Source organism: Curtobacterium phyllosphaerae (assembly GCF_049341865.1).
GTDB lineage: Bacteria > Actinomycetota > Actinomycetes > Actinomycetales > Microbacteriaceae > Curtobacterium > Curtobacterium phyllosphaerae.
The window spans coordinates 227,946-283,726 of the sequence record NZ_JBMPIU010000001.1; the positions used below are offsets into that span (position 1 = coordinate 227,946).

Annotated in this window: 58 protein-coding genes (2 of these 58 cut by a window edge); 29 read left to right on the forward strand and 29 right to left on the reverse strand. The window is 70.6% G+C overall.

The window, feature by feature from the left end:
• Positions 1 to 413, reverse strand: partial view of a FadR/GntR family transcriptional regulator gene (locus tag ACO0E0_RS01060; RefSeq protein WP_422869547.1) — the 5' portion only. Its footprint begins 271 nt before the window's first position; only the first 413 of its 684 coding nucleotides appear in the window; its start codon is at positions 411 to 413; its stop codon lies beyond the left edge, outside the window.
• Complete coding sequence (locus ACO0E0_RS01065) at positions 413 to 1,132, reverse strand: SDR family oxidoreductase (protein ID WP_422869548.1); 720 nt, start codon at positions 1,130 to 1,132, stop codon at positions 413 to 415. The genes ACO0E0_RS01060 and ACO0E0_RS01065 overlap by 1 nt, the downstream gene beginning before the upstream one ends.
• 84 nt (positions 1,133 to 1,216) lie before the next feature.
• Between ACO0E0_RS01065 and ACO0E0_RS01070 the strand changes: the two genes are divergently transcribed.
• Positions 1,217 to 2,041: an SDR family NAD(P)-dependent oxidoreductase gene (locus ACO0E0_RS01070; RefSeq protein WP_422869549.1), complete on the forward strand. Its 825-nt coding sequence runs from the start codon at positions 1,217 to 1,219 to the stop codon at positions 2,039 to 2,041.
• 110 nt (positions 2,042 to 2,151) lie between these two features.
• Here ACO0E0_RS01070 and ACO0E0_RS01075 read toward each other — a convergent pair whose 3' ends face one another.
• On the reverse strand, positions 2,152 to 2,979 hold the full coding sequence (locus ACO0E0_RS01075; RefSeq protein WP_422869550.1) for a CPBP family intramembrane glutamic endopeptidase: 828 nt from the start codon (positions 2,977 to 2,979) through the stop codon (positions 2,152 to 2,154).
• Between the two features lie 148 nt (positions 2,980 to 3,127).
• Here ACO0E0_RS01075 and ACO0E0_RS01080 point away from each other — a divergent pair, with 148 nt between their 5' ends.
• From ACO0E0_RS01080 to ACO0E0_RS01115, 8 genes are all read left to right on the forward strand, one after another.
• Positions 3,128 to 4,582, forward strand: coding sequence for a tyrosine-protein kinase domain-containing protein (locus tag ACO0E0_RS01080; protein WP_422869551.1), 1,455 nt, complete (start codon positions 3,128 to 3,130; stop codon positions 4,580 to 4,582).
• A complete protein-coding gene (locus ACO0E0_RS01085; RefSeq protein WP_422869552.1) occupies positions 4,579 to 5,187 on the forward strand; it encodes an arsenate reductase/protein-tyrosine-phosphatase family protein in 609 nt (202 codons plus the stop codon). Before ACO0E0_RS01080 ends, ACO0E0_RS01085 begins: the two co-directional genes overlap by 4 nt.
• On the forward strand, positions 5,184 to 6,182 hold the full coding sequence (locus ACO0E0_RS01090) for a hypothetical protein (RefSeq protein ID WP_422869553.1): 999 nt from the start codon (positions 5,184 to 5,186) through the stop codon (positions 6,180 to 6,182). Before ACO0E0_RS01085 ends, ACO0E0_RS01090 begins: the two co-directional genes overlap by 4 nt.
• 22 nt (positions 6,183 to 6,204) lie before the next feature.
• Positions 6,205 to 7,683, forward strand: coding sequence for a sugar transferase (locus tag ACO0E0_RS01095; protein WP_422869554.1), 1,479 nt, complete (start codon positions 6,205 to 6,207; stop codon positions 7,681 to 7,683).
• Between the two features lie 190 nt (positions 7,684 to 7,873).
• Positions 7,874 to 8,917 carry a glycosyltransferase gene (locus tag ACO0E0_RS01100; RefSeq protein WP_422869555.1) on the forward strand — a complete coding sequence of 348 codons (1,044 nt, stop codon included), beginning with the start codon at positions 7,874 to 7,876 and terminating at the stop codon, positions 8,915 to 8,917.
• 17 nt (positions 8,918 to 8,934) lie between these two features.
• Positions 8,935 to 10,197, forward strand: coding sequence for a lipopolysaccharide biosynthesis protein (locus ACO0E0_RS01105; protein WP_422869556.1), 1,263 nt, complete (start codon positions 8,935 to 8,937; stop codon positions 10,195 to 10,197).
• Positions 10,198 to 10,228: 31 nt separating this feature from the next.
• On the forward strand, positions 10,229 to 11,653 hold the full coding sequence (locus tag ACO0E0_RS01110; protein WP_422869557.1) for an O-antigen ligase family protein: 1,425 nt from the start codon (positions 10,229 to 10,231) through the stop codon (positions 11,651 to 11,653).
• A gap of 87 nt (positions 11,654 to 11,740) precedes the next feature.
• A complete protein-coding gene (locus tag ACO0E0_RS01115; RefSeq protein ID WP_422869929.1) occupies positions 11,741 to 12,658 on the forward strand; it encodes a glycosyltransferase in 918 nt (305 codons plus the stop codon).
• Positions 12,659 to 12,837: 179 nt separating this feature from the next.
• Here ACO0E0_RS01115 and ACO0E0_RS01120 read toward each other — a convergent pair whose 3' ends face one another.
• From ACO0E0_RS01120 to ACO0E0_RS01130, 3 genes are all read right to left on the reverse strand, one after another.
• Entirely contained in the window at positions 12,838 to 15,066 is a 2,229-nt protein-coding gene (locus ACO0E0_RS01120; protein ID WP_422869558.1) for a glycosyltransferase, read from the reverse strand.
• On the reverse strand, positions 15,063 to 15,662 hold the full coding sequence (locus tag ACO0E0_RS01125; protein ID WP_422869559.1) for an LbetaH domain-containing protein: 600 nt from the start codon (positions 15,660 to 15,662) through the stop codon (positions 15,063 to 15,065). The genes ACO0E0_RS01120 and ACO0E0_RS01125 overlap by 4 nt, the downstream gene beginning before the upstream one ends.
• An 86-nt stretch (positions 15,663 to 15,748) precedes the next feature.
• A complete protein-coding gene (locus tag ACO0E0_RS01130; RefSeq protein WP_422869560.1) occupies positions 15,749 to 16,879 on the reverse strand; it encodes a glycosyltransferase in 1,131 nt (376 codons plus the stop codon).
• Positions 16,880 to 17,033: 154 nt separating this feature from the next.
• Here ACO0E0_RS01130 and ACO0E0_RS01135 point away from each other — a divergent pair, with 154 nt between their 5' ends.
• The 5 genes from ACO0E0_RS01135 (at position 17,034) to ACO0E0_RS01155 (ending at position 22,794) form a co-directional block, all read left to right on the forward strand.
• The gene (locus ACO0E0_RS01135; protein ID WP_422869561.1) at positions 17,034 to 18,314 is read left to right on the forward strand and encodes a glycosyltransferase family 4 protein; all 1,281 of its coding nucleotides are present in this window, start codon (positions 17,034 to 17,036) and stop codon (positions 18,312 to 18,314) included.
• Entirely contained in the window at positions 18,311 to 19,342 is a 1,032-nt protein-coding gene (gmd, locus tag ACO0E0_RS01140) for a GDP-mannose 4,6-dehydratase (protein ID WP_422869562.1), read from the forward strand. Before ACO0E0_RS01135 ends, gmd begins: the two co-directional genes overlap by 4 nt.
• Positions 19,339 to 20,313: a GDP-L-fucose synthase family protein gene (locus ACO0E0_RS01145; protein ID WP_422869563.1), complete on the forward strand. Its 975-nt coding sequence runs from the start codon at positions 19,339 to 19,341 to the stop codon at positions 20,311 to 20,313. The genes gmd and ACO0E0_RS01145 overlap by 4 nt, the downstream gene beginning before the upstream one ends.
• A 42-nt stretch (positions 20,314 to 20,355) precedes the next feature.
• On the forward strand, positions 20,356 to 22,161 hold the full coding sequence (locus ACO0E0_RS01150) for a DUF4012 domain-containing protein (RefSeq protein WP_422869564.1): 1,806 nt from the start codon (positions 20,356 to 20,358) through the stop codon (positions 22,159 to 22,161).
• Between the two features lie 87 nt (positions 22,162 to 22,248).
• Entirely contained in the window at positions 22,249 to 22,794 is a 546-nt protein-coding gene (locus ACO0E0_RS01155; protein WP_422869565.1) for a sortase, read from the forward strand.
• A gap of 63 nt (positions 22,795 to 22,857) precedes the next feature.
• On the opposite strand, the gene ACO0E0_RS01160 is transcribed toward ACO0E0_RS01155, so the two are convergent.
• Positions 22,858 to 23,586 carry an SOS response-associated peptidase gene (locus ACO0E0_RS01160; RefSeq protein ID WP_422869566.1) on the reverse strand — a complete coding sequence of 243 codons (729 nt, stop codon included), beginning with the start codon at positions 23,584 to 23,586 and terminating at the stop codon, positions 22,858 to 22,860.
• A gap of 250 nt (positions 23,587 to 23,836) precedes the next feature.
• On the reverse strand, positions 23,837 to 24,070 hold the full coding sequence (locus ACO0E0_RS01165) for a hypothetical protein (protein WP_422869567.1): 234 nt from the start codon (positions 24,068 to 24,070) through the stop codon (positions 23,837 to 23,839).
• A gap of 416 nt (positions 24,071 to 24,486) precedes the next feature.
• Here ACO0E0_RS01165 and ACO0E0_RS01170 point away from each other — a divergent pair, with 416 nt between their 5' ends.
• Positions 24,487 to 25,518: a Gfo/Idh/MocA family protein gene (locus tag ACO0E0_RS01170; RefSeq protein ID WP_422869568.1), complete on the forward strand. Its 1,032-nt coding sequence runs from the start codon at positions 24,487 to 24,489 to the stop codon at positions 25,516 to 25,518.
• 16 nt (positions 25,519 to 25,534) lie between these two features.
• On the opposite strand, the gene ACO0E0_RS01175 is transcribed toward ACO0E0_RS01170, so the two are convergent.
• A complete protein-coding gene (locus ACO0E0_RS01175) occupies positions 25,535 to 26,326 on the reverse strand; it encodes a hypothetical protein (RefSeq protein ID WP_422869569.1) in 792 nt (263 codons plus the stop codon).
• A 202-nt stretch (positions 26,327 to 26,528) separates the two neighbouring features.
• Here ACO0E0_RS01175 and ACO0E0_RS01180 point away from each other — a divergent pair, with 202 nt between their 5' ends.
• The 3 genes from ACO0E0_RS01180 (at position 26,529) to ACO0E0_RS01190 (ending at position 28,655) form a co-directional block, all read left to right on the forward strand.
• Positions 26,529 to 26,864, forward strand: a complete 336-nt coding sequence (locus ACO0E0_RS01180; RefSeq protein ID WP_422869570.1) for a hypothetical protein — start codon at positions 26,529 to 26,531, stop codon at positions 26,862 to 26,864.
• Positions 26,865 to 27,050: 186 nt separating this feature from the next.
• The gene (locus ACO0E0_RS01185; protein ID WP_422869571.1) at positions 27,051 to 28,208 is read left to right on the forward strand and encodes an FAD-dependent oxidoreductase; all 1,158 of its coding nucleotides are present in this window, start codon (positions 27,051 to 27,053) and stop codon (positions 28,206 to 28,208) included.
• A 72-nt stretch (positions 28,209 to 28,280) separates the two neighbouring features.
• Positions 28,281 to 28,655, forward strand: a complete 375-nt coding sequence (locus ACO0E0_RS01190; protein WP_422869572.1) for a YchJ family protein — start codon at positions 28,281 to 28,283, stop codon at positions 28,653 to 28,655.
• Positions 28,656 to 28,694: 39 nt separating this feature from the next.
• On the opposite strand, the gene ACO0E0_RS01195 is transcribed toward ACO0E0_RS01190, so the two are convergent.
• On the reverse strand, positions 28,695 to 29,573 hold the full coding sequence (locus tag ACO0E0_RS01195) for a shikimate dehydrogenase family protein (protein ID WP_422869573.1): 879 nt from the start codon (positions 29,571 to 29,573) through the stop codon (positions 28,695 to 28,697).
• A 25-nt stretch (positions 29,574 to 29,598) separates the two neighbouring features.
• Positions 29,599 to 30,438 carry a helix-turn-helix transcriptional regulator gene (locus ACO0E0_RS01200; RefSeq protein ID WP_422869574.1) on the reverse strand — a complete coding sequence of 280 codons (840 nt, stop codon included), beginning with the start codon at positions 30,436 to 30,438 and terminating at the stop codon, positions 29,599 to 29,601.
• 102 nt (positions 30,439 to 30,540) lie between these two features.
• Between ACO0E0_RS01200 and ACO0E0_RS01205 the strand changes: the two genes are divergently transcribed.
• Positions 30,541 to 31,236, forward strand: coding sequence for an SDR family NAD(P)-dependent oxidoreductase (locus tag ACO0E0_RS01205; protein ID WP_422869575.1), 696 nt, complete (start codon positions 30,541 to 30,543; stop codon positions 31,234 to 31,236).
• A 7-nt stretch (positions 31,237 to 31,243) separates the two neighbouring features.
• Here the strand turns inward: ACO0E0_RS01205 and ACO0E0_RS01210 are convergent, their stop codons facing one another.
• The gene (locus ACO0E0_RS01210) at positions 31,244 to 31,459 is read right to left on the reverse strand and encodes a hypothetical protein (protein WP_422869576.1); all 216 of its coding nucleotides are present in this window, start codon (positions 31,457 to 31,459) and stop codon (positions 31,244 to 31,246) included.
• 458 nt (positions 31,460 to 31,917) lie between these two features.
• Positions 31,918 to 32,457, reverse strand: a complete 540-nt coding sequence (locus ACO0E0_RS01215) for a MarR family winged helix-turn-helix transcriptional regulator (protein ID WP_422869577.1) — start codon at positions 32,455 to 32,457, stop codon at positions 31,918 to 31,920.
• A 161-nt stretch (positions 32,458 to 32,618) separates the two neighbouring features.
• Here ACO0E0_RS01215 and ACO0E0_RS01220 point away from each other — a divergent pair, with 161 nt between their 5' ends.
• Complete coding sequence (locus ACO0E0_RS01220; RefSeq protein ID WP_422869578.1) at positions 32,619 to 33,497, forward strand: siderophore-interacting protein; 879 nt, start codon at positions 32,619 to 32,621, stop codon at positions 33,495 to 33,497.
• A 39-nt stretch (positions 33,498 to 33,536) separates the two neighbouring features.
• The gene (locus ACO0E0_RS01225; protein WP_422869579.1) at positions 33,537 to 34,550 is read left to right on the forward strand and encodes an iron-siderophore ABC transporter substrate-binding protein; all 1,014 of its coding nucleotides are present in this window, start codon (positions 33,537 to 33,539) and stop codon (positions 34,548 to 34,550) included.
• A 37-nt stretch (positions 34,551 to 34,587) separates the two neighbouring features.
• On the opposite strand, the gene ACO0E0_RS01230 is transcribed toward ACO0E0_RS01225, so the two are convergent.
• The 4 genes from ACO0E0_RS01230 to ACO0E0_RS01245 form a co-directional block, all read right to left on the reverse strand.
• Entirely contained in the window at positions 34,588 to 35,025 is a 438-nt protein-coding gene (locus ACO0E0_RS01230) for a VOC family protein (protein ID WP_422869580.1), read from the reverse strand.
• A gap of 86 nt (positions 35,026 to 35,111) precedes the next feature.
• Entirely contained in the window at positions 35,112 to 35,447 is a 336-nt protein-coding gene (locus ACO0E0_RS01235; RefSeq protein ID WP_422869581.1) for a DUF3140 domain-containing protein, read from the reverse strand.
• Between the two features lie 109 nt (positions 35,448 to 35,556).
• Positions 35,557 to 35,961, reverse strand: a complete 405-nt coding sequence (locus tag ACO0E0_RS01240) for a DUF1304 domain-containing protein (RefSeq protein ID WP_422869582.1) — start codon at positions 35,959 to 35,961, stop codon at positions 35,557 to 35,559.
• A 64-nt stretch (positions 35,962 to 36,025) separates the two neighbouring features.
• Positions 36,026 to 36,358 (reverse strand): putative quinol monooxygenase, encoded by a 333-nt coding sequence (locus tag ACO0E0_RS01245; RefSeq protein ID WP_422869583.1) that lies wholly within the window; start codon positions 36,356 to 36,358, stop codon positions 36,026 to 36,028.
• A gap of 101 nt (positions 36,359 to 36,459) precedes the next feature.
• On the opposite strand from ACO0E0_RS01245, the gene ACO0E0_RS01250 reads away from it, so the two are divergent.
• Positions 36,460 to 36,819, forward strand: a complete 360-nt coding sequence (locus tag ACO0E0_RS01250) for a chorismate mutase (RefSeq protein WP_422869584.1) — start codon at positions 36,460 to 36,462, stop codon at positions 36,817 to 36,819.
• Positions 36,816 to 37,937, forward strand: a complete 1,122-nt coding sequence (locus tag ACO0E0_RS01255) for a lactonase family protein (protein WP_422869585.1) — start codon at positions 36,816 to 36,818, stop codon at positions 37,935 to 37,937. The genes ACO0E0_RS01250 and ACO0E0_RS01255 overlap by 4 nt, the downstream gene beginning before the upstream one ends.
• A gap of 147 nt (positions 37,938 to 38,084) precedes the next feature.
• Here the strand turns inward: ACO0E0_RS01255 and ACO0E0_RS01260 are convergent, their stop codons facing one another.
• Genes ACO0E0_RS01260 through purS form a run of 4 tightly spaced genes read right to left on the reverse strand, consistent with a single transcriptional unit; the run spans position 38,085 to position 42,328 of the window.
• Entirely contained in the window at positions 38,085 to 39,026 is a 942-nt protein-coding gene (locus ACO0E0_RS01260; protein ID WP_422869586.1) for a 2-hydroxyacid dehydrogenase, read from the reverse strand.
• A complete protein-coding gene (gene purL / locus ACO0E0_RS01265; protein ID WP_422869587.1) occupies positions 39,023 to 41,338 on the reverse strand; it encodes a phosphoribosylformylglycinamidine synthase subunit PurL in 2,316 nt (771 codons plus the stop codon). The genes ACO0E0_RS01260 and purL overlap by 4 nt, the downstream gene beginning before the upstream one ends.
• Positions 41,339 to 41,381: 43 nt before the next feature.
• Entirely contained in the window at positions 41,382 to 42,077 is a 696-nt protein-coding gene (gene purQ / locus ACO0E0_RS01270) for a phosphoribosylformylglycinamidine synthase subunit PurQ (RefSeq protein ID WP_422869588.1), read from the reverse strand.
• Positions 42,077 to 42,328, reverse strand: coding sequence for a phosphoribosylformylglycinamidine synthase subunit PurS (purS, locus tag ACO0E0_RS01275; RefSeq protein ID WP_422869589.1), 252 nt, complete (start codon positions 42,326 to 42,328; stop codon positions 42,077 to 42,079). The genes purQ and purS overlap by 1 nt, the downstream gene beginning before the upstream one ends.
• Positions 42,329 to 42,505: 177 nt before the next feature.
• Between purS and ACO0E0_RS01280 the strand changes: the two genes are divergently transcribed.
• The gene (locus ACO0E0_RS01280; RefSeq protein WP_422869590.1) at positions 42,506 to 43,147 is read left to right on the forward strand and encodes a PadR family transcriptional regulator; all 642 of its coding nucleotides are present in this window, start codon (positions 42,506 to 42,508) and stop codon (positions 43,145 to 43,147) included.
• Positions 43,144 to 44,784, forward strand: coding sequence for a DHA2 family efflux MFS transporter permease subunit (locus ACO0E0_RS01285; protein WP_422869591.1), 1,641 nt, complete (start codon positions 43,144 to 43,146; stop codon positions 44,782 to 44,784). The genes ACO0E0_RS01280 and ACO0E0_RS01285 overlap by 4 nt, the downstream gene beginning before the upstream one ends.
• A gap of 105 nt (positions 44,785 to 44,889) precedes the next feature.
• Here ACO0E0_RS01285 and ACO0E0_RS01290 read toward each other — a convergent pair whose 3' ends face one another.
• Complete coding sequence (locus tag ACO0E0_RS01290) at positions 44,890 to 45,720, reverse strand: cytochrome c oxidase assembly protein (RefSeq protein ID WP_422869592.1); 831 nt, start codon at positions 45,718 to 45,720, stop codon at positions 44,890 to 44,892.
• 268 nt (positions 45,721 to 45,988) lie between these two features.
• Here ACO0E0_RS01290 and ACO0E0_RS01295 point away from each other — a divergent pair, with 268 nt between their 5' ends.
• Both ACO0E0_RS01295 and ACO0E0_RS01300 read left to right on the forward strand, forming a co-directional pair.
• Positions 45,989 to 46,528, forward strand: a complete 540-nt coding sequence (locus ACO0E0_RS01295) for a Fur family transcriptional regulator (RefSeq protein WP_422869593.1) — start codon at positions 45,989 to 45,991, stop codon at positions 46,526 to 46,528.
• Positions 46,525 to 48,066: a catalase gene (locus ACO0E0_RS01300; protein WP_422869594.1), complete on the forward strand. Its 1,542-nt coding sequence runs from the start codon at positions 46,525 to 46,527 to the stop codon at positions 48,064 to 48,066. The genes ACO0E0_RS01295 and ACO0E0_RS01300 overlap by 4 nt, the downstream gene beginning before the upstream one ends.
• A gap of 108 nt (positions 48,067 to 48,174) precedes the next feature.
• Here the strand turns inward: ACO0E0_RS01300 and ACO0E0_RS01305 are convergent, their stop codons facing one another.
• From ACO0E0_RS01305 to ACO0E0_RS01315, 3 genes are all read right to left on the reverse strand, one after another.
• Positions 48,175 to 48,750 (reverse strand): GNAT family N-acetyltransferase, encoded by a 576-nt coding sequence (locus tag ACO0E0_RS01305; RefSeq protein ID WP_422869595.1) that lies wholly within the window; start codon positions 48,748 to 48,750, stop codon positions 48,175 to 48,177.
• 86 nt (positions 48,751 to 48,836) lie between these two features.
• Positions 48,837 to 49,709 carry a VOC family protein gene (locus ACO0E0_RS01310; protein WP_422869596.1) on the reverse strand — a complete coding sequence of 291 codons (873 nt, stop codon included), beginning with the start codon at positions 49,707 to 49,709 and terminating at the stop codon, positions 48,837 to 48,839.
• Between the two features lie 53 nt (positions 49,710 to 49,762).
• Positions 49,763 to 50,605: an SDR family oxidoreductase gene (locus tag ACO0E0_RS01315; RefSeq protein ID WP_422869597.1), complete on the reverse strand. Its 843-nt coding sequence runs from the start codon at positions 50,603 to 50,605 to the stop codon at positions 49,763 to 49,765.
• 64 nt (positions 50,606 to 50,669) lie between these two features.
• On the opposite strand from ACO0E0_RS01315, the gene lepB reads away from it, so the two are divergent.
• Positions 50,670 to 51,335, forward strand: a complete 666-nt coding sequence (gene lepB, locus ACO0E0_RS01320) for a signal peptidase I (RefSeq protein WP_422869598.1) — start codon at positions 50,670 to 50,672, stop codon at positions 51,333 to 51,335.
• Positions 51,336 to 51,530: 195 nt separating this feature from the next.
• Here lepB and ACO0E0_RS01325 read toward each other — a convergent pair whose 3' ends face one another.
• The 3 genes from ACO0E0_RS01325 to purD form a co-directional block, all read right to left on the reverse strand.
• Entirely contained in the window at positions 51,531 to 51,854 is a 324-nt protein-coding gene (locus ACO0E0_RS01325) for a hypothetical protein (protein ID WP_422869599.1), read from the reverse strand.
• Positions 51,855 to 51,942: 88 nt separating this feature from the next.
• Positions 51,943 to 52,827, reverse strand: a complete 885-nt coding sequence (locus tag ACO0E0_RS01330) for a phosphoribosylaminoimidazolesuccinocarboxamide synthase (RefSeq protein WP_422869600.1) — start codon at positions 52,825 to 52,827, stop codon at positions 51,943 to 51,945.
• Positions 52,824 to 54,092 carry a phosphoribosylamine--glycine ligase gene (gene purD, locus ACO0E0_RS01335; RefSeq protein WP_422869601.1) on the reverse strand — a complete coding sequence of 423 codons (1,269 nt, stop codon included), beginning with the start codon at positions 54,090 to 54,092 and terminating at the stop codon, positions 52,824 to 52,826. Before purD ends, ACO0E0_RS01330 begins: the two co-directional genes overlap by 4 nt.
• Positions 54,093 to 54,149: 57 nt before the next feature.
• Here purD and ACO0E0_RS01340 point away from each other — a divergent pair, with 57 nt between their 5' ends.
• Complete coding sequence (locus ACO0E0_RS01340; RefSeq protein ID WP_422869602.1) at positions 54,150 to 54,515, forward strand: sterol carrier family protein; 366 nt, start codon at positions 54,150 to 54,152, stop codon at positions 54,513 to 54,515.
• 247 nt (positions 54,516 to 54,762) lie between these two features.
• On the opposite strand, the gene ACO0E0_RS01345 is transcribed toward ACO0E0_RS01340, so the two are convergent.
• A protein-coding gene (locus ACO0E0_RS01345) for a LuxR C-terminal-related transcriptional regulator (protein ID WP_422869603.1) crosses the window boundary here: on the reverse strand, positions 54,763 to 55,781 show its final stretch. The gene runs 1,561 nt beyond the window's last position; 1,019 of the gene's 2,580 nt are visible here — the last part of the coding sequence; the start codon falls outside the window, past its right edge; the stop codon is at positions 54,763 to 54,765.

Consider the following 55,781-nt stretch of genomic DNA (forward strand, 5'->3'; position numbering starts at 1 on the left):
GCCGCGAGGACCGCCACCCCGGGCGGCGGGGCGCATGTCGGAGCCGGGCGACGCCTCCCGTCCGAGCCCCCGATCACGCGCGCCGCCGCAGCCGCCGCAGCCGGTTCGATCGCCCGCCGGAGTTCGCGGAGGTCGGCGAGCGCTGCCGGGCGGTCGGGCCCGTCGAGCCGCCAGCGGATGACGAGCGGATCGATGACGTCCCAGCGTTCGGCCGGGAGCACGCGGAGCCCGACCCGAGGTCCCGAACTGAGCATCCCGAGCGCCACGAGGACGCGGACGGCCTCGCGCACGATGCTCCGCGAGGCGCCGGTCCGTTCGACGAGTCCGTCGGTGCTGTCGACGTTTCCAGCCGGGAGCGTCCCGGCGACGATCGCCGACCCGACGTCGTCGAGCACCCGGTGGAACGCCGACATCAGTGCTGGGCGACGGGTGACACGACGAGCTCGTCGATGCGGACGTGCGCCGGGGCGTCGAGCACGAACTGCACCGTCCGGGCGATGTCCGACGGCGTCAGCATCCGCGCGCGAGCTGCTGCGTCCGGGACCTGCGGGCGCTGCGCGAGGAAGTCCGTCGCGACGTCCCCCGGGCAGAGGTGGGTCGCGCGGACGCCGTGCGGCGCCTCCTGCTCGTTGAGCGTCCTGGTGATCGACGCCAGCGCGGTCTTGCTCGCCGAGTACGCGACCCCCGCACCCGGCTGGAACGACCACCCGGCGTACGACGAGACGACGACGACCACGCCGCCGGCACGCCGGAGCGCCGGGAGGGCCGCGTCGACGACACCGACGACCGCCGTCGTGTTCGTTGCGAGGATGCTCCGGAACGACGCCATCGTCTGGTCGTCCCAGCGCCGCGCAGGGGCGTTCAAGCCCGCGGCGAGCACGAGTCCGTCGATCCGACCGTGCCGTTCGAGCACGGTGTCCCGGGCCGTCCGGACCGCTGCATCGTCGCCCACGTCGAGCGGGAGCACGTCCGCCGATCCGCCCGCCGCACGGATGCGCGCCGCGACGGTCTCGAGCGCGTCGACGCGGCGACCGCTCAGCACGACGGTCCACCCCGCTGCCGCGGCCGTCTCCGCGCTCGCCGCGCCCATGCCGCTGCCGCCACCGGTGGTCCAGAGCACGCGTCCGGTCATCCCGGCCTCCTGTCGTCGTCGTATGATCGCCCCAATGGTATGACCATTGAGCACGCGCGGCGCTGCGCACACGAAGGAGTGGACATGCACATCGACCTCACCGACCGGGTCGTCGTCGTCACGGGCGGTGGCCGGGGCATCGGGCGCACCATCGCGGAGCGGTTCCTGGCCGAGGGGGCCCGCGTCGTCGCGCTCGACCTGGCGTTCCCCGAGGCGCTGGCCGACGGCATCGAGGGCGTCGAGGCGAACGTCGCCGACCCGGACTCCGTCGCGACCGCGGTCCGGACGGTCGTCGAGCACCACGGCACGATCGACGTGCTCGTGAACAACGCCGGCATCAACGTCGACGGCCCAGTCGAGTCGCTGCGCTGGGCGGACTGGCAGCGCTGCATGGACGTCAACCTCGGGGGCGTGTTCCTGATGAGCCAGGCCGTCGCCCCGGTGATGCGTGCCGCCGGACGGGGCCGGATCATCAACGCCGCCTCGTTCGCCGCGATCATCCCGAGCGTCGGGAGTGCCGCCTACGCCGCGTCGAAGGCCGCCGTGGTCGCGTTCACCCGGGTGCTCGCCTCGGAGCTCGGGCCGTGGGGCGTCACGGTGAACGCGTACGCGCCGGGCATGGTCCCGACGGCGATGAACGGCTTCGCGACGATGCCACAGGAGGCGCAGGACCGGCTCCTCGACACGCTCTCGCTCCGGCGCTGGGAGACGGCCGACGACGTCGCGGACCTGCTCCTGTTCCTCGCGAGCGACCGGGCCGGGTACATCACCGGGACGCTGCACGACGTCTCGGGCGGCAAGCTCGCGACGCAGATCCCGGCGCGGGCGTACGAGTCCGGGCCGGAGGCTGCGGGCGAGTCCGGGCCGGAGGCTGCGGGCGAGTCCGGGCCGGGGGCTGCGGGCGAGTGAGCAGGAATCGTCGGGTCGGCCCGAGGCACTCGACGATTCCTACTCACTCGACGGGGGCGGGGACGGGACCGGGGACGGGGACCGCGGGGGGACGACGACCGGGGGGGCGGTCAGTACGACCAGGTGAGGACGACCGCGATCCCGTTGAACAGCACGTGCGCCAGGACCGCACCGCCGAGCCGGTTCGTCGTCACCGCGACGCCGCCGACCAGCAGCCCGAGGACGAACGTGCTCACGAACTCGACGATCCCCCCGGCCGAGAACACCCCCGCGGTCGAGAACACCCCCGCGGCCGAGAACACCCCACCGGCCGAGAGCATCGCAGCACCGCCGACGAGCAGGTGCATCAGCGCGAACACCAGCGCCGTCACGACCACCCCGACCGGCGCCGCCCATGACCCGGAGTCCGCCGCCCGGAACCGCCGGACGACCTCGCGCTGCAGCACCCCGCGGAAGAACAGCTCCTCGACGACGGGCGACACGACGACGGGCCCGACGACGAGGAGCACCAGGAACAGGGGACCGGGCGTCCCGCCGAGCACCGCCCGCGGTCCGAGCCCGGTGGTCCCGAAGACGCCGAGGTTCAGCAACGCGTCCACCCCGCGGGCGACGAGTGCGATCCCGACCGCCCAGACGACGTCCGCGGCCCGGAACCGCAGGCCGAGTCGCTCGAGCACGGACCCGGGACCCGCTCCGGGACGGGGCATCGCCCACACCACGACCGCCACGAGCGGCACCCACACGGCGATCGACGGCAGGAGCAGCTGCGCCGCGGGGTCGACGATGACCCCAGTCCGGGTGACACCGGCGACCGACCAGGTGAGCACCACGGCCAGTGCGAGCCCCAGGACGATCGCGACGTCGACCCTCGGTCCCGGCCGGTCGCCCGGACTCCCGGGCGCCGGGTGCTGCGGGGACAGTTCCTGCGCGCCGGTCATCCCATCACCGTAGAGCAGCACGGGACGGCGACCACCGACGCGCCGACGCGAGCTGGACTCAGGCGTGTGACAGTATTTCCCTGCCGACCGCGGTCCTCGAGGATCGATCAGGGGTGTCGGCGCATCCTGTTCGGGGAGGACAAGCGGCGTGGAGCTTCGCGACTACATCACGGTGCTGCGCAAGGGATGGATCCTCATCCTGGTGCTCGCACTCGTCGGGGTCGCCGCCGCGGCCGCCTACTCGATCGTCAAGAAGCCGCAGTACGCGGCGTCGGCGCAGGTGTTCGTGTCCACCCAGACGAGCGGCAGCGCCGCCGACCTCGCCCAGGGCAACACGTTCACGCAGCAGCGCGTGCTGACGTACTCGAACCTCGTCACGACGCCCATCGTGCTGCTGCCGGTGATCACCAGCCTGAAGCTCGACGTGTCCGCCGCGCAGCTCGCGAAGACGGTCAGCGCGGACGCGCCCCTCAACACGACGCTCATCACCATCAACGTCACCGACACCGATCCGGTGCAGGCGGCGAACATCGCGAACGCCACCTCGCAGAGCCTCACGAACGTCGTGCAGCAGATCGAGGCGACGAGCGAGGACGGCGGCTCCACCGTCAAGTTGACCCGCGTGCAGGAGGCTCAGGTGCCCACCGCGCCGGTGAGCCCGAACGTGCCGGTGAACGTGGTCCTCGGGCTGCTCGTCGGCCTGGCGCTCGGCGTCGGCATTGCCGTGCTCCGCGAGACGCTCGACAACCGGGTCCGCACCGAGGCCGACGTCGAGAAGATCAGCGACGCCCCGATCGTCGGCGGCATCGCGTACGACAGCAAGGCCTCGGTCCGCCCGTTGATCGTGCAGGCCGATCCCCGCAGTCCCCGCGCCGAGTCGTTCCGGACGCTCCGCACGAACCTGCAGTACCTCGACCTCGAGGCGAACTCCGCCCGCAGCTTCGTCATGACGTCGTCGGTGGAGTCCGAGGGCAAGAGCACCACCGTCGCGAACCTGGCGATCGCGCTCGACAGCGCCGGGTACCGGGTGATCCTCATCGACGCGGACCTCCGCCGCCCGAAGATCGCGACCTACATGGACGTGGAGGGCGCCGCCGGCCTCACCGACGTGCTCATCGGCCGCGCGGAGCTCGACGACGTCGCGCAGCCGTGGGGCCGCGGCCGGATGCGGGTGCTCCCGGCCGGTCCGATCCCGCCGAACCCGTCCGAGCTCCTCGGCTCCCGGACCATGCAGCTGCTCATCGAACGCCTCGAGGCGGAGTACGACTACGTGCTCTTCGACGCACCGCCGCTGCTCCCCGTCACCGACGGCGCGATCCTCTCGAAGAAGGCCGGAGGCGCGATCGTCGTCGTCGCAGCGGGGCGGACGCACAAGAACCAGCTCGCCGGTGCCGTCAGCGCGCTCGAGAACGTCGGCGCGCCCGTCGCCGGGTTCGTGCTCACCATGATGCCGACGAAGGGCCCGGGCGCCTACGGGTACGGGCGGTACGGCTACGCGTACGGGTACGGCCTCGACGAGGGGGCGGACGACACCGACACCACCCCGAAGCCCTCCGCGAAGAAGCCGGCACGCATCGGCCCGATGCGGAACACGGCGCGATGACGGCCGCAGGTGCGGGGTCGCCCCGGCCCGCGACCGTCCTGTTCGTCTGCACGGGGAACATCTGCCGGTCGCCACTCGGCGCGCAGCTGCTCGTCGCCCGGCTCGGTGACGCAGCCGGATCGTTCGACGTCCGGTCCGCCGGCACGTACGCCGAGGACGGCGCCCCGATGGACGCCGCCGCGGCAGCGCAGTCCGAACGGCTCGGCGGGCACCCCGCGGCGCACGCGTCGACGCCGCTGTCCCCGGAGCGCATCGCCGCCGCCGACCTCGTGCTCACCGCGGACCGCACCCATCGGGCAGCCGTCGTCGGCGACGTGCCCCGCGCCTCCAGGACGACGTTCACCATCCTGCAGGCCGCACGCCTGATCGCCGGACTCGAGCCGGAGGACCGCGACGCGGTCGACGACGTCCCGTCGCTCGTGGCGGCGATGGCGGTCGCGAAGTCGTACGTCGCGCCCGTCCTCGACCCGTCCGACGACGACGTCGAGGACCCGTACCGTCGTTCCACCGCCACCCACGAGCGGGTCGCGGACCGGATCTCCGACGCGGTCGACGTCATCGCCGACGCGCTCCGGGCGACCGTGGCGGAGGTGCGCCGGTCGTGAGTCGACGCAGGGGACTCCGGACGCTCGGCGGGACGCTCACCCGCCGCACCTTGCTGTGGGTGGCGATCGGCGTCGTCGCCCTGGTCGTCGTCGACGTCGTGCTCGTCGCGGTGGCCGTCGGCCGCACCGCCCCCGGCGACCACGGCCGACCCGGACCGATCCCGACGTTCACGAGCGAACCCGCACCGGCCTCCTCCGGCACGCCGTCCGCCACGGCATCGTCGGCGGTGACCCCCTCCGCGACGCCGTCGTCGAGCGCCTCGGCGGACGCCGCGACGGACACGACGGACGCCGGCCGCGTCATCGCGGCGTCGAGCGGCACGGTCGCCTGGCGGTCGACCGGTGGCACCTGCGACGGCCCGGACGCCGTCGTCGAGCGGAGCACCGACGGCGGCGCGACGTGGAAGGCCGTCGACCTGTCCGGGTACGCCGTGCACCGGGTGCTCTCCATCACCACCGGCAGCGCGCGGACGACCGTCCTCGCCGCGACCGGGGCCGGCTGCATCACCCAGTCGATCTCGACCTACACGAACGGCCAGTTCTGGGCCGTCGACAAGGACCTGTCGAACGCGGCCGCGGGCCTCACCCACGACGGCCGGCTCCAGCTCGCCGGCGGCGTCGTCGACGCACCGTGCGCCGGACCCCGTCAGGTGGTCCAGGGATCGTCGGCGACCGCCGTCGTGTGTGCCGACGCACTGGCCTGGAGGCACGGCTCCGGTTCCTGGGTGACCGTCCCGTTGGCAGGGCTCCGCGCCGTCGCGCTGAACGGCGCGAGCGACACCGTCGCGCGCGTCGGGCGTCCCTCCTGCGACGGCGTGTCGATCGAGTCGCTCGCCACGACCGCGGTCACCGCGGCATCGAGGACGACGGTGCTCGGGTGCGCCCCCGTCGTCGCGAGCGACGGCGGTGTCGCGCTCGCGCAGAGCGGGGCGTCGGTGTGGCTGTGGAGCGGCGACGAGGTGCTCGTGTCGGCGAACGGGGGTGCGGGATGGTGACGCTCGGCACCGCGGCGCGGCGATGACCGCGACTGCCGCCGGCCGACGCACGGTCGAGGACGTCCCCTCCACCATCGGGTGGAGCCGGGCGTACGCGCGACGGCTCGTCGTCACGGACCTGCTCGCCGTCATCTGGGTGGTGTTCGGGGTGCAGATCGCCTGGCTCGGGTTCGACTCGAACCTCGCGACGCGGCAGGACGCCAACATCAACGACGACCGGATCAGCTACACCGCCATCTCGATCGCGGTCATCCTGCTGTGGATGCTGGCACTGGCACTGGCGAACTCGCGCGGCGACCGCGTGATCGGCGTCGGGAGCAGCGAGTACCGCCTCGTCGTCGGCGCGAGCGCACGGGTGTTCGGCCTGCTCGCGATCGTCGCGTTCCTGTTCCACGTCGAGCTCGCGCGCGGCTACGTGATCATCGCGTTCCCACTCGGCATCCTCGTGATCCTGGCGTCCCGCTGGATGTGGCGACAGTGGCTCGTCGTCCAGCGCGCGAACGGCGGGTACTCCGCGAACGTCCTGCTCGTCGGATCGCTCGGCAGCGTGCAGCACCTCGCCCGCCAGCTCGCACGCCAGCCCGAAGCCGGGTACCGGGTCGTCGGGGCGTCCGTCCCGAGCGTGCACGCCGATGCCCTCGGTGACCTGCCGTTCTTCGGCGGATTCGACGAGATCCCGGCGGCGCTCAGCCGGTCCGGCGCGGACACCGTCGTCATCACGAGCTCGGACGAGCTGCCACCGGACCGGGTCCGTGAGCTCAGCTGGGCGCTCGAGCCCGGACGCCAGCACCTGGTCGTCGCGCCGAGTCTCACCGACATCGGTGGACCCCGCATCCACACCCGGCCCGTGCAGGGCCTGCCACTGATCCACGTCGAGACACCGACGTACGAGGGCCGCAAGCTCTACGTGAAGCGCACGTTCGACCTGCTCGGCTCCGGTCTGCTCATCGTGGTCCTCTCGCCGCTGCTCCTCGTGCTCGCTGCCGCGATCAAGGCCGGCTCGCATGGACCCGTCCTGTTCCGACAACAGCGGGTCGGCCTCAACGGCAAGCCGTTCTCGATGATCAAGTTCCGGTCCATGGTCGTCGACGCCGAGTCGCAGCTGCAAGAGGTCAGTGCGCTCGACCGCGCCGAGGGGAACGCGGTGCTCTTCAAGATGAAGAACGACCCGCGCGTGACCCGGATCGGCGGGTTCATGCGGCGCTACAGCCTCGACGAGCTGACGCAGCTCTTCAACGTGCTCGCGGGGAACATGTCGCTCGTCGGACCGCGCCCGCCGCTGCAGCGCGAGGTCGAGCGGTACGACACGCACGTCCACCGCCGGTTCCTCGTGAAGCCGGGGATGACCGGGCTGTGGCAGGTCAGCGGACGGTCGAACCTGTCGTGGGAGGACTCGGTGCGGCTCGACCTGTACTACGTGGAGAACTGGTCGATGACGAGCGATCTCGTCATCTTGTGGCGGACGACGCGAGCGGTCCTGTTGAGTCAGGGCGCGTTTTGATCCCCCGCCCTGACACTGGGTCGCGGACACGTGTTCGCGCTGGGTCGGATCGCCCCGGGAGCATCTTCCAGAAGAGTCCCTTCGACACACTCACTCTCTTGGCGTTGCCGTGAATCGGACTGCAACTCAGGCAGGGAACCGCTCGTACCTCCTGGTGGAGCCGAATCCTGGTGGTCATCGGTTCTCATACGTGGCTCTCTTGGCAAGAGAGGCCCTCTCCGACGGCGACGACGTCACACTCCTCACCCGGTCTGAGGCCAGGTCCGCTCCGCAATGGGATTTCTTGCGGACTGCGCTCAAAGAGGGACTCAAGGTGGTTGACGAGTCCGACTTCTCGTCGGCCAACATCGGAGCGATCGCTGATCGACTTGGCTGCGACGTGGTGACGGTGCCAGACGCGGACCGCTTCGTGCTGACACTTTTTGGCCCGAGACGGTGGCGGGGGCGAGCACTGCTTGTCTGTCTCATCATGAGGTCCGTTTCACAGCCTCGGCGATCGCAGCTGCTGACGAGATCAATCACCATGATTCGGCGGTCAATCTTCTGGGCCGCCGGGCGTGCTGGGCGCGTCCGTGTCGTCTTCCTGCGGTCCGCCCTCGTTCCTCCTGATGATGAGCGGGGGCGCTGGGCCGTCGACCCGATCGAGTTCGTAGCGACGAGACAACACGCGGCGCGCTACCGCGAGGCGGTCGGAATCGGCCCGGCAAAACGTGTCTTCGCCGTGGTCGGTGCCCTTGACGAGCGGAAGAACGTTCCGCTGATCGTGGAGGCCCTTGCTGGGGCAAACCTCCCAGACCTCGTGTTGCTCCTTGCAGGACGCATCGCCGATTCGGCGAGGAGCAGCATCGACGCTTCAGTGCGGTCCGGTCGTGCCGAAGGACTCGAGATCGTCGTCGATGATCGTGTGCTCCCGGATGCCGACCTCGACAGTGCTGTGCTCGCAGCGGACTGCCTTGTACTCGCGTACTCGAACGAGGGCCCGAGCGGCATCCTCGGGAAAGCGATGGTCGCGGGGATACCGGTCATCGCTGCTGGCGCTCAATCTCTCCGCCGCGACTCGCAGCTGCGTCCGACACTGATGAAGTGGGTACCGCTCACTGCTACTGCCCTGCGCGAGAGTATCGTCGTCTCGAAAGTCTTTCTGAATGCAGATCGCCCTCGTTCCGATTCTGCAGTCCTGCGAGCGGTCGACGGGTTCGTGGACCCTCTACTTCGCCGGTCGGAGGGGAATTGAAACGTCGACTTCAAGGCTTGGCGGGCCAGATCGTGTCGATGGCCGGAGCATCCGCGATCGCTCAGATCTTGATCGCCGTTCTGTACCTCGTCGCGGCGCGGGTGAGCAGCCCCGCGCAGTACGGTGTCGTCGTAGCAGCGATCGCACTTGGCCAGTCGGGCGCCGGATTCTTCAATTTTGGTACGAATGAGTTGTGGGTCCGTGATCTCGCCCGGGGGAAGCTCGACAGGCAGACGTTCTCGTGTCGTCTCAGTTCGAAGTTGATCCTGGCGTTCTTGGCAGCCCTCTCATGGGCATTCGTCCAATACCTGATCGCGCCGTCCATGGAGTGGTGGTGGGTCGGGCCGGGCATCGCCTTCTCGACGATTTTCACGCAGTCACTTCAAGTTCCACTTCGCGCCGCTGCGCGCGGACATATCTCCGCATTCAGTCAGATCGTCGACAAGGCGATCTCGGGCCTCATCATGGGCGGAGGGCTCGCACTGCACGCCGAAGTGTTGCCATCGCTCGCCATCTCGCTCATCGTCGGTCCGCTCGTCGGAGGGTGCGTCGCATACCTGATGACCGAACGCGGCGACCGCCCGGGGTTCGTGTTCCGCCGCTTGAGATTCCCATGGCGCGGGGCGAAGCACTATGGCGCTATCAGCATCGCGAGCGGCGGCCAGGCTCTTGACTTGCCACTCCTGACCATCGTCGCGGGGGCACCTGCAGCAGGCTTGTATGGTGCGGTCAACCGTTGGACGCAACCTATGGGACTCCTCGCGTCGGCGTTCTCGTCGGCGTCGGTGCCTTTCATGGCTCGTGCACGCAGCCGCCGTGAAGCGCTGCGTCTCGCGATGAAGGCCAGTTGGCTTCTCGCTCTCGCCGCAGGCGTCTGTCTGATCGTTGCCGTTCTCTCGCCGTTCTTCGTCGAGACGTTGCTCGGGGGACGCTACGCGGGAGCGGCCGCGACGTTGTCGCTCCTCGCGGTTGGAACGATTCCGGCCATTGCAAACCAACCTCTGTCGTCGTTCCTCCAAGCCCGCGGACACGATCGATACGTGGGCATCGTCACCTTGAGTTCAGTAGCCATCCAGCTGGTACTGGTGGCGGTCATCAGCGGGTCGTTCGGCGCCGTTGGAGCCGGCTGGGCTTACCTCGCCCTACAGTTGCTCAATCTCCTCCTGCTCGTTGGCGGTTTGGTCTGGACGCGAGACAGCGAGTCAGCCGAGGTCGGGCACGAGCAGATCGCTGACGAGGCCCAACACTTCGCCGCTCCGCTGAGAGGGGATCAGTCATGAGGCAGACGCCGATCAGAGCGGACGTTCCGACGTGACTCCAGCCCTCACAGCGCTCATCTTGGGGTGCTGTCTCCTCTCTTCAGCAGCGTTCGGTCAAAACGGGCGTTTGCGGACGCACTTTGACCTTGAACAGTGCTGGGTCTTTGGAGCCTTGTATTTTGGATGCCTTGGAACGCTTCTGCCCCTTGCTGTTCCGTCACTCGGTACCGTCGGCACGGTGTTGAGGCTTGGTCCCGTTGCTGTGGCGTCGCTGCTTCTGTTGCTTCGGACGATCCGACAGGGCTCGAGGTTGTCTGCAGCCGGGGGAATGATGCTCGCGCTCTTTGCCGGATTGTTCGCCTTCGGCCTTGCGAATGGTGAACCACTGATGACGCTGGCATCCTTCATCGTCTTCCTACCCATGATCGTCAGCCCGGTGAGCAGATACAGCGGTGCAAGTCTCCGACGAGGGGCGCTCACCGCGGTGGGGCTCTTCGGAGTGACTATCCTCCTCAGCGCTCTGGTCTTCCATCAGGAAGTCCTCGGGGCGTGCCGCGGCGACAAGTGCTCGCTCTGGGGTGAGGCTCTCGGGCCGTTGGGCACCGGTAATGCCCTAGGCGTGTGCCTTGCCTCAGTCAGTCTCGTTGCTCTCGCTCTCATGACCTCATTCTGGAGATGGGTTGGGTGCGCTCTCGGAGGTGTGATGTTGGTGGACCTCACGAGTAGCCGGTCCGCACTCATCTCCTGGGCGGCAGGGGCCCTGATCGTGGGCATCTACTCCGTCGGGAGCTGGCGGAGGCGCACGCGTTCTTCCCCGGTCGACCGATTGCCGCGAAGCCAGAACATTCTTCGGGGAGAGGGCATCACGAAGCCGCGACACATGCTTGGCCTGTTGGTGTTCGGAATGAGTTTGACGGTGCTTGTGCTCCCGTTCCTCGATCTTCCATCACAGTCGTTCACAGGACGCGGCAATCTCTGGAACTATGGCGCAGATGAATTGTTCCCGCGCAGCTGGCTGTTCGGTTACGGCTCGTCTTTCTGGGTCCGCCAGAGTCTCACCTCTGACCTACAGGCCAATTATTCCACCCACAACGCCGCGCTCGAGATGTTGATCAGCGGGGGCGTGTGGGGTTTGTCGTGTCTCGTGCTGGCCGTCATATTGACCTTGAGGGGAGTCAAGGATGAACGAACACGGGGGCTGACCTTGGCGTTCCTGGGGACATGGATAGCCACCGGTCTGACCGAGGTGGCGTCCCTACCAGGGCGAATCTATCTCCTGCCGGGCCTGTTGGTCTTCGTCTTCTTGTACGGTCATTCGCAATCCACTGTGGAGAGAGTTGTCGTCGAGGACGGTCCGGGCCGCCAGCTTCGATCACGGGGGGTGGAGCGGGCAACGCCAGATCATGCTCCTTCGCCGATCGTGAATGCACGAGAAATACCAGTCGAGACTCCGCCGCGCGAGTCTGAGGCGAATTGAACGATGAGAATCATGCAGGTGCTCCTCAGTCCAAGGATAGGAGGAGCGGAAAGTCTCGCAGCCTCCCTGACCAGCCGATGGACGATGATGGGTTCGTCGGTGTCCAACCATTACCTGGATGAGGGTTCGCGTCACTCGCCCCGTCAACGATGGATACGGCTGCGGCGTGCCATTCGTGCGCTGAAACCGGACATCGTCGTCTCCCATTCGGCCCTCCCAAACCTCTACTCACGAGCTGCGGCCCCACCCCGTATGCCGGTTGTGACGGTGCTGCACAGTGCCGGAGACGATTTTCAGGATTGGCGTTTGCGAGTCTCCGAGCGCATCCTCCAGACACGGCGAGGTGGAGTGGTGTCTGTGAGCCAGAGCCAGGCTTCCGTTTACAGGACACATTTCCCCAGAGTGCAACCTGTGGTGATCGCGAACGGCGTGCGGGATGCGCTGCCCGTACGATCGTCTCGCGGGCTTGGCCGGCCGGTGGAGGTGGTCTCGATCTCCCGCATTGCCGATCAAAAAAACCCGCGCCTGTGGATCGACGTCTGCGGCGAACTGGACCCGAGCTTGTTTTCGCTCACCTGGTACGGTCCGATCGATCTGAACGGTCTATTGGCACCGGACACGGTGATGTCCTACCGAGCTCAGAACCCGTCGCGCATGCCTGGCCCGATCGAGGACGTGGGTGCGGCAATGATCGAGGCGGACATCCTCTTCTCATCGTCCGACCGTGAAGCGCTCAGCGTTGGACTGCTCGAAGGTGCCGCGGTCGGAATTCCGATCGTTTGCTCCGATAGTGTCGCTGCTACGCTGCCATGCTATTTGCCGGTGTCGACGTTCGCTGCGGGCGACGCGCACGCCGCGGCGACGGCCCTACAGCAGGTCGCCGCATCATACGATTCATTTCAGCGTTCGGCCGTTCTGGCGAGCTCACGCGTGCGTGAGGAGTTCAGTGCTGACTCCGCGGCCAGGAAGTACGTTGCGCTGTTCGAGCAACTCACCGAGGTCTGAGCGTAGCCCGTTCACATCGCAATTCGGAACAGTCGAGTCGGCGTCGTGGAACGACATCCAGCTTGCAACAGGGTCGTCGATGGGTGACGCCTAACTCAGCAACTTGCGTCACGATGCACGAATGCGTCCGGTGTCGCCTTGCTCGCTTCGCGACCGATGCAGTTCCGCTCTCGATCGATCTAATCCCATGAAGAATGAAGATGATTCGGCAAGAGAGCTTCCCGGAACGTGCCCGCGAAGCGTTCCGGGGTCATGGCCAAGATCTCAGGGCTGTCGATCGGGTGCGCGGGGACGGTTTTGGAGATTGCGAGACTGAGCGCCGGTGCCGAGTGGGCCGTGCTGCGTACACCCGGCATACCGAGGATCGAAGGTGTGACTCCAGCGTCCTCGCTGACGACGACATGGAGCCCGGCAGCAAGCGCCTCGTTCACTGTCAGGCCCCAGACCTCCTGCGCAGCGGGATGCACGAGAACGTCGTGCTTTGCGAACACCTGGGGCAGTTCTTCCGATGGAACGTAACCCATGAACTGGATTCGTCCTTCCAATCCCAATGACCGTGACAGGTGCTCCAGTGCGCTGCGCTCTGGTCCCGTGCCGACGACGGAGAGAGTGCAATCTCGGAGCTCCGGCGCGGACAACGCCTCGATGAGGCTGGCGACGTTCTTCCGCGGAATGAGCTGTCCGATGCACAGGAGGCGATGTCCAACTGCCGTGACGGCCTGATCAGATGGGGCGCGCGCCGCGGCCGTTCGGTCCTGAATTGAGCGGACGTCGACCGCGTTGAACCCGACACGAATACGAGTCGGGTCGATGCCCTCCATGAGGAGTGCGTCGTGTGCAGCGATTCCCGGAACGACGATCTCGTCCATGCTCGTGAAGAAAACCCGTCGCAACCATGCCACGGCACCACCAGTGTGCTCCTGCGAGAGCCGATGGGATTCGTAGAAGCCGACGCGTCGGACCCCTGCGAGTTTTGCGGCCCAGGAGGCCACCCAGTAGGCCGGGGAGTCCCAGCCACCGATGAGGATTGCGTCTCGGTTTCGGAGTGAGGCCGGTCGGATCCAGCCCGTCAGATAGTGACGAGCTTCGCCACGGCGGACGACCCAGGCACGCAGGAACGTCGTCACGTACGGCGAATCGCGGTTGCCGACTGCCCAGTCGTCACCACGGTTGTTGTCGTCGCGTCGGAGGTGGTCGTCGGATTCGAGGAGCCAGACGTCGAGATCTGCGTCCCGTGACAACGCGTTCCACACCGGAACACGGTACGGCGGCGCTGCGTTCGTCAACCAGACGACGGCCGGCCGGTCGCGCGGCCGTTCAGCACGTGGGTAGTGGTCCAAGAGCGTGTCAACCGTGGCCTGGATCGAGAAGACCTGAACGAGTGCGCGCTCCATGCCTCGCTCGAGTCGCGAACGGATCTGGTCTTGATCGAGCACGTCCGTGACGGCTCGGGCGAGCGCTGCTGGCGATCCGTCGGTGACCAGGGCGGCGCCATGAGCCTCGAGGTCGCGAGCGATCGCGCAGTCCTCGGTGAGCACGACCGGGGTGCCGACCGACAGGGACTCAAGCACCGTCATCGGGAACACCTCGCCGTCGCTCGGGAGAACGTAGACGCTTGCGGTGGCGAGCCGGACCGCAGCCTCACCGGGTGCGAGGACACCCTCGTACGTCAGAGGCACGTCAGGATGATCCTCCATGAACGTCCTGAGGTCAGGAAGGTCGCCCTCGTCTGGACCGATGACCACGAAGGACGTCCCGGGGTGTGTTCCAGCGACGATGGCTGCCATCGATGCGAACGCTGAAACGCGTTTCCGCGGGTGCAGACGAGCGAGGAAGAGGACCTCGTTGCCTGGTCGATCGGGCCGCTCGCCCCTGTACTCACCGATGCCGTTGCGTATCCGCTCGACTGCGGCGGTTGCGAACTGGGAGCGGAGTGCCTTCTCTTCGGAGTCGGTCAGCGCAAACACGGCCACGGCCCCACTGATCGCTCTGTCGGCCAGTGCACGGTCCACCACCGCGGAGGGGGCGCCGCCGGGCATGATCATGCCGTGCGTCTGCATCACGTAAGGGATCCCGAGCCGTCGGGCCATCCTCGCGACCTCGAGGTCGATCAGATGGCGACCGGCGTGGACGTGGAGGACATCGATGTTGCGGGCGTTCGAACGGAGCCACGCGCGGACTGCTCGTGACCGGAGCCCGCTGAAACCGAGGCCGGGTATGCGCTGGACGCGGGCCAGTACGACTTTCACGCCGGGTACCCGGAGCTCGGCGAGCCCGTCCCATCCGGCGAGCAACACGACATCGTGACCACGGCGAGCGAGTTCGCGAGCCTGGGCGACCGCGACCGCGACTGGGCCGCCGAAGGCCCCGTCGGCCGAGACGTACGAGACGAACTGCACGATCCTCATCGTCGGTGACGCCGATCCTCGTCCGTGAACCGTGTGCCCACCGGGACCGCCGGGACGCCGTCGACCACGGTGTTCGGTGCGACCTCGCCGCTCACGCGGGACATCGGCCGCGCCAGGGAGGAGCGACCCATGCGTGTCCCGCCGAGGACGATGCAACGAGAGGTCACCCAGACACCGTCGTCGATCACGATCGGCCGGGTGGTCAACGCCATGTTCCGTCGATGCGAGTGGCTTCCCGTCGTGATGAACGTCTCCTGGGAGATCACGACGTCGTGGCCGACGTGGACGTGGTCCTGGTTGTGGAACCAGACACCCTCGCCGATCCACGAGTCGGACCCGATGTGCAGCTTCCAGGGGAACCGGACCCGTGTGCGGGGTCGGAAGGTGACGTTGTCGCCGATGTCCGCTCCGAACCATCGGAGTGCGCGGACTCGCACCGACGAGCTGATCTGCCAGGGGTTCGTGACGAGCAGCAGTTCCACGATCGACCAGAGGTAGACGACGACGACGGGACGGTCCCATGACCGCCGTTCTCCGGGAGCGTCGGCGAGGCTGATCACCGGCACGTCCGGGACGCGGGAGTCGTCCGGGTCCACTGTTCCCCCTCGTTGGGCCTGCCCAGGCCTGCTTGCGTCCGCGACGACGAAACGTGCGCGGTGGCAGCAGCTTAGATGAGCCGGTGTCAGCGGGGAGGGGCCGAGGGACGCGTGTCGAGCAGCGCGAGCACCCCGCCGACGAATGTCTCGGCCATCGCGTCGAGCGACGGATGACCGGCCTTGTGCAGAGCTGCGCGCTGCATCGATGCGGTTCGCGCGGAGTCGTGGACGAGCCGGTGGATGGCCGCCGCGAACGCGGCGGCGTCTCCGTCGACGACGTCGCTGTCGCGGCCGACGTCCAGGTAGTCGAACTCCGGGGCGTGCCGCGCCCCCGTCGTCGTGATGACCGGGAGTCCGAGGACGAAGGACTCCGGGGCGATCAGGCCCACTCGACCAGGGTTGAGGAGCGCGAGGGAGACGCGGGCCATGAGCGCCTTGCAGTCGTCGTCCGCGCGGCCGAGCAGGGTGACCTGTCCCCGTGCCGCTGCAGGTGCGAAGAGGTCGATGTCAGAGCCGTCGCCCGCGACCAGGAGGTGCGTGTCCTCCCCTTGGTCGTGGAGGATCTCCAGCGCACCGACGAGGATGTCGACGCGCTTCGCGGAGTCGATGCCGCCGATGAATGCGAAGGTCGGGCGCTCCGGAGAGCCGAGACGCCGACGGACTTCGCCCGGGTCGATCTGTTCGATCTCGTGCACCGCCGCCGACAGTGTCGAGAGGTCGACCGTGTTGTGCATCGTGTCGACGGCTGTCGACGCGGCACCCCAGCGGATCGCCTGCTGCGCACCGGCCGGCGTGTACGCGAAGACCCGGTCTGCGGTTCGGACCTGCCACCGTTTCACCGCGCGGCCGAGCGCTGAACCCGGAACGACGTAGTCGCCGACATGTCCCCAGACCGCGACGGGGACGCGGCGCGGCGGGAGTAGGGCTCGGACCGTGTCGAGGGAACCCGCTGCGAGCTCGACGACCAACGCGTCGGCGTTCCGGAGATCGGCTCGGGTCGTCACCGATCGGACGTGAACGGGACCGAAACCGTACGAGTGTTCGTGTCGGGACGGCTTCTGCTCCGTCATCGTGGCGGAATCGGCGCGCAGCAACTGTTCTCCGTGCGGCGTCCCGGTGACGATCGTCAGGGTGTGTCCATGCGCGCGGAGCTGCTCGGCGACGCGTTCGAACAGCGGGACACGGTACTGGGGCAGGTAGGGCTGCACGACAGTCACCTGAGGCACGTTGGCCACCCCCGCTCGAACGCCCGACGATATCGCCAGTTGTCTGTCAGAACGCTCACAACGGGAACGAGGCGTCGGCCGTTCCGATCGTCACACGAGCGCGGCTCGCGCCTGCGGGCTGCCGTTCCACTGTTATCGTCGCCCAGTGGACACCCGAGGGTCCGTCGTCATCGTCGGTCTGAACTACGCGCCCGAGACGACCGGCATCGCTCCGTACACGAGTGCACTGGCCCGTGGTCTCGCCGCGCGTGGGTGGCGGGTCCGCGTCATCACGACCCACCCGCACTACCCGAGCTGGACACTGCCGGCCGCCGCACCGTGGTCCGAGGACGCCACTGTCGACGGAGTGCGGGTGTCCCGTCGGCGGCACTTCGTCCCGCGGCGCCCACGGGGTGTGCTCCGTCTGCTCTCCGAGGTCAGCTTCGGGCTCCGCGCCGTCACCGCGCGGTGGGGTCGGGCCGACGTCGTGGTGCTCGTGTCGCCGAGCCTGTTCGCGAGCGCGATGGCGATCCTCCGTCTCCGGCTGACCGGCCAGCGGACACCGGTGCTGACGTGGATCCAGGACCTGTACTCACTCGGCATCACCGAGACGGGACAGGGGTCGAGCCGCGTGGCTGCGGCCATGGCCCGGGTCGAATCGTGGACCGTCCGGCAGTCGGACGTCGTCGCCGTGATCCATGACCGCTTCCGCGACCACGTCCTGAGCGAGCTCGGCGGGTTCGAGGACTCGACGGCCGTCGTCCGGAACTGGACGCACCTGGCGGACCGGCCGCCGGTGGACCGGAGGGCGGTCCGGCATCGGCTCGGATGGTCGGACTCGGACGTCGTCGTCGTGCACGCCGGTGCGATGGGTGTGAAACAGGGCCTGTCGAACGTCATCGACGCCGCTGAACTCGCGGCGTCCCGGTCGAGCGCCGTCCGGTTCGTGATGATCGGCGGCGGGAGTCAACGGGCGGCCCTCGTCGCGAGCGCGCACGGCGTGCCGACCATCGAGATCCTCGACTCGCTCCCCGACGAGGAGTTCCAGGCCGCGCTCCAGGCCGCCGACGTCCTGCTCGTGAACGAGAAGCCGGGCGTGGCCGGCATGGCGGTCCCGAGCAAGCTGACGTCGTACTTCAACGCTGCGCGTCCGGTCGTCGCCGCGACCGACCCGGGGAGCGTCACCGAGAGCGAGGTGCGGCGCGCGGGTGCTGGTGTGGTCGTCCCTGCCGGCGACCCGGTCGCCCTCGTCGTCGCACTGGAGGCGCTTGGTTCCGACCCAGCGCACGCCGACGAACTCGGACGCTCCGGTCTCGCGTTCCGCCGGGAGTTCCTCGCCGAGGAGCGAGCCATCGATGGATATGCTCGGATCCTCGCCGACCTCCGCCGGGGCGCTTCCGCGCACGCGAGGCGGGCGAACGACTCGTCGACCCAGGGGACCCATTGACCAAACGCGCCTTCATCACGGGCATCACCGGCCAGGACGGCTCCTACCTCGCCGAGCTGCTGCTCGCGAAGGGGTACGAGGTGCACGGGCTGATCCGTCGCGCCTCGACCTTCAACACGTCCCGGATCGACCACCTGTACGTCGATCCGCACGACCCGACCGCCAAGCTCTTCCTGCACTACGGCGACCTCAGCGACGGCGCGCGGCTGGTCTCCCTGCTCGGCGAGCTCCGTCCCGACGAGGTCTACAACCTCGCCGCGCAGTCACACGTCCGCGTCTCGTTCGACGAACCGGAACACACCGGCGACACGACGGGCGTCGGAGCGATGCGCATGCTCGAGGCAGTGCGCATGTCGGGCATCCACACGCGCTTCTACCAGGCGTCGTCGTCGGAGATGTTCGGGGCGACGCCGCCGCCCCAGAACGAGGACACACCGTTCTGGCCGCGCTCGCCGTACGGCGCCGCGAAGGTCTACAGCTACTGGGTGACCCGCAACTACCGCGAGGCGTACGACATGTTCGCCGTCAACGGCATCCTGTTCAACCACGAGTCGCCGCGCCGCGGGGAGACCTTCGTCACGCGCAAGATCACCCGGGCGGTGGCCGCGATCAGGGCCGGGCGGCAGGAACACGTCTACCTCGGGAACCTCGACTCGGTCCGGGACTGGGGCTACGCCGCCGAGTACGTCGAGGGCATGTGGCGGATGCTGCAGGCCGACGAGCCGGAGGACTTCGTGCTCGCGACCGGGGGGAACTTCACCGTCCGCGACTTCCTCGAGACGGCGTTCCAGCACGCCGGACTCGACTGGGAGGAGCACGTGCGGTTCGACGAGCGGTACCTCCGACCGTCCGAGGTCGACGCCCTCGTCGGCGACGCCTCGAAGGCCGAGGCGAAGCTCGGCTGGAAGGCCACCGTCGACACCGCCGAGCTCGCCCGGATCATGGTGGACGCCGACATCGAGGCACTGGAGTCCGCGGGCCGTCCGTGGATCGACCGCGTGCAGCTCGAGAGCTGGGGCACGAAGTGACCGAGACCGTCGACTTCCAGGCCGGCGCGCTCGATCGCGAAGCGACCTTCTACGTCGCGGGGCACCGCGGCCTCGTCGGATCGGCCGTCTGGCGGCACCTGGAGTCGCTCGGGTTCACGGACCTCATCGGCCGCACGTCCGCCGAACTCGACCTCACGGACCGCGCCGCGGTGGCGGCGTTCTTCGCCGCGACCGGGCCGCGCTACGTCGTGCTCGCGGCGGCCAAGGTCGGTGGCATCCTCGCGAACGACACCTACCCGGTCGACTTCCTCAGCGAGAACCTGCAGATCCAGGTCAACGTCATGGACGCCGCCGTGGATGCAGGCGTGGAGCGCTTGATGTTCCTCGGGTCGTCGTGCATCTACCCGAAGTTCGCCGAGCAGCCGATCCGCGAGGACTCGCTGCTGACCGGACACCTCGAACCGACGAACGACGCGTACGCGGTCGCGAAGATCGCGGGCATCATGCAGGTCCAGGCCGTGCGCCGGCAGTACGGTCTGCCGTGGATCTCGGCGATGCCGACCAACCTCTACGGACCCGGTGACAACTTCTCGCCGACGGGCTCGCACGTGCTCCCGGCGCTCATCCGCCGGTACGACGAAGCCGTACGCGACGGTGCGACGACGGTCGAGAACTGGGGGACCGGCTCGCCGCGTCGCGAGTTCCTGCACGTGGACGACCTCGCCGCGGCCGTCCTGCACCTGATGGAGCACTACGACGGTCCCGAGCAGGTGAACGTCGGCACGGGGACCGACGTCACCATCAAGGAGATCGCCGAGACCATCGCGAAGGTCGTCGGGTTCCGTGGCACGACCCACTGGGACTCGTCGAAGCCCGACGGGACGCCGCAGAAGCTGCTCGACGTGTCGAAGCTCGCGGACGCGGGTTGGACGTCGCGGATCGGGCTCGAGGACGGCCTGCGATCGACCATCGACTGGTACCGCGAGAACACGACGACGCTCCGAGGGTAGCCGCGCCGTCGATGGTCCTCACGGTCGCCATAAGATGACCCCATGTCCGACCTCACCGAGTCGCGACGTGCACGGCGGCGCCGGGCGGGGTCTCGGAGGGGCCCGGTCTTCTGGACGGTTCTTGCGCTCGTGCTGCTCCTCGTCGGCGCCGTCCTGTGGATCGGCGTCCGGGGAGCCCTCGCGGCGCGCGATCTGCGGCAGTCGGTCGCGCTGGTCACGACGGCGCGCTCCGAGATCGCCGCGGACGACACCGGGGCGGCCACCGCGACGGTGGCGCAGCTCCGTGACCGGGCGTCCTCGGCGAAGCGCCTGACGGGCGACCCGGTGTGGCGCGCGGCCGAGGTCCTGCCGCTCGCCGGTCCGAACCTCCGGGCGGTGCGACAGGTGGCCTCCATCGTGTCCGACGTGTCCGACAACGCGGTGCAGCCGGCGGTCGGTGTGCTCGACGACGTCGACGTGTCGCAGTTCAAGCCGAAGGACGGCAAGGTCGACCTGCAGCCCTTGGTCGAGGCGCAGGGGCCGGTGCAGCGGGCGACGACGACGCTCGCGCGCGCACTCGTCGATGCCCGGGCCATCGACACCTCCGGCACGGTCGACGCGGTGAACGACGCCGTCGGGCAGCTGGTCGGGACGCTGACCACGACCTCCGCCCAGGCCGAGGTGGCGGACAAGGCCGTCCAGTTGGCCCCGGCGATGCTCGGTGCCGACGGCCCGAAGGACTACCTGCTGCTGTTCCAGAACAACGCCGAGCTGCGGGCCGGGGGCGGGATCCCCGGGTCGGTGGCGCTCCTCCACGCGGCGGACGGGTCGTTGAGCCTGACCCGGCAGGCGACCGGCGCGAGCTTCGGTGAGGCGAAGTCACCGGTGCTCCCGCTGAGCATCGACACCCGCGGCATCTACGGCGACATCACCGGCGAGTACATGCAGGACGTCACCCTGACGCCGCGCTTCGAGCTCAGCGCACGGCTCGCGCGGCAGATGTGGAAACAGCGGTTCGGGCAGGAGGTCGACGGGGTGCTCTCCGTGGACCCCGTGACGCTCGGGTACGTCCTCGAGGCCACCGGGCCGGTGTCGCTCCCGACCGGGGGCACCCTGACCTCCGACGACGCCACGTCGTTGCTGCTGAGCGGCGTGTACGCGCGGTACCAGGACCCGGCGGCGCAGGACGCGTTCTTCGCGGGGGCGGCGCAGGCGGTGTTCGCCAAGGTGTCCTCGGGTGCCTTCGACCCGAAGGCGTTCATCGCGGCCCTGAGCACGGGTGTCGAGGAGCACCGGGTCAAGCTGTGGAGCGCGGACGCCGCCGAGCAGCGGATCATCGACGGCACGACCGTCGCCGGTGGCCTGCCGACGAGCACGACGTCGGCTGCGCGGTTCGGCGTGTACCTCAACGACGGCACCGGCGCGAAGATGGACTACTACCTGACCAAGGACATCTCGGTCGGCAGCACCGTGTGCCGCTCGGACGGCCGGCCGACGTGGACCGTCGAGGTCACGCTCACGAACACCGCTCCGGCCGACGCGGCGACGAGCCTGCCGGAGTACGTCACCGGCGGGGGTGACTACGGCGTCCCGCCCGGTCAGGTGAAGACGAACGTGATCGTCTATGCCCCCAGATCGGGGGTCTTCCTGAGTGCGACTCAGGACTCCCAGGTGGCCGCACCCCAGACCGCACTCGACGGCGCGTACCCGGTCGTGCAGCTGCCAACTCTGCTCTCACCAGGGCAAAGCACCACGGTGCGGGTGCAGTTCCTCGGACCGGCGGGCAGTTCGACGGCGACGGTGGCCGTGGACGCGACGCCCGGCGTTCACGAAACCGTCACGAATCCGGTGGCAATCAGCTGTGAGTAGCCGCTATCTTGAGGTCACTTCGCTATTCAGGCGTCCGGTGAGCGGTCTCGGGTGCTGGGGCGTCCAAGGATCAGGGGATCACCACCAATGAAGAAGATCATCGCGGCTGCCGTCATCGCGACCGCAGCCATCATCGCCACTCCGGTCGCCGCCAACGCCGCCGGGTACGTCGCCAGCAGCTCCGTCAGCGTCTCCGGACCCGTCACGCCCGGTGGGACCACCACCGTCGGCATCGCGGCCGGTTCGTTCGTCCCGAGCGAGTCCGTCCGGGTGTCCGTCACCGGCGCCGGGGCCGTCACGCTCGGTGCACTGCCGACCACGACGGTCACCGAGACCAAGACCGCGTCCAGCACCGGTGCGCTCTCGATCTCCGTCACGCTCCCGAAGGGCGCGAGCGGCACCTACTCGCTCACCGCGACCGGCGCCGCCTCCGGCAACGTCGCCACCTCGGCGCTCTCCGTCGCCCCGTCCGCCGCCACCGCGGCGGGCACCGGCTCGAACGGCTCCCTCGCCTTCACCGGTTCCACGATGCCGGCCCTCGTCGGCTGGGCAGCCGGCGGAGCGATCGCCCTCGGCGCCGCGCTCATGGTCGTCATGGGCCTCGTGCGTCGCCAGCAGCGCACCAAGGCGTAACGACACTCCTGACGAGACCCCCGGGCTGCGGCCCGGGGGTCTCGTCCTGTCCGCGAGCGCCTGCTACGCGACAGGGTCGATGAGCTGTGGCCCGCTGTTCCGCACCGAGTTCACCGCGCGCGAGACCTCGTACTGCTCGAGCTCCGCGGCGACCTCGGAGGACTCCGTGTCGAGGAGGTGCAGCAGGTCGTCGGTGCCGAGACCGGGAGCGAGCCAGGCGTCGTAGCCCGCCGGGGTGAGGAACGCCGGCATCCGGTCGTGGACCTCGCCCGGGGCGACGTGGGCGTCCTGCGTGATGATCGCGAGCGACAGCAGCCACTTGTCCGGATCGTCGTCCGGCTTGGTCGGGTCCGGCCAGGCACTGACGATCCCGGCCAGGGCGAGCGCACCCGACGGGTGGTGCACGAAGTGGGGTTCCTTGCCGGTCTCGGTGACGACCCACTCGTAGTAACCCTGCGCCGGCACGATGCAGCGGTTCGACGCGAAGGCACGGCGGAACATGCCCGAGGTCGCGACGGTCTCGATGCGCGCGTTGATCGGCTTCGGGCGCTGCTTGGCGAAGTCCTTCGCCCACGACGGCACGAAGCCCCACGAGATCTCCGGGAGTTCGCGGTCACCACGGTGCTGCCGGACCGCGTGGACGCGATCCGTGGGGGCGACGTTGTAGCTGACCGTCAGACCGCCGACGACGCCCGTGTCCTCGTCCACGTGCTCGGTCCGGCCCGCGAGCTCGCCGAGCAGTTCCGGGAGCAGGTCCGCGGTGGTGTCGGAGACGACGAAGCGACCACACATGCACCCCATCCTGCCCGGAACCGCCGACGGACGCCGCGCGACGGTGTCGAGCAGGCCACCCGGTCGGACGAGACCAGCTCGTCGGATGAGACCATGCCTCCATGGACCTCGTCGACCAAGCCCGCCGGTTCGTCACCGACCTCCACCCCGACGCCGAGATCGCCCTGCTCGGCGGCAGCGTCGCGGTCGGGAACGACACCGCGACCTCGGACCTGGACATCGTCCTGCTGCTCCCGAGCGGTGGACCGAACTACGCCGAGACCACGACCTTCGAGGGGCGGCTCGTCGAGCTGTTCGTGCAGACACCGGAGAGCGTCGCGTCCTGGAACGACCGCGAGGTCGCCCAGCGGACGCCGATCCTCGCGGGGCTCTGCGCCCGGTCGGTGGTGCTCCGCGGCGGTGCACGGGCGGTGCAGCTGCAGGAGGAGGCCCGTGCGCTCCTCGCCGCCGGCCCGGCCCCGCTGACCCCGGCCGAGCGGGACACGCTGCGCTACGGGTTGAGCGCCGCCGTCGACGACCTCCGCGCGACGAGGACGGCCGCCGAGGGCTTCGCCGTGCGCGCCCAGGTGTTCACCGCCACGGCGGAGCTGCTCCTGCAGGTCGACGGGGTCTGGCTCGGCGGCGGCAAGTGGCTCGTCCGGCAGCTCGGGCAGTCGTCCGACCCCATCGCGGCCCGGCTCGTGGCCTGGGCCGCCACCGACGGTCCCGGAGACGAGCTCGTCGCGCTCGCTCGCCGTCCTCGACCGCGCCGGCGGGTGGCTGCAGGACGGACACCTCCGCGGTTCCCGCGGGTGACTGCGGGACGGACGGGAGGCGCGGGGCGGGCCCGCCTCGCGCCTCCCGTCCGACGGCGGTGCCGCACGGTTGTCGCTCCGACGCCGGAGTGGATAGCGTCGGAGGATGGAACCCGGATCGCTCGGCGCACTGCGCGCCGCCGTCGTCGGTTGCGGGGACATCTCCGCCCTGCACATCGACGCGCTGCAGGCCCTCCCCGGTGTCGACCTCGTCGCGGTCTGCGACGTCGACGAGCAGCGCGCGACGAACACCGCCTCGACGATCGGGGTGGCGGCGTACACCGACGCGGGTCGGATGCTCGACGAGCTGCAGCTCGACGTGGTCTCGGTGTGCACCCCGCACGCCGAACACGCCCCCGTCGCGATCGCTGCGCTCGAGCGCGGGGTCAGCGTCCTCACCGAGAAGCCCCTCGCGGACTCGAACGCCGCGGCCGATGCGCTCCTCGCCGTCGCCGCGCGGTCGACGGGGACGCTCGGCGTGTGCTTCCAGAACCGCTACAACGCGCCGGTCCAGGCACTCCGGCGGATGCTCGACGACGGCTCGCTCGGCACACCGACGGCGGCCGCGGCGACCGTCGTCTGGCACCGGACCCCGGCCTACTACGACGCCGCTCCGTGGCGCGGCCGATGGGCGACGGCCGGCGGCGGACTGTTGATGAACCAGGCGATCCACACGCTCGACCTCGCCCAGTGGCTGCTCGGCGACGTCGTCCGGGTCACGGGCTCGGCGGCGACCCGGCTCCTCGGCGACACGATCGAGGTCGAGGACACCGCCGAGATGCTCCTGACCCACGCGGGCGGTGCCACGACGACCTTCTTCGCGACGCTCGCACACGGCCGCAACGCCCCGGTGGAGTTCGAGGTCGTCACGGAGCGGGCGGTGGCGTCGCTGCGGGACGACCTCGTCGTGACGTGGGCGGACGGGCGCGAGGACACCGTCGTCACGGCGCCGCTGGTCGCGGGGGAGCGGTCGTACTGGGGCGTCTCGCACGCCGCGCTCATCGAGGACTTCGTCGGTGCGGTGCGGGACAGGCGACCGTTCTGGATCGACGGCGCGGAGGCCGCGAAGACACTCCGCACGATCCAGTCGGTCTACGACCACTCGTTCCCGGACCGGCTCGTGCGTCGCGACCGCTGACCGTCCGGGCCGCGGTTCACTCGTCCGGCAGTTCGAGCGCCGAGCCCCGGCCGGGCGGGCGGGGCGGCATCCGCCGCGACGTCCGTCGACGCGGGCCGGGTGCCGGATCGCCGGACACCGGGTCGCCGGGCGCGGCACCGTCGACCGCGGCACCGCCGGTCGCAGCACCATCGGTCGTCGGGACGGTCGAGGTCGCGGTGTCGGCGGTGTGCGCGGCAACGGCCCGCGCGGCCACGGTGGCCCGCCCGAGCAAGCGGTAGGCCCGGAACGCCCCGTCCTGCCCGAGACCGCCGACCAGGAACGCCGTCAGTGCGATGATCCACGGTGTCGCCGGGAAGGTCAGCACCGATGCGACGACGACGCCCGCACCGACGCCGCACTGCGCCCAGCCGATGAGGACACCCCAGACCGCCCGGACCTCGGCACGGTCGATCGCGACCCGGAGTGGTCCGAGATCGGACGGCGCGAGACCCGGCCCGTCAGGGTCCGCTGCGCGCTCGAGCACCCCGTCGTGCCGCCAGGGCGGCTCCGGCAGGGTCCGGAGGTCGCGGACGAGGAACACACGCGCGGCGACGTACGCCGCGAACGACCCTGCAGCGGCGCCGAGGGCGACCGCGACGACGCCCACGATGCCCGCACGGTCGTCGTCCTGTGCGCCGACGCCGATCCCCGTCACCAGGGCGACCGCGGCACCGACGGTCAACGCGGCGATCGTCAGCACGGCATGCCGGCGGCGACCCATCACGGACGGCAGACGCGTGGCGAAGGCGCGCCGTCCCTCCAGTCGGAGGCGACGGTTCGGAGTCACGGCAGGCATTCGGAGCCGACCCCTGGATCGGTGGCCCGGAGATCGCGCGAGTCCACTGCGGGAAGCCGCATTCTGGGCGCTCCCGCACCCCGCACCGATCTGGCGTACAGCCGGACCACGTAGAGTCGCCGTCCTCGTCGCCCCCGAAGGTGCCGAGATCGACACACCACCCGAACGTGCCGAACACCCGGAAGAGACCCCCATGATCGACCCGAACAACGATCGTCCGCGCGCGAACCACACCCACCCGTCGCGCACCACCACACCCGAACTCCATCCGCTCGACCGCATCCCCACCGAGACCGACACGGAGGACTCCGGCACACCCCGCGGACGCCGCCGCACCCGGAAGAACATCCTCTGGGCATCGATCGCCGTCGTCGTGCTCGGTGCGGTGTTCCTCGTCGTCAGCTCGATGGTGCACGCGCCACTCGCACCCCCGATCGTCATCATGGTCGCGGGTGTGCTCGGAGCGGCGCTGTCCGGTGCGCTCCGGCACGCGTCCGCGTCCGACCGGGCGCACGGGACGGTCGACTGACCGACTCGTGCTCGTCCGACGACGGACCAGCCAGCCGGCAGGTCCGCACGGCCGGTGACCGCGCCGGGATCGTCGAGCTGCAGGTACCGCTCGACGAGGTCGACGAACGCGCCGGCTGACCGGAGGACGACGTCGGTGGCGTCCATCCGCACATCGTCCCTGACGGAGTGCGGCTACCGTGTCGACATGGACCATCCGGAACACATCGTCATCGGCGGCGGAGTGGTCGGTGCGGCCGCCGCCCGGTCGCTCGCTGCCCGTGGACGCCGCGTGCTGCTCGTGGAGCAGTTCGCACGAGGACACGACCGAGGATCGTCGCACGGTGCGTCGCGCATCTTCCGACAGGGCTACACCGCGCCCGAGTACGTGGCGATGACCTCGCGCGCCCTGGAACTGTGGCGGACGCTCGAGTCCGAGTCGGGTGAGCAGTTGCTGACGCTCACCGGCGCGGTCGACCACGGGCGGCCCGAGACCGTCGACGCGATCACGGACGCGCTCGCCGCAGCCGGCATCCCCGCCGAGCGACTCACTCCGGACGAGGCCACGGCACGGTGGCCCGGACTGGTGTTCGAGGGCTCGGTCCTCACCCACGCCAGCGCCGGTCGGATCCGGTCCGACCGCGCGGTCGAGGCCCTCCTCGACCGTGCTGCGGCCGACGGTGCCGAGCTGTGGTTCGAGACGCCGGTGTCCGGTGTCGTCGTGGACGCCGACGGCGCGACCGTCACGCTCGCCGACGGTCGGTCGGTCACCACGCCGAGCGTCGTCGTCGCGGTCGGCTCCTGGACCCACCCGCTCGTCGGCGCCGTCCTCGACGCGCGCGGGGCGGCCCTGCCGGAGGTCCGCGTCACCGAGGAGCAGCCCGCGCACTTCCGGACGACGCTCCCGGACGAGGCGTGGCCGAGCGTGGTGCACTACCCGCTCGACGTCGCCGGGACGGGTGGGAGCGACAGCGTGTACGGGCTCTGCACGCCGGGGCAGGGCGTCAAGGTCGGGTTCCACGGCACGGGCACCGAGGTGTCGGCCGACCACCGGACGTCCGCACCGGACGCCGCGCAGCTCGCCGCCCTCGTCGCGTACGTCGAGCGGTTCGTGCCCGGGGTCTCCGTCGCGGACCCGGAACCGATCAGCTGCCTGTACGACACCACCCCGGACGAGGACTTCGTGCTCGACCGCTCCGGACCGGTCACGGTCGCGACCGGGTTCTCCGGCCACGGGTTCAAGTTCGCGCCGCTGCTCGGGGACGTCCTGGCGGACCTCGCGATGCTCCCCGCGGACGCCGCACCCGGTGCTCCGGTCCGGTCGTTGCCGGGCCGGGCACGGGAGCGCTTCGCGTTCCGGAGCTGAGGCGGGGCGGGCGCGGGGGCAGGCCCGCGTGGTCGGGCCGCGGTGTTCGGGGGAGTCTCGTACGCTGGGGCGATGTCCCGCTGCCCGTGTCTCAGTGGCAACCCGTACGAGGAGTGCTGCGGACCGATCCACGCCGGCGCGCCGGCACCCACGGCGGAACGTCTGATGCGGTCGCGGTTCTCGGCGTTCGCCCGCGGTCTCCCCGCACACCTGCTGACGACCTGGCACCCGCGGACCCGCCCGGCCGAGCTCGACCTCGACCCGGACGTGCGCTGGCTCGTGCTCGACGTCCTCCGCACCGAGGCGGGCGGACCGTTCGACACGAGCGGGGTCGTCGAGTTCCGGGCGTCCTGGCGGAGTCCGGACGACCGTGGGGCGCTCCACGAGACGAGTTCGTTCGTGCGCGAGTCCGGCCGCTGGTTCTACGTCGACGGGATCATGGGCTGACCGTCGCGACCGGCCGCCAGGCGTCGTGACGGAGCGGGTTCAGCCCTCGATCACCGGGGGGAGCCCGACCGACGTCCGCATCCGCCGCCGGACCACGTCCTCGTCGGGCAGCAGGGTCTCGTCGTCGCCCGAGACGAAGAACCGGATCTGTCCGACCGCCTGCTCCGCGAGCATGTCGAGGCCGCTGAGCACCCGGCCGCCGTCCGCGCGCCACTGCTCCGCGAGGGCCGACGGCCACGGGTCGTACGCTACGTCGAGCAGCACGGCGTCGCTCCCGGCGGGCGTCACCGGCAGCAGGTCCGCCGTGCCGCCCGGCAGCGTCGAGACCACGAACCCGTGCGCGCCGCCCGACCCGAGCGCGTCGAGCGTCGCGAGTTCGAGACGCACCCCGATCCGCGTCGCGAGCTCGACGAGGTGCGTGCCGCGCGCGGTGTCCCGGAGGAACACCCGGACCGCGGTCACGCCCAGGCGGACGCAGGCGGACAGGGCGCTCGCCGCGGTCGCGCCACCGCCGAGGATCGTCGCCGTCCCCGGCCGGTGCCCGAGTGCCCGGACCGGTCGCACGATGCCGTCGACGTCGGTGTTCGCGCCGGACAGCAGCACGGCGTCGCCCTCATCGACGAACCGGAGCGTGTTCGCCACGCCGAGTTCGTCGACGAGCGGCGTGATGCGGTCGAGGAGCGGGAGCACCTCGCGCTTCAACGGCATCGTCAGGCTGAGGCCGCGCCAGCCCGGGGCGCCGACGCCGAGCTGCTCGACGAACGCGGGGAGGGCGCCGTCGCCGACCTCGTGCCGGCCGTACTCGAACGGGAGCCCGAGGACGTCGTACGCAGCTGCGTGCAGCGTCGGGGAGAGCGAGTGCCCGATGGGGGACCCGAGGACGGCGAGGCGGGTGCGGGACGGATCGGCGAGGTGCACGGTCCGACCCTAGCGACCGTGTGCCTCAGCCCGTGACGACGCTGCTCCCGAGCGTGCGCGCGAGGTCGAGCTTCACGGCGTCTTCGCTGCCCACCTCCGCCGTGAAGGTGACGATGCGCAGGTCGGTCCCCGACGCGGAGAGGACGTCACAGTCGAGCGCGATCGGTCCGACGTCCGGGTGCAGGATCGTCTTGTGCTCCGTCTGGTGGTGCGCGACGCGGACGTCCGCCCAGAGCTCGGCGAACCGGGGACTGATCCGCACCAGGTCCCCGACGAGACGACGCAGGGACGGGTCCCTCGGGTACCGGATGGTCGCGATGCGCAGGTCCGAGACGATCGCTCGTTCGAACCGCGCGGTCTCGGCCTCGACGCGCACCAGCCGTTCCGGGGCACCGGAGAAGTGACGCCAGAGCAGGTTCCGCTCCCGTCCTGCGCCGGTCAGCACACCGTGGATCGCGTCCCACGCAGCGTTCGTCGACAGCAACGTCCAGTCGGCCGCGTAGACCGCGACGCCGACCTCACCGAGCCGGGTGATGAGGCGCTGGATGCTCGGTGGCACGAGGGTCGGCACACTCGTGGGGAGCGGGGCTGCGAGGCCGGCCGCGACGAACAACTGCTCGCGCTCTGCCTCGTCGAGCTGCAGGGAACGCGCGAGCGCAGCAACGACCTGCCCGGAGGGAGTGTCGGCACGACCCTGTTCCAGCCGGATCACGTAGTCCACCGAGATGCCGGCCAGGGCCGCCAGCTCTTCGCGTCGGATCCCTGATGCACGTCGGCCCGGACCGGCTGGGAGGCCCACGGCAGTCGGGTGCAGCCGGTCGCGCCACGCTCGGAGGAGGACAGCGAACTCACCGCGGGTGGCCATGCTGCGATCATCCTCCTCGAACTGGTCGACGGGGTGGTACTGCTGTGCCCAGTGACCGGCAGGGTGACGTGTGTCATGAGGCGCCGGGTGCAGGCTGGACACATGACGACGACACTCATCACCGGCGGCAACAAAGGACTCGGACTCGAGACGGCGCGGCGGCTCCGTGATCTCGGTCACGCGGTGGTCATCGGAGCGCGCGATCCCGACCGTGGCGCGGCCGCGGCAGGATCGCTCGGTGTCGACTGGATCCGTCTCGACGTCACGTCGGACCAGTCCGTCGCCGACGCCGCACGCACGCTCGGAGAGCGGTACGACGCGATCGACGTCCTCGTCAACAACGCGGGCATCTCCGGCGGGATGGTCCCGCTCGAGGCGGTCGACGGCCCGGCGATCGCTGCGGTGCTCGACACGAACACGGTCGGCCCGGTCCGGATGATCCACGCGTTCCTGCCGCTGCTCCGGCGATCCACGGCTCCGGTCATCGTGAACGTGGCGAGCGGCCTGGGCTCCTTCGCGGTCCGGTCGGACCCGGACCGGATCGAGTCGACGCTCCCGACCCTGTCCTACAGCGCGAGCAAGGCGGCCTTGACGATGCTCACGACGATCTACGCGCAGTTCGTGCCGGACATCGCTGTGAACGTGGTCGACCCCGGCTACACCGCGACGGAGTTCAACGGGAACTCTGGGCCACAGACGGTGACCGAGGGCACCGACGCGATCGTGGCCTTGGCGACCATCGGCGCCGACGGCCCGAACGGCGAGTTCCACGACCGCCACGGTGTGGTCGGGTGGTAGCAGCCGGTCAGGCGACGCCCTCCTGCTCGGAGCAGGCGTCCTGGTCGGTGAAGAAGTCCGCGTAGGCGGGATCGCCGGTCGTGAGCGGCGCATGCGCCATGCCGCCGACGCGTTCGGCGACCATGGCGGCGATCGCGTCGGGCGGGGTGAGTCCACGACGGCGCCATTCGGAGGCCGAGCGGCGGAGGGAGTCGAGATCGAGTGGTCGTGCTGTGCGCATCATGTCTCCAGACGGAGCATCGGGGCTCGATCGCGCAGCAGCGGGGACGCGGACGACGGTGCACAGCCCACGCCATGGGAGGGCGTGTTCCGTGGTGGACGTGTCGGCGGGTTCCGGTCCGGGCGGGACTGGGATCGAGAGCTCTTCGGGGGTCCTGGACGAGGACCTGGGCTGGTGACGAAGGAACGGGCCCGAGGGTCGTTCGTTCCGGTCGTCGGTTCTGGGCGAGTGCTGCACACGTCGCCCCTGGTCAACCAGGTCGTTCCCGGTTCTTCGCGGACGACGGGGTCCCGCGGCGCGGAACCGGGTCGTTCTCGGTTCGACGAGCCTAGGGGCCGCGGGGGCCACCACGCCAGGTCGATCGCACGATTCCTGTGCGATCAGGTCAGATCCGTGCCCTGGGGCGGCACGGTGTGCGTCTCGTGGACATCCGTCGCGCATGAGGAGCGCGGCGGTGCGCGTCAGACGAGCAGGCCGCGCACGCTGCGGTCGGGTCCGTCGTCCGGGGCGCCGGCGTCGAGCGCGATCCGGATCTCCTCCATGAGCTTGACGGCACGTTCCCGGTCGCGTCGGTTCATCGTCTCGACGAGGCCGCGCAGTCGGTGCTGGGTCTCGCCGATCGTGGCGGCGAGCTGCTGGCGGGTCGCCGGGGTCAACGCGAGCAGGCGGGTCCGTCGGCTCGCGGGGTCGGCGGTGCGGAGCACGTGCCCGGCCTGTCCGAGCCGGTCGAGGATCGTGGTCATCGCAGCGCTCGTCACACCGAGCAGCGGAGCGAGGTCCTTCGCGTAGGCGCCGCGGCCCGCCGTCTCACACCGGTCGATGTACTGCAGTGCGGCGAGGTCGGTGGTGTTGATCCCCAGCCGCGTCCGGAGACGGGAGCGGAGGAGCGCATCGGCGACCTCGACCCGTGCGAGCGCGGCGACGACGTCGTCCACGTCCGTGGCGGATTCGGAGATGATCGAGTTCATCGGTTCCAGACCGGCCGATGGTGAGTCGGCCACGGTACAGCGCTACGGGTTCGAGCCCCCGGATGGTCCGGGGTCGAGTGAGTCACAGTGTCTGGGTGATCCACGGGATGCAGTTGGGCCGACGCTAGTCGCCCGCACCTGAGTGCGTTCGAAGCGACGAGCGGCTCCCGGGCCGGGCTGCTACAACCGTCTCCATGGTCGAGTCCCCGCAGCGCCCGAAGCGCCTCCAGCACGTGTTCGTCGTCCGACGGACGGAGCGGCTGACCCCGCACCTCGTCCGCGTGCACCTCGGGGGTGACGCGTTCGACACGTTCATCGCGGGGGCGGACCCCGATCGGCTCGCCGCCACGGACCGCTACGTGAAGCTCCTCGTCGCCCGGGAGGAGCTCGGTCTGACGCCCCCGTACGACCTCGACGCGCTGAAGGACGCGCTGCCGAAGTCCGATCGACCGGTGCGTCGGACCTACACGGTCCGGAGCATCGACCACGCGTCGGCCACGATCGCGATCGACTTCGTCGTGCACGGCGACCAGGGGGTGGCGGGACCTTGGGCTGCCGCCGCGGAACCCGGCGACCTGCTCGCGCTGTCCGGCCCGGGCGGCACGTATGCGCCGTCGGCGGACCCGGAGACGGAGCACCTCCTCCTCGGCGACGACTCCGCAATCCCCGCCATCGCGTCGGCGCTCGAGGCAATGTCCGACGATGCACGCGGTCGAGCCCTCGTCGAGGTCGACGGTCCAGCCGACGAACTCGACCTCGACCACCCGGCCGGGGTCGCGCTGACGTGGTTGCACCGCAGCGTCGCCGACCCGGCGGGCGGGACGGTCGCGCAGCCGGGCTCACTCCTGCTGGCGGCGACCGCCGGGCTGGAGCGTCCCTCCCGTCCGGACCGTGTCGCGGTGTTCGCACACGGTGAGCGTGCCGCGATGAAGGCGATCCGTCGGTTCCTCCAGGACGGATGGGGGATCGAGAAGCGCGCGATGTCCCTGTCGGCGTACTGGGCGCTCGGGCGGGCGGAGGACCGGTTCCAGGCCGAGAAGCGCGAGCCGATCGGGGCGCTCTTCGACGAGTGACAGCGCCGCCTCGTCGAACGTTAGGTTAGGCTACCCTTCGTGACTCAGCACCTCCGCGCCAAGCGCCGCCTCCGTACCGTCCTCGCCGCCGTCGGCGCCGCCGTCGCCGCGACCCTCGTCCTCGCCGGCTGCTCCGCCGGAGCACCGTCCTCGAGCACCAGCAGTGCCACGAGTGACGGCGGCGCGTTCCCCGCGAAGATCAGCACCGCGTTCGGCACCACGACGGTCGACGCCGCACCGAAGCGCGTCGTCGCACTCGGGTGGGGCGACGCCGAGACGGCCCTCGCGCTCGGCGTGCAGCCGGTCGGTGCGAGCGACTGGCTCGGGTTCGGCGGCGACGGTGTCGGACCGTGGCTCAAGGGGGCGTACACGAAGTCGCCGAAGATCATCGGCACGCTCGAGCCGAGCTACGAGTCGATCGTCGCCCTGAAGCCCGACCTGATCCTCGACGTGAACTCCTCCGGGCAGCAGGCCCGCTACGACAAGCTCTCCGCGATCGCGCCGACCGTCGCCGTGCCGAAGGGCGGTGCGAACTACGCGACGACCACGAAGCAGCAGGTCACGATGATCGCGAAGGCACTCGGCGAGGTCGCGAAGGGCAAGCAGCTGCTCGCGTCGGTCGACAGCGCGTTCGCCGCCGCACGCAAGGCGCACCCGGAGTTCGCCGGCAAGACCGCCGTGATCGGGGCGTTCTCGTCGAACGGGTACGGCGCCTACAGCTCGAACGACACACGCGTGCAGTACATGAAGCGGCTCGGGTTCACGCAGCCCGCCAAGATCGACCAGCTCGCGGGCAGCCAGTTCTCGGCGTCGCTCTCGGATGAGAACCTCGACCTGCTGAACGCCGACCTCACGGTCATCCTGCCGATCTTCACGACCGCGGCCGACGCGTCGAAGTCCGAGCTGTTCCAGAAGGTGCCGTCGGTCGAGGCCGGCCACGACATCGTCGTCGACGACAAGGAGATCGGGAACGCGTTCTCGGCGGGCACCGTCCCGGCGATCCTGTGGTCGCTCAAGCGACTGCCGGACGAGTTCGCGGCGAAGCTTGGCTAGCCCTCCGGCCGTTCGGCCCGGCAGCCCGGCACGGTCGTCAGCGCGGCGCGGCGAACTCCAGGTTGATGTCGTCCGGGTCCTGCACGGACAGGATCCACAGTCCGAACGCGGGCAGCTCGGTGACGTCGCCGTGCTCGACCCCGGCCGCGTCGAGTCGATCGGCCGCCGCGCGGAGATCGTCGACGCTCCCCACGCGGAAGGCCACGTGGTCGAGGCCGACGCGGTTCGGGTCGAACCGGTCACCGGGGTCCGCGACCGGTCGGAGCCCGAGCGTCTGTCCCGCGAACGTGAACGAGCATCCGCCGTAGGTGCGCTGCGGGTCGTCGTGGATGGTCGGGTCATCGATCTGGTCCGAGAAGTCACTGCCGGGACCCATCCCGAACAGCTGCGTGTAGAACGCCTTGCTCCGGGCGATGTCGGTCACGGTGAGTCGGACGTGGGAGAACCCGAGCGGGGTCGCGATGGCGTCGGTCATCGTCCGATCGAACGCCGGCGTTCCCGGGAGACACCTGGGCGACGTCCCGGGCGATGGTCCGTCACGCTGTGCTGCTCGTCCGCGGATCAGCGCTGGAGCGGGTCGTGGCCCCAGTTCATCAGCGAGTACCGCCAGGGCGTCTCCCGCACGTCGCCGTCCGGGCGCTGCTTGCTGTGCCGCGCGACGTAGCTGACGACCTTCCGCATGTGGTCGTGGTCCGCGTCGGTGAGGTCCGCCTGCTTCGTCCGCAGGATCTCGACGATCCGGCGCCCGCTCCGGTGGCCGACCGACTCCGAGCCGCCGGACTTCTGGCCGACGGACTTCGACTCGTCCGTGTCGAGCCACTTCTCCAGGGCACCGGCCGTCATGGTCACCGCGTCGTCGAACCGTTCGCGCGTCGTCTGGTCGTCATCGTCCGCCATGGGTCCGATCATGCACCTCTGGTCGGTCGGGTGCCCGAGCGACGGCGGTGCGGGTGCACCAGTGGCGCGCGACGTCTCGATGTCCGGAGGATGCCGTGTGGCGCGGCTGTCAGACGACGAGCATCGACCCGACGAACGCGAACACCAGTGCGATCAGCGGGGTCGACCCCTGCACGAACGCCGAGTTGAGGTACTTCCGGCCGGTGCCGGCGAGGATCACGGCCGCGCCGAGCATGCTCGCGCACGAGAACACCACGAGCGTCCAGCCAGGGGCGCTGCTGCCGGTCACGACGAGGACCACACCGAGCACAGCACCGATCGCCAGGAACAGGTTGTAGAAGCCCTGGTTGAACGCCAGCCCCCGGGTGGCCTGCACCTCGGCCTCGCTCGTGATCCCGAACACCTTGCGGACGCGCGGACTCGTCCACGCGATGGACTCGAGGAAGAAGATGTAGACGTGCACGAGTCCGGCCAGGACCGCGAACACGCACGAGATGCCGAGCACGATCGTCATGGAGACCATCCTCCCAGGTCCGGGACCCCGCGGCCGCCAGGGTCCGGCCGCGTGCCCGGGACGGTCAGAGGGACCGGAACGTCCTGCGCTCCCGACCCTCGAGGTGCGGGATCCCACCGCGTGTGCCGTGCTCGTCGAAGTGCGGGGAGTCCACGTGCGCCTGGAACGCCGCCTCGTCCTCGTACTGCTCGAAGATCCGGAACACCTGGGGCTCGGCGTCGTCGACGTAGACCTCGTAGACGTGGTTCCCGGGTTCGTCCCGTGACGCCGCCGCGAGGCTCCGGAGCGCCTCGGCGACCGCGTCCTCGTGCCCCTCGATCGCGGTCCACACCGCGCTCACCACCATCGCCATGTTCGTCTCCCGTCGTCGCGCGGACCGCCGGACGCGGCCCACCACCCGACCGATCGTAGGCGGATCGTCCCGGGACGGCGTCGTCGTGGTCGGCGACGGTCGTCACACTCGGGCGACCCCGGACGGGCCGCGGCTAGGCTGCCGACATGAGCGACGTCGATCAGCCCGGGGCGACACCGGCCAGGAGCGGCCCACGGTCCGGCTCCCCGTACGACCGGACGGCCGTCGAGGAGCTCCAGAGCATCCGCGAGAGCATCGACAACATCGACGCCGCCGTCGTGCACATGCTCGCCGAGCGGTTCAAGTGGACCCAGCGTGTCGGCTACCTCAAGGCGAACGCCGGCATGCCGCCGTCCGATCCGGCCCGTGAGCAGGTCCAGATCGCGCGGCTGCGGTCGCTCGCGGCGGAGTCGCACCTGGATCCCGCGTTCGCGGAGAAGTTCCTGAACTTCATCATCGCCGAGGTCATCCACCACCACGAACGCATCGCCGGCGGCGACGAGTGACCGGCCACCGCACCGGCCTCAGGCTCCTCGTCGGCTCGTACACGGCGACGAGCGGCGGGCACGCGACCGGGATCTCGTTCGTCGACGACAGCGGGGACCACCCCGGCGACAGCGAGCACCACGACGACGGCGACGACGTCGCGCGCGGCGGCCACGACGACGTGGTCCGGACGATCGCGGTGGTCGACGACCCCTCGTTCATCGCCGTCGACGCCGACGCCGTCTACGCAGTGAGCGAGACCGACGACGGCGGCGTGCACGCATTCCGGCGCGACGGCGTCGAACTTCGCCACCTGTGGAGCACCCGCAGCGGCGGGGACGCGCCCTGCCACGTCCGCGTCGACCCGTCCGGCGTGCTGCTCGTGGCGAACTACCTGTCCGGGACCGTCGGCGTCGTCACCACCACCGGCGGCGACCCGGCCGTCGCGGCGATGCCCCCGGTGACGGGCCCCGTCGAGGACCGCCAGGACGGCCCGCACGCGCATCAGTCGATCGGCGTGCCGCCGGACGCCGGACTCCGCGGCGACGTCATCGTGTCCGACCTCGGCGGCGACGCCCTGCACGAGTACCGGTTCGGTGCGGACGGCCTCGAGCCGGTCGCCGTGCACCACCTCGACTCAGGCACCGGCCCGCGGCACATGGCGTGGCACGACGGCGACCTCTTCGTCAGCGGCGAACTCGACGGTCGCGTGCACCGACTCCGCGTCACGGACGGCGTGCTCGGGCCCGTCGAGAGCGCGGCGACGAGCGAGCCCGCGGCGGCCGGTGACGACAGCGCGATCGCGGACGCCGCCACGGTCACCGGGTCGACCGGGCAGTCGTACCTCTCACACCTCGAGGTAACGCGGGCCGGCCTCGTCTACGTCGCGGTCCGAGGCCGTGACACCATCGCGGTGCTCGATGCCACGGGCCCCCTCCGGCTCGTCGCCGAGGTCGACTGCGGCGGCGCGTGGCCCCGGCACTTCGCGCTGACGACCGGCACCGACGGCCCGGTCGTCGTCGTCGCGAACGAGCGGTCGGACACCCTCACGGTGCTGCCGCTCGGCCCGGACGGGGTCCCCGGGGCGCCGACCGCGACGATCGCCGTCGGCAGTCCGACCTGCGTCGTCCCGCTCTGACCTGATCGAGCGGCCGACCGAGCGCCCGACCGGGCGTTCGACCAGCATCGGGCCGTACCGGGCCGGGCGGGCGAGACGGACGTCGGCCGCGCCTCCAGACCGGACCGCGGACGGGAGGCACGACCGCAGCCCGGCAGGCGGGCCGCGTCAGACTGCGGTCGGCGCCGTCACCACGTTCTCGAACGGCCGACCCTCGACGAGTGCCGCGGCCTGGCGGCGGACGAGCTCGATGGTGCGCGGGACGCTCAGGTCGGTGTTCCCGCCGACGTGCGGCGTGAGGACGGTGTTCGGGGTCGTCCAGAGCGCGTGCCCGGCGGGCAGGGGCTCCGGGTCGGTGACGTCGAGCCCCGCGTGGAGCCGTCCGGAGGTCAGCTCGGCCACGAGCGCGTCGGTGTCGACGACCTTGCCGCGGGACATGTTCACGACGAGCGCGCCGTCCGGCAGCGCTGCGAGGAACGCCGCGTCGACCATCCCCTCGGTCTCCGGGGTGAGCGGTGTGATGAGCACGACGACCTCGGCGGAGGGGAGCAGCGACGGCAGGTCCGCGAACGCCCGGACGTCGCGGCCGTCCTGGTGGCGAGCGGTCCGGGCGACCACGGTGGCGTGCGTCTTGAACGCGTCGAAGCGGTCGGCGATCTCCTTGCCGATCGCGCCGTGTCCGACCACGAGCACGTGCCGCTCGGCCAGGGAGCGCGACGGACGGGTGTCCCAGACCTCGTGCGTCCGGTCGATCGCGAACGTGTCGACCTGACGGAACGAGGCGAGGGTGATCGCGAGGGCCAGCTCGGCGGTCTCGTCGTCGTGGATGCCGCGGCCGTTCGCGAGCACCGCGTGCTCGGGGACGTGCGGCAGGGCGTGCTCGTACCCGGCGCTCGGCAGCTGGAGGAGTGCGAGGTCCGGCAGGGCCTCGACGTGCCCCCAGCGTCGTCCGCCCCGGAAGAAGAACGGCAGCGTCGCGATCCGGACCCGCTCGGGCTCCGGGTGCGGCGCGTCCATGTCCCACACCCCGAGCTCGACGCCGTCGGGTACCGGGCCGAACCGGTCGACGAGCTCCTGGAACGGCAGCGTGACGAGCAGCCGCTCGCTCATGCGGCGGGCTCGCCGATGACCGCTCCGAAGCGTGCCGGCAAGGTGCCGGTGTGGGCGTCGCGGAGCTCGGACGTCGTCGCGGTGAACACACCCTGGACCTCGAGCGCGTCCGACACCGCGTCCGTGACGCCGATCCGGAGGACCGGGAACCCGCGGACGTCGCAGAGCTTCTGGAACCGGACGTCGTCCTCGCGCCGCACCGTGACGATCACGCGACCGGTCGACTCGGAGAACAGCGCGGTCGCGGTGTCGACGCCGTCGCGGTCCTCGAGCTCGTCGAGCACCACCCGGGCTCCGACGCCGAACCGGAGGACGGACTCGGCGAGGGACTGTCCGAGACCGCCGTCCGCGAGGTCGTGTGCGCTCGTCAGGAGCTGCTCGGCCCCCGCCACCTGCAGCAGGACGGCGAGGTCCTTCTCGCGAGCGAGGTCGAGGCGCGGCGGACGGCCGCCGAGGTGCCCATGCACAGTGCCGGCCCAGGCCGAGCCGTCCAGTTCGAGCGCCGTCGTGCCGAGCAGGTAGATGTTGTTGCCGTCGTCCTGCCAGCCGGAGGGGATCCGCCGGGCGACGTCGTCGATGACCCCGAGCACGCCGACGACGGGGGTCGGGTGGATCGGGGTGGTGCCGGTCTGGTTGTAGAACGACACGTTGCCGCCGGTGACCGGGATGCCGAGCTCCATGCAGCCGTCCGCGAGCCCCTCGACGGCCTGGGCGAACTGCCACATGACCTCGGGGTCCTCCGGGGAGCCGAAGTTCAGGCAGTCGGTGACCGCTGCGGGGATCGCACCCGTCACGGCGACGTTCCGGTAGGCCTCGGCGAGGGCGAGCCGTGCGCCCTGGCGCGGGTCGAGGTGGCAGTAGCGGCCGTTGGCGTCCGTGGCGATCGCGACGCCGAGCCCGGTCTCCTCGTCGACGCGGATCATGCCGCCGTCGTCGGGGAAGCTCAGCGCGGTGTTGCCGAGGACGTACGTGTCGTACTGGTTCGTCACCCAGTCCTTGCTCGCCAGGTTCGGGGAGCCGAGCAGCCGGAGGAACTGGTCCCGGATGTCGTCACCGGTGTCCGGACGGTCGAGACCGGAGGCGTCGTCCGCCTGCAGCGCGTCGATCCACGTCGGGTAGGCGACCGGGCGGTCGTACACGGGACCGTCGACCGCGACCGTGCGGGGGTCGACGTTGACGATCTCCTGACCCTGCCAGTCGATGACCAGGCGTCCGGTGCCGGTGACCTCGCCGAGGACGCTCGTCTCGACCTCCCACTTGTCGACGACCGCCATGAACGCGTCGAGCTTGGCCGGCTGGACGACCGCCATCATCCGTTCCTGGCTCTCCGACATCAGGATCTCCTCGGCGGTGAGGGTCGGGTCGCGGAGCAGGACGTCGTCGAGCGAGATGTGCATCCCGCCGTCGCCGTTGCTCGCGAGTTCGCTCGTCGCACAGGAGATCCCGGCGGCACCGAGGTCCTGGATGCCCTCGACGAGCTCGTCCCGGAACAGCTCGAGGCAGCACTCGATGAGCACCTTCTCGGCGAACGGGTCGCCCACCTGGACCGCCGGGCGCTTCGTCGGGCCGCCCTCGGTGAACGTGTCGGAGGCGAGGATCGAGGCGCCGCCGATGCCGTCGCCGCCGGTGCGCGCGCCGAAGAGCACGATCTTGTTGCCGGTGCCCGAGGCGTTCGCCAGGTGCAGGTCCTCGTGCCGGAGCACGCCGACCGCGAGTGCGTTCACGAGCGGGTTGCCCTGGTAGATCGGGTCGAAGTACGTCTCGCCGCCGATGTTCGGCAGGCCGAGGCAGTTGCCGTAGAACGAGATGCCGCCGACGACGCCGTGCACGACGCGCTGGGTGTCCTCGGCGTCGATCGCGCCGAAGCGGAGCTGGTCCATCACGGCGACCGGGCGGGCGCCCATCGAGATGATGTCGCGGACGATGCCGCCGACACCCGTGGCCGCACCCTGGAACGGCTCGACGTAGGAGGGGTGGTTGTGCGACTCGACCTTGAACGTGACCGCGTAGCCGTTGCCGACGTCGACCACGCCGGCGTTCTCGCCCATGCCGACCATCAGGTTCTTCGTCATCTCCGGCGTGACCTTCTCGCCGAACTGCCGCAGGTGGTTCTTGCTCGACTTGTAGGAGCAGTGCTCGCTCCACATGACGGAGTACATCGCGAGTTCGCCCGACGTGGGGCGGCGGCCGAGGATCTCCTTGATCTTGGCGTACTCGTCGGCCTTCAGCCCGAGCGCTTCGTACGGCTGCTCCTTGTCCGGCCTGGCCGCGGCGTCCTGGACGGTGTCGGGGGCGGGGGGCGTGTAGGTCACTGGTGGGTCGCTCCTGGTCGCTGCTGCCGGTCCGGTCCGCTCGTCACTTGACGAGCGTCGACGCGATGACCGAGGTGAAGAAGATGAGGCCGTCGGTCCCGGAGGACATCGCGGCGGGGGTGTCCGGGCCGAACCCGGGCTCGGTGGCGTGCTCGGGGTGCGGCATCAGGCCGACGACGTTCCCGCGCTCGTTCGCGACGCCCGCGATGTCGTCGATGGAGCCGTTCGGGTTGACGCCCGCGTAGCGGAACACCACCTGCCCCTGCCCCTCGATGCGCTTGATCGTCTCGGCGTCCGCAACGAACCGGCCGTCGGCGTTCTTCAGCGGGATCGTGATCTCCTGGCCCTTCGCGAACCCGGTCGTCCATGCGGTGTCCGCGTTCTCGACGACGAGTCGCTGGTCGCGTCGGATGAACTGCTGGTGCGCGTTCCGGGTGTGCGCCCCGGGGACCAGGCGGGCCTCGGCGAGCATCTGGAACCCGTTGCAGATGCCGAGCACGGGCACACCCCGGCCCGCGGCGTCGATGACCTCGGCCATGATCGGGGCCTTCGCGGCGATGGCGCCGGCGCGGAGGTAGTCGCCGTACGAGAACCCGCCGGGCAGGACGATCGCGTCGACGCCCTGCAGGTCGTGGTCGCCGTGCCAGAGCGCGACGGGATCGCCACCGGCCAGTCGGACCGCACGCTGGGCGTCGCGGTCGTCGAGCGAACCCGGGAACGTGATGACGCCGATGCGCATCAGGCGCCTTCGACGCTGACGCTGACGACGTCCTCGATCACGGCGTTCGAGAAGACGTCGACCGCGAGCTCGCGGACCTCGGCGAGCACGGCGTCGTCGACCGGGCCGTCGACCCGGACCTCGAAGCGCTTGCCGATCCGGACGTCCGTGAGGTCGGCCTTGCCGAGCCGTGCGAGGGCATTGCCGACGGCCTTGCCCTGGGGGTCGAGGATCTCGGCCTTCGGCATGACCTCGACGACGATGGTTGGCACCTTGTTCACTCCAGCGCAGATGGGGGGAAGGGACCGGACCAGTCTACGGGGCGCGCGCCGGCGCGCCGGGCGCCGGCAGCGCCTCCAGTCCGGCGTCGGTTGCGCTTGCGTCCTGGTCCGTCGAGGCGTATGTTCCACATGGAATAGTCACGTCGGAACAATCGGACTGGAGGATCGGTGCCGGAACTCACGCCACTCGCGTTCTCCGCGCTCGGACTGCTCGCCGAGGCGCCGATGCACCCGTACGAGATGTTCCAGACGATGATCGCCCGGGGCGACGACCGGAACGTCAAGGTCCGACCGGGGACGCTCTACCACCAGGTCGGACGTCTCACCGAGCTCGGCTACGCGGTCGAGACCGGGACGGATCGACAGGGCAACCGCCCGGAGCGCACCACCTACGCGATCACGGACGCCGGACGCACCGTGCTCCGCGACGGCCTGTTCCGACTCGTCGCGGAGCCGGCCGAGGAGTTCCCGGTGTTCCACCTGGCGCTCGGCGAGCTCGAGAACCTCCCGGTGCTCGACGCGGTCCGGGCGCTCGAGCTGCGCATCGACGCACTCGAGTCGGAGCGAGCGTTCCACCACGAGGGCCTCGACGACGTCCGCGGCAAGGAGCTCGCGGAGCGCTACTGGCTCGACGTGTCGTACGTCCATGCCATGCTCGCCGCACAGATCGAGTGGTTGCGGGTCCTCGTCGACCGCCTCCGCACGGGCGACCTCCCCTGGGACGGTCCCGCCCTCCCCGAACACAGCCCGGCCTGGTACCACCACGCTGCCGGTCCCATGCACCACTCCCAGAAAGCAACCACTCGATGACCACCACCACTCCGTCGCTCCCCGGGGGCATGATCGTCGAGCGGAAGCCCTGGCCCGCGCTCTGGGCGCTCGTCATCGGGTTCTTCATGATCCTCGTCGACTCCACGATCGTGTCCGTCGCGATCCCGACGATCTCCACCAAGCTCGACGCCGACATCAACGCCGTCATCTGGGTCACCAGCGCGTACCTGCTCGCGTACGCCGTGCCGCTGCTCGTCACCGGCCGACTCGGCGACCGCTTCGGCCCGAAGAACCTGTACCTCGTCGGACTCGCGGTGTTCACGCTCTCGTCGCTCTGGTGCGGGTTCGCCGGGAACATCGAGATGCTCATCGTCGCGCGCGTCGTGCAGGGGCTCGGCGCCGCGCTCATGACACCGCAGACCATGGCCGTCATCACCCGGATGTTCCCGCCGGACAAGCGCGGCGCGGCGATGGGCCTCTGGGGCGCCGTCGCCGGGGTCGCGACGCTCGTCGGACCGATCGCCGGCGGGCTGCTCGTCGACGCGCTCGGCTGGGAGTGGATCTTCTTCGTCAACGTGCCCGTCGGCATCGTCGCATTCGTCCTCGCCGTGCGCCTCGTCCCGCAGTTCGAGACGCACGCGCACTCGTTCGACTGGCTCGGGGTGTTCCTGTCCGCGGCGGGCATGTTCCTCCTCGTCTTCGGCATCCAGGAGGGCGAGACCTACGACTGGGGGACCATCACCGGACCGATCACGGTCCCGGGGATGATCATCGCCGGGATCGTCGTGCTCGTGCTGTTCGTGCTCTGGCAGCGGTTCCAGAAGCGCGATCCGCTCCTGCCGCTCGGGCTCTTCAAGGACCGGAACTTCTCGCTCGCCAACATCGCGATCACGGCGGTCGGCCTGTCGATCTCGTCGTTCGCGCTGCCGCTCATCCTCTGGGCGCAGGACGTCAAGGGCTTCTCGCCGACGACCTCGGCACTGCTGCTCACGCCGATGGCCGTCGTCTCGATGGGCGTCGCCCCGGTGGTCGGCAAGAACCTGCACCGCTGGAACCCGCGCTGGGTGGCCACCATCGGGCTGGTGTTCTTCTCCGGCGGGCTGTTCTGGCTGTCGGCCGTCGTCCGCGGCAACGCCCCGTGGTACGACGTCATCGCCCCCGCGGTCCTCCTCGGCATCGGGTCCGGCGCGATGTGGGGGCCGCTCTCGGTCGCCGCGACCCGGAACCTCCCGCCCCGGCTGGCGGGTGCCGGAGCCGGCGTGTACAACACCACGAGGCAGGTCGGGGCGGTGCTCGGCTCGGCGGCGATCGCGGCCGTCATGGAGGCCCGGATCACGGCGAACTTCCCCGCGCGGGGTGGGTCGACCGGGGGTGCCGCGACGGGCTCCGACGGCGCGACCAGCTCGCTCGGCGTCCTGCCGTCGTTCCTGCACGGGCCGTTCTCGACCTCCATGGGCGAGGCCCTCCTGCTCCCCGCGGCGGTCATCATCGTCGCGGTCGTCGCGGCCGTGTTCTTCGCCAAGCCGCAACCGGTGTCGTGGGGCGCGACGCCCGCCGGTGCCGAGGCCCCGGCTGCCCCGGAGCACCACGCGTCCCACGCTGCCGCTCCGGCACCGACCTCCCCGGCGGCCGAACTCGCCGCCGAGTCCCACGCCGGTCGGCACGCGGCGGAGTAGCTGCCCCGTCCCCCCGGACGACACCGCCCGCGGACGACACCGCCCTCCGCCCAGGGCACCGCGCGGCACGGCGGTGTCTCGTCCGGAGGGCCGTGTCCTGTTCCGTCAGGCTGGCCCTCGCCGGCCTCGGGACAGGTGCTCGCGGGTCAGGGCCTCGACCTCCTCGTCGGAGAGCTCGTCGACGGCCCGGGCCTCGTGCCGGTCGGTCCGCTGCCACCGGACGAACAGCGTGATCAGCACCGGGATGTCGGCGACCTCCGCGATGAACCACAGCAGGTCCCCGGCCAGGTGCTGGTCCCGGAGCGCGGTCGGGAACCACGACGGACCGACGGCCCGCGCGGTCACGCCGTCGAGGACCGTCCCCGTGATCCGCAGCACGATGCCGGGGATCGCGTCGAGGATCAGCTCGACGAACGCGAGCAGGAACTCCGCCGTCACGAACGTGCTCGACCGCAGCACCGCGGGCTCGGACAGTGGCGCGATGAGCGCGAACCCGAGCACCGGCACGAGCACCGTGATCGCGACCGCCCACGCCGAGGACTCGCGGATGACCGCGGACGCCGGGGTCAGGAGCACGGCGAACATCGCGAGCGCGACCAGCGGCGCGACGATCGCGTTCCCGAGCAGGCGAACGGGCCATGCGTGCAGGGCGGCGTCGACCCGGGCGACGGTCGCGGGCCCGGCACCGAGCCGGACGAGCGCGATCGGCGCGCCGAGGGCCGCGAACGTCGGCACCGCGAACAGGAGCAGTGCGAGCCGCAGCGTGAACGCCCACCGGAGCTCCTGGTCGTACCGGCCGACGATCCCGAACTGCAGGACGCCGAAGAGCACGAGCGCGGCGACGAACCCGAGCGTCCGGACGATCGGCCAGCGATGTCCGCGTCGTCGAGCGACGACGATCCACCGCCCGTACACGAACGCGGCGACGACGATCATCGCCGCGGCGACCGAGTCGAGGTGCCAGATGCTCCAGAAGACGGCGGGGACTGGCGTCGGGGGCCTCCAGGATCGGACGGGTTCGCTCGTCCCATTGTGGATCCGGCCGGACGGGAGGCGCGGCCCGGCCTGGTGAGAGTCGGTTCAGCCCCGCGGGTGGCCGGGGGCGCGGCTGGCGGGGGTGTCGTGGCCGCGTGAGCACCTCTGCGTCACCGGGACGACACCCCGCTGTTTTGATCCGTTCAATTCTCCGTGGTTCACTGGGGCGGTGGACACGACGACCGAGGACCTCCCGGCGCTGTTGCGCGGTGCGGGCCTCCGGGTGACGTCCCAGCGCCTCGCGGTGCTCCGGGCGCTGAGCGGCGACGGCAGCGGCGACGGCAGCGGTGACGGCAACGGCGACGGGACGGCGGCCGGCCCGGACGCCGCGCACCTGACCGCCGACGACGTCCATGCCCGTGTCCGACGGGAGCTCCCGACGACCCCGCTGCAGTCCGTGTACCTGGTGCTCGGGGCACTGGCCGGGGCGGGCCTCCTCCGCCGGATCGAGCCCGCCGGGTCCGCAGCACGGTACGAGCGCCGGACCGGCGACAACCACCACCACGTCGTCTGCACGGTCTGCGGCACCATCGCGGACGTGGACTGCGCGGTCGGACACGCGCCGTGCCTGACCCCGTCGACCGCGAACGGGTTCACCATCGCGACCGCCGAGGTCACCTACTGGGGGCTCTGCGAGCGCTGCGCCGCCGACGAGTCCCACGAGACCAACCCGATGCATCGTCAACCACCACCTGAGGAGACTGCATGACCGACCAGCACGCACCCATCACCACGAGCAACAACGGCGCCCCGGTCGCCAGCGACGAGCACTCGCTGAGCGTCGGCCGCGACGGCGCGATCGCCCTGCACGACCACTACCTCGTCGAGAAGCTCGCCCAGTTCAACCGCGAGCGGATCCCGGAGCGTGTCGTGCACGCCAAGGGCGGCGGCGCGTTCGGGACGTTCCGCGTCACCGGCGACGTCAGCGCGTACACCCGCGCCGCGTTCCTGCAGCCCGGCGTCGAGACGGAGATGCTCGCCCGGTTCTCCACCGTGGCCGGCGAGCAGGGCTCCCCGGACACCTGGCGCGACCCGCGCGGATTCGCGCTGAAGTTCTACACGACCGAGGGCAACTACGACCTCGTCGGCAACAACACCCCGGTGTTCTTCATCCGCGACGGCATCAAGTTCCCGGACTTCATCCGCTCGCAGAAGCGCCTGCCCGGCACGCACCTCCGGAACCACGACATGCAGTGGGACTTCTGGACGCTCTCCCCGGAGTCCGCGCACCAGGTGACCTGGCTGATGGGCGACCGCGGCCTCCCGGCGAGCTGGCGCACGATGAACGGCTACGGTTCGCACACCTACCAGTGGGTGAACGCCGACGGTGGACGGTTCTGGGTCAAGTACCACTTCATCTCGGACCAGGGCATCGAGATCCTGCAGCAGGAGGACGCCGACCGGATCGCCGGCGAGGACGCGGACTTCCACATCCGCGACCTCTCCGAGGCGATCAAGCGCGGCGACCACCCGGTCTGGACGCTCAAGGTGCAGGTCATGCCGTACGCGGACGCCGCCGGGTACCGCTTCAACCCGTTCGACCTGACGAAGGTGTGGCCGCACGGCGACTACCCGCTCATCGAGGTCGGCACGATGACGCTCGACAAGAACCCGGAGAACTACTTCGCGCAGATCGAGCAGGCGACGTTCGAGCCGTCCAACTTCGTCCCCGGGATCGCTGCCAGTCCGGACAAGATGCTCCTCGCGCGCATCTTCAGCTACGCCGACGCGCACCGCTACCGCGTCGGCACGAACTACGCGCAGCTGCCGGTGAACGCCCCGAGGAACGAGGTGCACTCGTACTCGCAGGACGGCGCGATGCGGTTCGACTTCCAGCAGGAGGAGGTCCCCGTCTACGCGCCGAACTCCGTCGGCGGTGCGGCGGCCGATCCGCAGGCCGCCGGTGCGACCTCGGGCGGTTGGGAGAACGACGGCGAGCTCGTCCGGGCTGCCGCGTCCCTGCACGCCGAGGACGACGACTTCGGCCAGGCCGGCACCATGGTGCGCGAGGTCCTGGACGACGACGAGCGCGAACGACTCGTCGCGAACATCGTCGCCCACGTGTCGAAGGTCACCCGGCCGGAGCTGTTCGAGCGGATCTTCCAGTACTGGACGAACGTCGACGCCGACCTCGGCGCGCAGGTCCGGGCTGGTGTGCAGCCGAGCGCGCCGGGTTCGGGCGAGGACCCGGAGGCCGTCGGCGTCGAGACGCGGCACGGGGCCGAGCAGGGCGTCGCGCAGGCCTAGCGTCACGTCGAGTGAGCAGCAATCGTCGGCCGGAGTGCCGCGGCTCGACGATTGCTGCTCACTCGCGGCCTGGGCGGGCGGCGGGGCAGGACGGCGCGGGCTGGGAACTCAGACCTGCTGCGCGTTCCAGTGCAGGTCGCCTGCCGGCCAGTCCTCGAACGGCGCCGCGACCGGCAGCGCGAGCCAGCCCTCGTCGTCGACGATCGTCAGCCCGACGCCCTCCGACGACGACGAGGAGGACGTGGAGACCGTGTCGAGCAGCCGCCAGCCCGCCGCCCCGTAGAACGGGATGCGGTCCTCGCCGGTCCCGAGGAGCCCGAACGGCACGCGGAGCGCGGCGAGTTCGTCGGCTGCGCGCCGGAGGAGCTCCCGTCCGATGCCGTTGCCCTGCCACCGCGGCGCGACCCCGACGAGCCCGACCGCCCCGACGAGCAGGTCTCGTCCGCCGACGGTGACGAACAGCCGACGGATGCCGAGGTGTGCGACCACGACGTCGTCCTCCGTCGTGGCGAGGATCCGTCGTTCGGGCTGCATCCCCGACCAGCTCCGGGCGCCGATGAACCAGTGGTCGTCGTCCGGGTGGACCTGGGCGAGCATCCCCGCGATCGCCTCGTGGTCCGGGAGGCCGAGCTCGCCCTCGGGGACGACGGTCCAGCGGAGGTCTGACGGTGTCGCGGTGTGCACCCGACCATCCTGCCGGAGCGCGCGGCGCGTCGACGGGCCCCGTGCCTCCAGGCCGTGTCGCGGGCCGTCCACCGGACGTGCGGCGCTCAGGCGGCGGTGGTGACCTCGATCCGGTTCGCCCACGGGTCCTCGAAGCCGACCGTCCGGCCGTCGTCCCGGACGTCGACGCCGACGTGCCGCATCCGCTCGCCCAGCGCGCCGAGGTCGTCGGCGGTCGGGACCTCGATGCGGACGAGCCCGAGGCCGAGCCCGAGCTGCCGCCGACCGGCCCCGCGCGAGTTCCACGTGTTCATCGCCATGTGGTGGTGGTACCCGCCGGCGCTGACGAAGAGTGCCTGGTCGCCCATCGCCGCCGTCGTGGCGAACCCGAGGCCGTCGACGTAGAACGCACGGGCGCTCGCGACGTCGCCGACGGACAGGTGCACGTGCCCGACGCGACCGGGCCGGCTCGTCGCACGGTCGAGCGCGTCCTCGGTCAGGTTCTCCTGGAGGAACCGGTTCGGGTCGACGTACACGGTCGCCATGTCGACCATGCCGTGCGTCCACGACCACTCGGTGCGGTCGCGGTCCCAGTAGAGCTCCACGCCGTTGCCCTCGGGGTCGGCGAAGTAGAACGCGTTGCTGACGAGGTGGTCGGCGCTGCCGCTGAACGTGTCGGGGTACTGCGTCGCGACGGAGTACAGCGATGCGGCGAGGTCGGCCTGCGTGTCGAAGAGGACGGCCGTGTTGAACAGCCCGGCGGCACCGGGGGAGGCGTGCTGCATCTCTGGCGCGTGCTCGAGGACGACGACCGGCACGGTGCGCCGGCCGAGGACCGCCCGGCCGCCGTCCTGCGTGAGGAGCTCGAGCCGGACGCCGTCGCGGTAGTAGCGGATCATCCGGTCGAGGTCCGCCACGCGGAGCGTGACGGCGCCCATGCCGGTGGACGCGGCGAGCCGGTCGGCGTCGATGGAGGTCATCCGACCAGTGTGCGCCGATTTGGTTGACGCGTCAACTAAATGGTCGCGGTCGGTCACCCCTTCGCGGAGAAGCCGCCGTCGGCGAACAGGAGCTGGCCGTTGATCCACCCGCCCTCCGGGGAACAGAGGAACGCGACGTACGCGGCGATGTCCGACGGGGTCCCGAGGCGGCCGGCCGGGGTGGACGCGATCCCCGACGCACGGACGGCGTCGTCCATCCACCCGGTGTCGATCGGTCCGGGGTTCAGGACGTTCGCCCGGACGTCGAGGTCGCCGAGCTCGGTCGCCGCGGCGATGACGAGGCGGTCGAGTGCGCCCTTGCTCGTGCCGTAGGGCAGGTTCCGCACGGTGTGGTCGCTGGTGAGGGCGATGATGCGTCGGGGGTGGTGGTCGGCGCGGGGCGCGGCGGCGGTGTCGCGGGGTCCGGCGCCGGTGTCGGCTGCGGCGGTCGTGTCGTGTGCTGCGGTGCGGAGCGCGGCGGCGTAGGCCTGGATCATCAGGAACGGCGCCCGCGCGTTCACCGCGATGTGCCGGTCGAACGCCGCGACCGACGTCGTCGCGAAGTCGGAGTCGACGGACTCGCAGTGCGACATGACGAGCGCGCTGACCGGCCCGTCGAGCGCTGCCGACGCCCGACCGACGATCCCGCTCGCCTGGTCCGCGTCGGCGAGGTCGACCGGGAGCCGCGCGACGCGGGCCCCCGCGGAGGTGCAACGCTCGACGACGGCGTCGACGCCGTCCGGGTCCGCCGCGCCGTGCACCCGCTCGTCGTAGGGGCCCCACCAGCTGAGGGCGAGGTCCCAGCCGTCCGTCGCGAGTCGTTCGGCGAGTGCGGCCCCGATGCCGGCGCGACGGCCGACTCCCGTGACCAGTGCGATCGGTCTGTGCTCGAGCAACGTCGTCGTCCTCCCGTGGATCGGATCCCCAGGCTAGCGACCCGGACTACGCCAAGATGAGTCCATGCCCGCGCTCTCCCACCCCGCCCCCGGCGATCCCTCCGGTCCCGGTGACGAGCGCACCGGCCGGTCGAGGTCCGGGGGGAGCCGCAACCTGCGGTTCCTGCGCGACGTGGTGATCATCGTGGTCGCGGCCCTCCTGGTGTCGTTCGTCGTGAAGGCGTTCGTCATCCGGTCGTTCTTCATCCCGTCCGGGTCGATGGAGAACACGCTCCAGGTCAACGACCGCGTCATCGTCAACGAACTCGTGCCGAAGGTGTTCGGGCTCGAACGGGGCGACGTCGTCGTGTTCGAGGACCCGGGCGGATGGATCGGCGCGACCGGCAAGAACGACCTCATCAAGCGGGTGATCGGTCTCCCGGGCGACCACGTCTCGTGCTGCGACGCCGGTGGGCACGTGGTCGTGAACGGCGCGGCGCTCGACGAGCCGTACGCGATCTACTCCGGTGGGCCGGCGGAACGGTCCCGCAAGTCCTTCGACGTCACGGTCCCCGCCGGGCAGGTCTGGGTGATGGGCGACAACCGCGGGAACTCGGCGGACTCCCGGTTCCACGGGACGGTGCCGGAGTCCGACGTCATCGGGCGGGCCTTCGTCATCTCCTGGCCGGTGTCGCGGTGGTCCTGGCTGGGGCGGTTCCCGGACACGTTCGCCGACGTCCCGAAGCCGTAGCCGGGCCTCCCGGGCCGCCAGCTGGTGCCGGGCCGCCAGCTGGTGCCGCCAGCCGGTGCCGCCAGCCGGTGCCGACGTCGAGAATGCGGCGGACCGGGGTGCCAGAGCGTTCCGACCCCGCGATCGTGCATCCTCGCCCGGACCCGCCCGGACCCGCCCGGACCCGCTTGGACCCGCCCGGACCGACCGCCGGGGTCAGCAGCCCGTCGTCGCCAGGCGGACGTGGGCGACCGCGTCGTACGAGACCGTCGAGTGCACCGCGCAGAGGCCCTTCGCCCGGACGGTCACCGCACCCAGCGGGACCCCGGCGAAGTCCGCGGTCTGACCCCCGAGCATCGACTGGTGCTCGACCATCTGGTGCTGCGCGTCGAACACCTCGACCAGGTAGTGGTGGTCCGCCGCGGCGTCGGTGCTCAGCGCGACGGTGATCCGGCCGGTGCTGTCGTGGACGGCGCACCCGGTGAGGGCCGTCCCGGCGACGAGCACGATCGCGGTGAGGGACAGGGAACGACGGAACACCCCCTCAGCCTACGTCGGCGTGACGACGCCGACGCTGGACGAACGGGCGCCCAGGCCTGGAGGCGGTGGTCGCCCGGCCGCGCCGGCGTCAGGCGCCGAGGCGGTCCAGCAGCTCCGCGTAGCGTGCCGCCGTCGTCGCGACGACCTCGTCGGGCAGGACCGGCGGCGCGCCCTGCCGGTCCCAGTTCGCGCTGAGCCAGTCGCGGACGATCTGCTTGTCGAACGACGCCGTTCGGTCCCCACCGCCGGTCGCGGTGTCCACGTGCGCGTCCCAGTAGCGGCTCGAGTCGCTCGTCAGGACCTCGTCGGCGATCCGGACGATCCCGTCGGCGTCCTGGCCGAACTCGAACTTCGTGTCGGCGATGACGACACCGCGGGCGAGGGCGATCGCCGCGGCCGTCTCGTAGACGTGCAGCGCGAGGTCGCGGAGCGTCGTGGCGACCGACTCCCCGACGAGCTCCACGGTCTGCTCGAACGTGATGTTCTCGTCGTGGTCGCCCTGCTCGGCCTTGAACGCCGGTGTGTAGATCGGCTCGGGGAGACGGTCGCCGTTCGACAGACCGGCGGGGAGCGCGACGCCGCAGACGCTGCCGGACTCCTGGTACTCCGCCCAGCCGCTGCCGACGAGGTAGCCGCGCACGACGCACTCGACCGGGTACATCGCCAACGGCATCACGCGCATCGACCGGTCGGCGACCTCGTCCGGGACGGGTGTGGCGGATGCGGTGTCCGGGAGCAGATGGTTCGGGACGTCCGCGAGCTGCGCGAACCAGAACCGGGACAGCCGGGTGAGGATCGAGCCCTTGCCCGGGATCGGCGGTTCGAGCATGAAGTCGTACGCGCTCACCCGGTCGCTCGCGACGAGGAGGAGCTCGGACGCGGTCGCGAGCGTGTCACCGGTCGGCACGTAGAGATCCCGGACCTTGCCGGAGTAGACGTGGTCCCAGCCGTCGAGCGGGATCCCTGCGTTCATCGGACGACCTTCCGGGCGATGTCGGTGCGGAACTGACCGCCCTCGAGCCCGATGCGTCCGAGCCCGTCGTACGCGCGGTCCCTGGCCTGCCGGAAGTCGTCGCCGACCGCCGAGACGCTGAGGACCCGGCCACCGGTCGCGACGAGTTCACCGTCCAGGAGCGCCGTCGCCGCGTGCAGGACGCTGACCCCGTCCACCGCTGCCGCGTCGTCGACACCCGTCAGCCGACGTCCGGTGATCGGGTCCTCCGGGTAGCCGGCACTCGCGAGCACCACGGTCACCCCGGCGTGGGGATGGAACTCCGGCAGCGGGCGTTCGCCGAGGGTGCCGGTCGAGGCGGCGTACAGCAGCTCGCTCAGCGGGGTCACCAGTCGGGGCAGGACGACCTGCGTCTCGGGGTCGCCGAAGCGCGCGTTGAACTCGATGACCCGGACCCCCTGCTCGGTGACGATCAGGCCGCAGTAGAGGAGGCCGACGAACGGCGTGCCCTCGTGCTCGAGCCGGCGGATCGTGGGGAGGGCGACGAGGTCGGTGACCTCGGCGACGAACTCCCGCTCGGACTCCCAGCGGTCGGCGAGCCAGGGCAGCGGAGAGTACGCCCCCATGCCGCCGGTGTTCGGTCCGACGTCGCCGTCCGACAGGCGCTTGTAGTCCTGCGCCGGGCTGAGCGGGAGGACGTCGTGGCCGTCGCTCAGGAAGAACAGCGAGACCTCCTCTCCGTCGAGGAACTCCTCGACCACGACCGGACCGTGCTGCAGCCAGTACCGGGCGTGCTCGACCGCGGCACCGCGGTCCTCCGTCACGAGGACGCCCTTGCCCGCCGCGAGACCGTCGGCCTTGACGACGTACGGCGCACCGAGTTCGTCCAGCGCGGACTCGGCCTCGGCCAGCGACGCGGCCGACACCGGCCTGCCGGTCGGCACCGCGGCCTCCTGCATGATGCGCTTGGCGAAGGCCTTGGAGCCCTCGAGCTGCGCGGCGGCCCGGCTCGGGCCGAAGACGGCGATGCCGCGTGTGCGGACCGCATCCGCGACGCCGGCGATGAGCGGGGCCTCCGGTCCGACGACGACCAGCTCGATCCCGTTCTCGATCGCGTACTCGGCGACGAGCGCGCCGTTCGACGGGTCGAGCGAGACCGTCTCGACGTCGGCCGCGATGCCGGCGTTGCCGGGTGCGCAGGTGATGACGTGGTCGGCGCGCTCCGCGAGGAGCGCCGTGATGATCGCGTGCTCACGGGCACCGGAACCGAGGACGAGGATACGCACGCGGCCAGCCTACCGAGCGCGTGGGATCCACCCGAGCCCGCGGGCTAGCCTGGGGCGGTGCCAGCCAGGATCATCGACCCGGACGAGGGGACTGCCGCCCTCGACGCGGTCCGCCGGGGTGCGATCGACCGGCCGACGACCGCGACCGCCGTGCGGTTCCTCCTGCAGTCGCTCGCCGCTGCGGTCCCCGGGAACAGCGTCGAGGTCCGGGTGCCGCCGTTCGGGGCCGTGCAGGCGGTCCCGGGACCGCGGCACACTCGCGGGACCCCGCCGAACGTGGTCGAGATGGACGCCGGGACCTGGCTCGCGCTCGCGACCGGCGAGCTCACCTGGACCGAGGCGGTCCGGCAGGCACGGGTGAGCGCCTCGGGATCCCGCGCGGACCTGACGGAGTTCCTGCCGGTGCGACCGACGGAGGCATGAGCCGCGGGCGAGTCCGGAGGTCCGGGAGCCGGGGAGGCCGGGAGCCTGGGAGACCGGGAGTCTGCGAGTTCGGGAGACCGGGACGACGAATTAGGTACCGCCTACCGATGCCGCCCCGCAACCGGTTGTCTACGCTGAGGGAGCCGCCGGGATTCGGACCCGACCCGAACGGGTCCGAACCCGGCGACCATGACCACACTACGGGAGTACCGGTCGTGCCCGCGACCCGCCGCGCCAGATGGATCCGTCAGACGAGGTCGGCGAGTTCGGACCGCGAGTGGATGTCCCACTTGGCGAAGATCCGGGACATGTGCGCGTCGACGGTCCGGACCGACAGCCCCAGCTCGTCCGCGATCTGCCGGTTGCTGCGTCCGTCGCCCGCGAGCTCGGCGACCTCGAACTCGCGCCGCGTCAGGAACGTCCGCCCGAGGTGCGCCGCGGTGAGCGGGAACCCGTACTCGGCGAGTTCGGTCCGCGCGGCGCGAGACGCCGCCATGTCACCGCGCTCGAGTGCGTCGATGTGCGCGATGTACGCCCGCGCCACCGGGGTCTGGACGTGGCGTGCCGCGGTCTGGATCCGGTCGACGGTCCCGGAGACGTCGCGCCCCTGGGCGTTCGCCATCTCGTAGACCATCATCAGCGCGAAGAGGGCCGGGAGCCAGGCGCCGGTCCGCTCGGACCGTTCGGCGATCTCCAGGGCGTGTTCGAGCGCGAGCGGGTGCCCGAGGAGGTGCTCGACGACGACCGTGGTCGACGGGAGTTCCTCGGCGGTGATCCGCATGCCGCGGACCGGGATCGACCTGGCCCGTTCGAGTGCCGCACCGGCTTCGGCGGGTCGGCCGAGCATCGCGAGTGCGAACGACAACCGGGTCCAGGGGTACGCGGCGAACCCGCCGTGGTCCGCCACCTCGAACCGCTCGCAGGCCGCGCGGAAGGCCGTCTCGGCGTCGGCCCAGCGGCGTTCCGCGATCGCGAGGTTGCCGCCGCCGATGAGCTCGAGCGTGAAGTCGTACTTGAAGAACGGGTCCGACTGCCGGGCCACCTCGGTCGTCAGCCCCGGGATGTCGCCCGCCCACATCTGGACCTGGTGCAGCACCGAGGCGATCTCGCCGAGACTCCACGGCGCGTCCGCGACGTTGGCGCTCGCCGTCCGGAACGCGGCGGACGCGAGCGCGTACGACTCCGGGACGCGCCCGGCGACCGCGAGGGCGATGACGGCGCACGGTGCGAGGGCCAGGAACCCGAACGGGACGGCCTCCGCCTCGA

Bases quoted from the DNA above. Each gene is read 5' to 3' on its own strand.
- ACO0E0_RS01065 (WP_422869548.1), bottom strand. From the start codon at position 1,132: ATGACCGGACGCGTGCTCTGGACCACCGGTGGCGGCAGCGGCATGGGC.
- ACO0E0_RS01070 (WP_422869549.1), top strand. From the start codon at position 1,217: ATGCACATCGACCTCACCGACCGGGTCGTCGTCGTCACGGGCGGTGGC.
- ACO0E0_RS01075 (WP_422869550.1), bottom strand. From the start codon at position 2,979: ATGACCGGCGCGCAGGAACTGTCCCCGCAGCACCCGGCGCCCGGGAGT.
- ACO0E0_RS01085 (WP_422869552.1), top strand. From the start codon at position 4,579: ATGACGGCCGCAGGTGCGGGGTCGCCCCGGCCCGCGACCGTCCTGTTC.
- ACO0E0_RS01095 (WP_422869554.1), top strand. From the start codon at position 6,205: ATGACCGCGACTGCCGCCGGCCGACGCACGGTCGAGGACGTCCCCTCC.
- ACO0E0_RS01115 (WP_422869929.1), top strand. From the start codon at position 11,741: ATGGGTTCGTCGGTGTCCAACCATTACCTGGATGAGGGTTCGCGTCAC.
- ACO0E0_RS01120 (WP_422869558.1), bottom strand. From the start codon at position 15,066: ATGAGGATCGTGCAGTTCGTCTCGTACGTCTCGGCCGACGGGGCCTTC.
- ACO0E0_RS01150 (WP_422869564.1), top strand. From the start codon at position 20,356: ATGTCCGACCTCACCGAGTCGCGACGTGCACGGCGGCGCCGGGCGGGG.
- ACO0E0_RS01155 (WP_422869565.1), top strand. From the start codon at position 22,249: ATGAAGAAGATCATCGCGGCTGCCGTCATCGCGACCGCAGCCATCATC.
- ACO0E0_RS01160 (WP_422869566.1), bottom strand. From the start codon at position 23,586: ATGTGTGGTCGCTTCGTCGTCTCCGACACCACCGCGGACCTGCTCCCG.
- ACO0E0_RS01170 (WP_422869568.1), top strand. From the start codon at position 24,487: ATGGAACCCGGATCGCTCGGCGCACTGCGCGCCGCCGTCGTCGGTTGC.
- ACO0E0_RS01180 (WP_422869570.1), top strand. From the start codon at position 26,529: ATGATCGACCCGAACAACGATCGTCCGCGCGCGAACCACACCCACCCG.
- ACO0E0_RS01185 (WP_422869571.1), top strand. From the start codon at position 27,051: ATGGACCATCCGGAACACATCGTCATCGGCGGCGGAGTGGTCGGTGCG.
- ACO0E0_RS01190 (WP_422869572.1), top strand. From the start codon at position 28,281: ATGTCCCGCTGCCCGTGTCTCAGTGGCAACCCGTACGAGGAGTGCTGC.
- ACO0E0_RS01200 (WP_422869574.1), bottom strand. From the start codon at position 30,438: ATGGCCACCCGCGGTGAGTTCGCTGTCCTCCTCCGAGCGTGGCGCGAC.
- ACO0E0_RS01205 (WP_422869575.1), top strand. From the start codon at position 30,541: ATGACGACGACACTCATCACCGGCGGCAACAAAGGACTCGGACTCGAG.
- ACO0E0_RS01210 (WP_422869576.1), bottom strand. From the start codon at position 31,459: ATGATGCGCACAGCACGACCACTCGATCTCGACTCCCTCCGCCGCTCG.
- ACO0E0_RS01220 (WP_422869578.1), top strand. From the start codon at position 32,619: ATGGTCGAGTCCCCGCAGCGCCCGAAGCGCCTCCAGCACGTGTTCGTC.
- ACO0E0_RS01230 (WP_422869580.1), bottom strand. From the start codon at position 35,025: ATGACCGACGCCATCGCGACCCCGCTCGGGTTCTCCCACGTCCGACTC.
- ACO0E0_RS01235 (WP_422869581.1), bottom strand. From the start codon at position 35,447: ATGGCGGACGATGACGACCAGACGACGCGCGAACGGTTCGACGACGCG.
- ACO0E0_RS01240 (WP_422869582.1), bottom strand. From the start codon at position 35,961: ATGACGATCGTGCTCGGCATCTCGTGCGTGTTCGCGGTCCTGGCCGGA.
- ACO0E0_RS01250 (WP_422869584.1), top strand. From the start codon at position 36,460: ATGAGCGACGTCGATCAGCCCGGGGCGACACCGGCCAGGAGCGGCCCA.
- ACO0E0_RS01260 (WP_422869586.1), bottom strand. From the start codon at position 39,026: ATGAGCGAGCGGCTGCTCGTCACGCTGCCGTTCCAGGAGCTCGTCGAC.
- purQ (WP_422869588.1), bottom strand. From the start codon at position 42,077: ATGCGCATCGGCGTCATCACGTTCCCGGGTTCGCTCGACGACCGCGAC.
- ACO0E0_RS01285 (WP_422869591.1), top strand. From the start codon at position 43,144: ATGACCACCACCACTCCGTCGCTCCCCGGGGGCATGATCGTCGAGCGG.
- ACO0E0_RS01290 (WP_422869592.1), bottom strand. From the start codon at position 45,720: ATGATCGTCGTCGCCGCGTTCGTGTACGGGCGGTGGATCGTCGTCGCT.
- ACO0E0_RS01300 (WP_422869594.1), top strand. From the start codon at position 46,525: ATGACCGACCAGCACGCACCCATCACCACGAGCAACAACGGCGCCCCG.
- ACO0E0_RS01310 (WP_422869596.1), bottom strand. From the start codon at position 49,709: ATGACCTCCATCGACGCCGACCGGCTCGCCGCGTCCACCGGCATGGGC.
- lepB (WP_422869598.1), top strand. From the start codon at position 50,670: ATGCCCGCGCTCTCCCACCCCGCCCCCGGCGATCCCTCCGGTCCCGGT.
- ACO0E0_RS01330 (WP_422869600.1), bottom strand. From the start codon at position 52,827: ATGAACGCAGGGATCCCGCTCGACGGCTGGGACCACGTCTACTCCGGC.